This window comes from Aquamicrobium defluvii, assembly GCF_004363725.1.
In the GTDB taxonomy this organism is placed as follows: domain Bacteria; phylum Pseudomonadota; class Alphaproteobacteria; order Rhizobiales; family Rhizobiaceae; genus Mesorhizobium; species Mesorhizobium defluvii.
Map to the genome: position 1 here is coordinate 1 of NZ_SNZF01000019.1, position 56,907 is coordinate 56,907.

At 63.5% G+C, this 56,907-nt stretch carries 53 protein-coding genes (1 of these 53 only partly in view); 31 read left to right on the plus strand and 22 right to left on the minus strand.

Annotated elements, in window-relative coordinates; all coding sequences use genetic code 11:
* The first annotated feature begins 72 nt into the window (after window positions 1-72).
* Genes DES43_RS14480 through DES43_RS14500 form a run of 5 tightly spaced genes read left to right on the plus strand, consistent with a single transcriptional unit; the run spans window position 73 to window position 3,093 of the window.
* Window positions 73-579, plus strand: a complete 507-nt coding sequence (locus DES43_RS14480) for a hypothetical protein (protein WP_133675746.1) — start codon at window positions 73-75, stop codon at window positions 577-579.
* On the plus strand, window positions 572-811 hold the full coding sequence (locus DES43_RS14485) for a helix-turn-helix transcriptional regulator (protein WP_133675748.1): 240 nt from the start codon (window positions 572-574) through the stop codon (window positions 809-811). Before DES43_RS14480 ends, DES43_RS14485 begins: the two co-directional genes overlap by 8 nt.
* Before the next feature lie 54 nt (window positions 812-865).
* Window positions 866-1,960, plus strand: coding sequence for a tyrosine-type recombinase/integrase (locus DES43_RS14490; RefSeq protein ID WP_133675750.1), 1,095 nt, complete (start codon window positions 866-868; stop codon window positions 1,958-1,960).
* A 58-nt stretch (window positions 1,961-2,018) separates the two neighbouring features.
* Window positions 2,019-2,636, plus strand: a complete 618-nt coding sequence (gene pdxH / locus DES43_RS14495; RefSeq protein WP_133675752.1) for a pyridoxamine 5'-phosphate oxidase — start codon at window positions 2,019-2,021, stop codon at window positions 2,634-2,636.
* 7 nt (window positions 2,637-2,643) lie between these two features.
* Window positions 2,644-3,093 (plus strand): nuclear transport factor 2 family protein, encoded by a 450-nt coding sequence (locus DES43_RS14500; protein ID WP_051520370.1) that lies wholly within the window; start codon window positions 2,644-2,646, stop codon window positions 3,091-3,093.
* A gap of 3 nt (window positions 3,094-3,096) precedes the next feature.
* Here DES43_RS14500 and DES43_RS14505 read toward each other — a convergent pair whose 3' ends face one another.
* On the minus strand, window positions 3,097-3,849 hold the full coding sequence (locus DES43_RS14505; protein ID WP_035023327.1) for a crotonase/enoyl-CoA hydratase family protein: 753 nt from the start codon (window positions 3,847-3,849) through the stop codon (window positions 3,097-3,099).
* Window positions 3,850-3,870: 21 nt separating this feature from the next.
* A complete protein-coding gene (locus tag DES43_RS14510) occupies window positions 3,871-5,640 on the minus strand; it encodes an acyl-CoA dehydrogenase family protein (protein ID WP_035023330.1) in 1,770 nt (589 codons plus the stop codon).
* Window positions 5,641-6,076: 436 nt separating this feature from the next.
* Here DES43_RS14510 and DES43_RS14515 point away from each other — a divergent pair, with 436 nt between their 5' ends.
* Window positions 6,077-7,216 (plus strand): glycoside hydrolase family 25 protein, encoded by a 1,140-nt coding sequence (locus tag DES43_RS14515; RefSeq protein WP_245264636.1) that lies wholly within the window; start codon window positions 6,077-6,079, stop codon window positions 7,214-7,216.
* On the opposite strand, the gene purD is transcribed toward DES43_RS14515, so the two are convergent.
* On the minus strand, window positions 7,213-8,487 hold the full coding sequence (purD, locus tag DES43_RS14520) for a phosphoribosylamine--glycine ligase (protein WP_035023333.1): 1,275 nt from the start codon (window positions 8,485-8,487) through the stop codon (window positions 7,213-7,215). The two genes, DES43_RS14515 and purD, sit on opposite strands and share 4 nt — an antisense overlap.
* Before the next feature lie 267 nt (window positions 8,488-8,754).
* Here purD and ubiA point away from each other — a divergent pair, with 267 nt between their 5' ends.
* Both ubiA and DES43_RS14530 read left to right on the plus strand, forming a co-directional pair.
* Window positions 8,755-9,738, plus strand: a complete 984-nt coding sequence (ubiA, locus tag DES43_RS14525; protein ID WP_035023336.1) for a 4-hydroxybenzoate octaprenyltransferase — start codon at window positions 8,755-8,757, stop codon at window positions 9,736-9,738.
* A 952-nt stretch (window positions 9,739-10,690) separates the two neighbouring features.
* On the plus strand, window positions 10,691-11,878 hold the full coding sequence (locus DES43_RS14530) for a porin (protein WP_035023339.1): 1,188 nt from the start codon (window positions 10,691-10,693) through the stop codon (window positions 11,876-11,878).
* Window positions 11,879-11,959: 81 nt separating this feature from the next.
* On the opposite strand, the gene DES43_RS14535 is transcribed toward DES43_RS14530, so the two are convergent.
* The 6 genes from DES43_RS14535 to DES43_RS14560 all read right to left on the minus strand — a co-directional run bounded on the left by DES43_RS14535 (window position 11,960) and on the right by DES43_RS14560 (window position 20,541).
* The gene (locus DES43_RS14535; protein WP_035023341.1) at window positions 11,960-12,526 is read right to left on the minus strand and encodes a DUF6101 family protein; all 567 of its coding nucleotides are present in this window, start codon (window positions 12,524-12,526) and stop codon (window positions 11,960-11,962) included.
* 177 nt (window positions 12,527-12,703) lie between these two features.
* Window positions 12,704-14,134, minus strand: coding sequence for an FAD-binding oxidoreductase (locus tag DES43_RS14540; protein ID WP_035023343.1), 1,431 nt, complete (start codon window positions 14,132-14,134; stop codon window positions 12,704-12,706).
* 6 nt (window positions 14,135-14,140) lie between these two features.
* Entirely contained in the window at window positions 14,141-15,109 is a 969-nt protein-coding gene (locus tag DES43_RS14545) for an L-threonylcarbamoyladenylate synthase (RefSeq protein ID WP_035023345.1), read from the minus strand.
* Between the two features lie 22 nt (window positions 15,110-15,131).
* A complete protein-coding gene (glyS, locus tag DES43_RS14550) occupies window positions 15,132-17,459 on the minus strand; it encodes a glycine--tRNA ligase subunit beta (RefSeq protein WP_035023347.1) in 2,328 nt (775 codons plus the stop codon).
* A gap of 117 nt (window positions 17,460-17,576) precedes the next feature.
* Entirely contained in the window at window positions 17,577-18,506 is a 930-nt protein-coding gene (locus tag DES43_RS14555) for a glycine--tRNA ligase subunit alpha (RefSeq protein ID WP_035023532.1), read from the minus strand.
* A 259-nt stretch (window positions 18,507-18,765) separates the two neighbouring features.
* Complete coding sequence (locus tag DES43_RS14560; protein ID WP_035023534.1) at window positions 18,766-20,541, minus strand: tetratricopeptide repeat protein; 1,776 nt, start codon at window positions 20,539-20,541, stop codon at window positions 18,766-18,768.
* Between the two features lie 262 nt (window positions 20,542-20,803).
* On the opposite strand from DES43_RS14560, the gene DES43_RS14565 reads away from it, so the two are divergent.
* Complete coding sequence (locus DES43_RS14565) at window positions 20,804-21,241, plus strand: MerR family transcriptional regulator (RefSeq protein WP_035023350.1); 438 nt, start codon at window positions 20,804-20,806, stop codon at window positions 21,239-21,241.
* A 12-nt stretch (window positions 21,242-21,253) separates the two neighbouring features.
* On the opposite strand, the gene DES43_RS14570 is transcribed toward DES43_RS14565, so the two are convergent.
* Window positions 21,254-22,270, minus strand: coding sequence for a polyprenyl synthetase family protein (locus DES43_RS14570; protein WP_035023353.1), 1,017 nt, complete (start codon window positions 22,268-22,270; stop codon window positions 21,254-21,256).
* 193 nt (window positions 22,271-22,463) lie between these two features.
* On the opposite strand from DES43_RS14570, the gene DES43_RS14575 reads away from it, so the two are divergent.
* The 7 genes from DES43_RS14575 to moaB all read left to right on the plus strand — a co-directional run bounded on the left by DES43_RS14575 (window position 22,464) and on the right by moaB (window position 27,804).
* On the plus strand, window positions 22,464-24,143 hold the full coding sequence (locus DES43_RS14575; protein ID WP_051520371.1) for an alpha/beta hydrolase: 1,680 nt from the start codon (window positions 22,464-22,466) through the stop codon (window positions 24,141-24,143).
* A 43-nt stretch (window positions 24,144-24,186) separates the two neighbouring features.
* Entirely contained in the window at window positions 24,187-24,411 is a 225-nt protein-coding gene (locus tag DES43_RS14580) for a putative signal transducing protein (RefSeq protein WP_035023538.1), read from the plus strand.
* On the plus strand, window positions 24,408-25,202 hold the full coding sequence (locus DES43_RS14585; protein WP_035023356.1) for a tRNA1(Val) (adenine(37)-N6)-methyltransferase: 795 nt from the start codon (window positions 24,408-24,410) through the stop codon (window positions 25,200-25,202). The genes DES43_RS14580 and DES43_RS14585 overlap by 4 nt, the downstream gene beginning before the upstream one ends.
* A 60-nt stretch (window positions 25,203-25,262) precedes the next feature.
* Window positions 25,263-26,123, plus strand: coding sequence for a S49 family peptidase (locus DES43_RS14590; protein ID WP_035023359.1), 861 nt, complete (start codon window positions 25,263-25,265; stop codon window positions 26,121-26,123).
* A 75-nt stretch (window positions 26,124-26,198) separates the two neighbouring features.
* Window positions 26,199-26,384 carry a membrane protein gene (locus tag DES43_RS14595; protein WP_035023361.1) on the plus strand — a complete coding sequence of 62 codons (186 nt, stop codon included), beginning with the start codon at window positions 26,199-26,201 and terminating at the stop codon, window positions 26,382-26,384.
* Window positions 26,385-26,393: 9 nt separating this feature from the next.
* The gene (locus tag DES43_RS14600) at window positions 26,394-27,260 is read left to right on the plus strand and encodes a 4-(cytidine 5'-diphospho)-2-C-methyl-D-erythritol kinase (RefSeq protein WP_035023364.1); all 867 of its coding nucleotides are present in this window, start codon (window positions 26,394-26,396) and stop codon (window positions 27,258-27,260) included.
* Between the two features lie 4 nt (window positions 27,261-27,264).
* Window positions 27,265-27,804 carry a molybdenum cofactor biosynthesis protein B gene (moaB, locus tag DES43_RS14605; RefSeq protein ID WP_035023367.1) on the plus strand — a complete coding sequence of 180 codons (540 nt, stop codon included), beginning with the start codon at window positions 27,265-27,267 and terminating at the stop codon, window positions 27,802-27,804.
* A gap of 9 nt (window positions 27,805-27,813) precedes the next feature.
* On the opposite strand, the gene DES43_RS14610 is transcribed toward moaB, so the two are convergent.
* The 3 genes from DES43_RS14610 to DES43_RS14620 all read right to left on the minus strand — a co-directional run bounded on the left by DES43_RS14610 (window position 27,814) and on the right by DES43_RS14620 (window position 30,462).
* A complete protein-coding gene (locus tag DES43_RS14610) occupies window positions 27,814-28,623 on the minus strand; it encodes a C40 family peptidase (RefSeq protein WP_198027464.1) in 810 nt (269 codons plus the stop codon).
* Window positions 28,624-28,686: 63 nt separating this feature from the next.
* On the minus strand, window positions 28,687-29,037 hold the full coding sequence (locus DES43_RS14615) for a MarR family winged helix-turn-helix transcriptional regulator (protein ID WP_035023540.1): 351 nt from the start codon (window positions 29,035-29,037) through the stop codon (window positions 28,687-28,689).
* A gap of 57 nt (window positions 29,038-29,094) precedes the next feature.
* The gene (locus DES43_RS14620; protein ID WP_084496387.1) at window positions 29,095-30,462 is read right to left on the minus strand and encodes a leucyl aminopeptidase family protein; all 1,368 of its coding nucleotides are present in this window, start codon (window positions 30,460-30,462) and stop codon (window positions 29,095-29,097) included.
* 352 nt (window positions 30,463-30,814) lie between these two features.
* Here DES43_RS14620 and DES43_RS14625 point away from each other — a divergent pair, with 352 nt between their 5' ends.
* The 4 genes from DES43_RS14625 to DES43_RS14640 all read left to right on the plus strand — a co-directional run bounded on the left by DES43_RS14625 (window position 30,815) and on the right by DES43_RS14640 (window position 34,933).
* Window positions 30,815-32,080, plus strand: coding sequence for a mechanosensitive ion channel family protein (locus DES43_RS14625; protein ID WP_051520386.1), 1,266 nt, complete (start codon window positions 30,815-30,817; stop codon window positions 32,078-32,080).
* A 149-nt stretch (window positions 32,081-32,229) separates the two neighbouring features.
* A complete protein-coding gene (locus DES43_RS14630; RefSeq protein WP_035023372.1) occupies window positions 32,230-32,472 on the plus strand; it encodes a hypothetical protein in 243 nt (80 codons plus the stop codon).
* A gap of 188 nt (window positions 32,473-32,660) precedes the next feature.
* Complete coding sequence (locus DES43_RS14635) at window positions 32,661-33,485, plus strand: tetratricopeptide repeat protein (RefSeq protein WP_035023374.1); 825 nt, start codon at window positions 32,661-32,663, stop codon at window positions 33,483-33,485.
* Between the two features lie 272 nt (window positions 33,486-33,757).
* A complete protein-coding gene (locus DES43_RS14640; protein ID WP_035023376.1) occupies window positions 33,758-34,933 on the plus strand; it encodes a GGDEF domain-containing protein in 1,176 nt (391 codons plus the stop codon).
* A 2-nt stretch (window positions 34,934-34,935) separates the two neighbouring features.
* Here DES43_RS14640 and DES43_RS14645 read toward each other — a convergent pair whose 3' ends face one another.
* Window positions 34,936-35,721 (minus strand): helix-turn-helix domain-containing protein, encoded by a 786-nt coding sequence (locus tag DES43_RS14645; protein WP_035023377.1) that lies wholly within the window; start codon window positions 35,719-35,721, stop codon window positions 34,936-34,938.
* Between the two features lie 104 nt (window positions 35,722-35,825).
* Here DES43_RS14645 and DES43_RS14650 point away from each other — a divergent pair, with 104 nt between their 5' ends.
* Window positions 35,826-37,391: an ABC transporter substrate-binding protein gene (locus DES43_RS14650; RefSeq protein ID WP_035023379.1), complete on the plus strand. Its 1,566-nt coding sequence runs from the start codon at window positions 35,826-35,828 to the stop codon at window positions 37,389-37,391.
* 175 nt (window positions 37,392-37,566) lie between these two features.
* Window positions 37,567-39,564 carry a CocE/NonD family hydrolase gene (locus DES43_RS14655; protein WP_035023381.1) on the plus strand — a complete coding sequence of 666 codons (1,998 nt, stop codon included), beginning with the start codon at window positions 37,567-37,569 and terminating at the stop codon, window positions 39,562-39,564.
* A gap of 56 nt (window positions 39,565-39,620) precedes the next feature.
* On the opposite strand, the gene DES43_RS14660 is transcribed toward DES43_RS14655, so the two are convergent.
* From DES43_RS14660 to DES43_RS14695, 8 genes are all read right to left on the minus strand, one after another.
* Window positions 39,621-40,643 (minus strand): type II secretion system F family protein, encoded by a 1,023-nt coding sequence (locus tag DES43_RS14660; RefSeq protein WP_035023382.1) that lies wholly within the window; start codon window positions 40,641-40,643, stop codon window positions 39,621-39,623.
* A gap of 39 nt (window positions 40,644-40,682) precedes the next feature.
* The gene (locus DES43_RS14665; RefSeq protein WP_035023384.1) at window positions 40,683-41,696 is read right to left on the minus strand and encodes a type II secretion system F family protein; all 1,014 of its coding nucleotides are present in this window, start codon (window positions 41,694-41,696) and stop codon (window positions 40,683-40,685) included.
* A gap of 27 nt (window positions 41,697-41,723) precedes the next feature.
* A complete protein-coding gene (locus DES43_RS14670; protein WP_035023386.1) occupies window positions 41,724-43,220 on the minus strand; it encodes a TadA family conjugal transfer-associated ATPase in 1,497 nt (498 codons plus the stop codon).
* 32 nt (window positions 43,221-43,252) lie between these two features.
* Entirely contained in the window at window positions 43,253-44,533 is a 1,281-nt protein-coding gene (locus DES43_RS14675; RefSeq protein ID WP_035023388.1) for a CpaE/TadZ family protein, read from the minus strand.
* 30 nt (window positions 44,534-44,563) lie between these two features.
* On the minus strand, window positions 44,564-45,247 hold the full coding sequence (locus DES43_RS14680) for a CpaD family pilus assembly protein (RefSeq protein WP_051520373.1): 684 nt from the start codon (window positions 45,245-45,247) through the stop codon (window positions 44,564-44,566).
* A 14-nt stretch (window positions 45,248-45,261) separates the two neighbouring features.
* On the minus strand, window positions 45,262-46,821 hold the full coding sequence (locus DES43_RS14685; RefSeq protein WP_035023390.1) for a type II and III secretion system protein family protein: 1,560 nt from the start codon (window positions 46,819-46,821) through the stop codon (window positions 45,262-45,264).
* Window positions 46,818-47,630 (minus strand): Flp pilus assembly protein CpaB, encoded by an 813-nt coding sequence (gene cpaB / locus DES43_RS14690; protein ID WP_035023391.1) that lies wholly within the window; start codon window positions 47,628-47,630, stop codon window positions 46,818-46,820. The genes DES43_RS14685 and cpaB overlap by 4 nt, the downstream gene beginning before the upstream one ends.
* A 183-nt stretch (window positions 47,631-47,813) precedes the next feature.
* A complete protein-coding gene (locus DES43_RS14695) occupies window positions 47,814-48,332 on the minus strand; it encodes an A24 family peptidase (RefSeq protein WP_035023393.1) in 519 nt (172 codons plus the stop codon).
* A 221-nt stretch (window positions 48,333-48,553) separates the two neighbouring features.
* Between DES43_RS14695 and DES43_RS14700 the strand changes: the two genes are divergently transcribed.
* The 9 genes from DES43_RS14700 to dnaN all read left to right on the plus strand — a co-directional run.
* Window positions 48,554-48,952, plus strand: a complete 399-nt coding sequence (locus DES43_RS14700; RefSeq protein ID WP_063608038.1) for a pilus assembly protein N-terminal domain-containing protein — start codon at window positions 48,554-48,556, stop codon at window positions 48,950-48,952.
* Between the two features lie 144 nt (window positions 48,953-49,096).
* Complete coding sequence (locus DES43_RS14705; RefSeq protein ID WP_035023394.1) at window positions 49,097-49,702, plus strand: TadE/TadG family type IV pilus assembly protein; 606 nt, start codon at window positions 49,097-49,099, stop codon at window positions 49,700-49,702.
* A 47-nt stretch (window positions 49,703-49,749) separates the two neighbouring features.
* Entirely contained in the window at window positions 49,750-50,352 is a 603-nt protein-coding gene (locus DES43_RS14710; protein WP_035023396.1) for a TadE/TadG family type IV pilus assembly protein, read from the plus strand.
* Window positions 50,353-50,511: 159 nt separating this feature from the next.
* Window positions 50,512-51,753, plus strand: a complete 1,242-nt coding sequence (locus DES43_RS14715; protein WP_035023397.1) for a phosphopentomutase — start codon at window positions 50,512-50,514, stop codon at window positions 51,751-51,753.
* A complete protein-coding gene (gene mutM / locus DES43_RS14720) occupies window positions 51,746-52,636 on the plus strand; it encodes a bifunctional DNA-formamidopyrimidine glycosylase/DNA-(apurinic or apyrimidinic site) lyase (protein WP_035023547.1) in 891 nt (296 codons plus the stop codon). Before DES43_RS14715 ends, mutM begins: the two co-directional genes overlap by 8 nt.
* Before the next feature lie 34 nt (window positions 52,637-52,670).
* A complete protein-coding gene (locus DES43_RS14725; protein ID WP_133675756.1) occupies window positions 52,671-53,444 on the plus strand; it encodes an enoyl-CoA hydratase in 774 nt (257 codons plus the stop codon).
* A gap of 168 nt (window positions 53,445-53,612) precedes the next feature.
* Window positions 53,613-53,879, plus strand: coding sequence for a 30S ribosomal protein S20 (rpsT, locus tag DES43_RS14730; RefSeq protein ID WP_035023399.1), 267 nt, complete (start codon window positions 53,613-53,615; stop codon window positions 53,877-53,879).
* An 804-nt stretch (window positions 53,880-54,683) separates the two neighbouring features.
* The gene (gene dnaA, locus DES43_RS14735) at window positions 54,684-56,234 is read left to right on the plus strand and encodes a chromosomal replication initiator protein DnaA (protein ID WP_035023552.1); all 1,551 of its coding nucleotides are present in this window, start codon (window positions 54,684-54,686) and stop codon (window positions 56,232-56,234) included.
* Window positions 56,235-56,428: 194 nt separating this feature from the next.
* On the plus strand, window positions 56,429-56,907 hold the beginning of the coding sequence (gene dnaN / locus DES43_RS14740; protein WP_035023554.1) for a DNA polymerase III subunit beta. Its footprint extends 640 nt past the window's final position; the window shows 479 of its 1,119 coding nt (coding positions 1-479); it begins with the start codon at window positions 56,429-56,431; its stop codon lies beyond the right edge, outside the window.

Sequence of the window (56,907 nt, forward strand, 5' to 3'; positions counted from 1 at the left end):
CTTGCGACCGTGAATTTCAGGTCAGCAGCCTAGCAAGTTGGACGTTCAGCACCGACGAACAGGAATATGACGATGCACAGTGACCTTATCGCCAAACTCTCGCGGGAGCAGGCTCAGGCGTTCATTGATAGCCTGTTCCCTGCCGGTGAACATTGCTGGCTGAACAACCCGACGCGCACGTATTTCTCCGCGCTGATCGGTGATATCCCCAATTCGCGACCATATCTGGATAGCGATCCGAACCAAGAAAAACTGCGCCAGTTGGCCGGCATCCTTCGCCAGATCGCGGATCATATCGAAATTAGCGGCGAGGCGGCGCAGCTCAAAGCTCTGGAGGCGCGGGATGGCCAGTATCCCGGCCTCACTCCCCAACTTCGTGATGCTCTCGCCGAGCTATATCGGTATACCGAAAATCGGAACGTCATTTACTGGTGGCGTCGGGCCTCAATGGCAAAGCTCGCGGAAATGGGGCTTGCCGAGACCTATCGGCCATCGTCCGTATCCCGCACAAGGAAAATGCTTCCGTATCGCATCACTCCTGCCGGCCGCGCCGCTCTCACGGAGGGGAAGGATGAGTAAGAGCGATATCGCCCCCTATTGGCCGCGCGGCCTAAGCCGCGAGGAAGCCGCCCGATATGTTGGCGTCGGGGCCACGAAGTTTGACGAGATGGTCAAGGATGGCCGGATGCCAAAGCCCAAGCGGGTGGATGGGCGCGTCGTCTGGGACCGTGCGGCGCTCGATCTGGCCTTCACCGATCTGCCGAACGATGGCCAAAGGAATTTCTTCGATGGCCTCTATGCGGCTGAATAGTCTCAGCGCTATTGTCGGCGCATGAAGCATCCAGACTACCCCGGCGTTTCATCGATGACAGACCGCCACGGGAAAACCCGTTGGCGGCTTCGTCGTACCGGGCGCAAAGATGTGATGCTTCCCGGAGACCCGCACAGCCAGGAATTTGACGAGGCATATCAGAGGGCCATCCTCGGCCAGCCTGCGAAGGTAGCGCAGCATCCGAGTTCCGCCACCCCGCGCAGTATGAAAGCGGCCTATCGCATCCTGAAAACAACCGCAGAATGGCGGGCTTTGGATGCGCGCAGTCAAACACGGTATTGCCAGACAATCGAGCGCATTCTGACCATTCCGATTGGCAGAGGCGTCGTGGGCGATGGCCCGATGGAGCAGCTAAAGCGCTCCCACATCAAAATGATCCTGTCCCGATTCAGCGACACCCCGCACATGGAGCGCATCGTTCTGATATGCGTTCGGAAACTGACAGGGGTTGCGCTGGACGAGGAATGGATCGAAACAGACCCGACCTATCGCATGTCGCGCAACCCGACGACACAGGGCCATAGGACATGGCCGGCAGAGGTCATGGGGAAATACGAAGCGCAATGGGCTATAGGGACACGCCAGAGGACGGCCTATGCCTTGGCGCTATGGCTCGGAAACCGCCTGAGCGACGTGTGTCGCCTGCGATGGGATCATCTGACGACAAAGACCATTGCCGAGGGAGATACCATCCGAGAGGTCGAAGGATTCGAATTTACGCAGTTCAAGGGGAGAAAGCGGGGAAAGAAGATTTTCCTGCCAATGACCGAAATGCTCCGCAAGGAGCTGGCCCCACTGCCGAGAACGGACGGAACCGTGCTGGCCACATCGAAGGGGAAGCCCTACACGGAGAACTCCCTGTGCGTCCGCATGGCGGAATGGTGCAAGGATGCGGGCATAGAGCCGGGATACACCATGCACGGCCTGCGCAAGGCGCTAGGCGTAAAGCTGGCAGAAGCCGACGCATCGACCCGGCAGCTTATGGAAACGCTCGGCCACAGCAATATCGCTCTGGCCGAACTATACAGTCGCGAGGCAAGCCAGATCAGGCTTGCGGTGCAGGCAATGGACAAGGTGACCGAGCTTGAAAAGGCGCGACGAAAGCCGCGTATTTCGGTCGTGAAATAGTCCTTGGAAACCCACTTTTGGAAACCTTTGGAAACCTGTTTTTAAGGTACTGATTTATATGGCAGATTTTACAACAGACCATGACTTTACGCAGGAAGAGGAGCCGTTTCGCCTGTTTGCACAGTGGCTTGACGATGCGTCAAGGTCGGAACCCAACGATCCGAACGGCGTGGCGCTGGCCACTGTCGATCAGGACGGCATGCCGGATGTGCGCATGGTGCTGCTCAAGGGCTTCGACGAGCGCGGCTTCACCTTCTATACCAACTTCGAGAGCGCCAAGGGCCGCGAGATTCTGGGCAGCATGAAGGCGGCGATGTGCTTCCACTGGAAATCGCTGCGCCGGCAGGTGCGCGTGCGCGGACCTGTGGAAATCGTCAGCGACGCGGAAGCGGACGAATATTACGCCTCGCGCCCGCGCGGCAGCCGCATCGGCGCCTGGGCCTCGAAGCAGTCGCGCCCGCTCGAAAGCCGCTTCGCGCTGGAGAAGGCGGTGGCCGAATATACGGCACGCTATGCGGTCGGCTCCATTCCGCGCCCGTCCCACTGGTCGGGCTTCCGCATCGTGCCGCAGACCATCGAGTTCTGGCACGACCGGCCGTTCCGCCTGCACGACCGTGTGGTCTTCTCGCGCAAAGCGCCGGGTGAAGGCTGGGAAAAGACGCGGCTTTATCCGTGAGAGGGAAATGAACACGCCGCAAGCAAAGGCACGCGCGCTTTTCCGGGAGTACAGCCGGCACAGCAACGCGGCACTTCAGGCCCCGGAGACCGCCGATATTGGCGCGCTGGCCAGTGCTTTCGCCGACCACTTCGTCGGTGCAAACCCAACGGGAGTTGTGGGCGGAGCGAAGGAGGCGTCGTTCCCGGATGTGCTGCGGCGGGGCTTCGAAGCCTACCGGGCCATGGGGGGCACACGCTTCGAGATCGTCAATCTCGACGTGGAAATGCTGGACGATTCCAACGCCATGGTCCGGGCCGACTGGGAGTTCGACTACCTTCGCCCGCGCGACGGGGCGAAGGGAACCATCGCCTTCCGCAACATCTATTTCGTCAACTTCGCCGGCGGCGAACCCAGGATCTTCGCATGGATCACGCCGGATGAGGCGCAAGCCATGAAGGATCACGGGCTGGCCTGACGGTCAGCCCTTCTTGCGGCTCATGAACGCCATCAGCGCAGCGCGGGCCTCGTCGGAAGTCAGCCGTTCACGGAAATGCTGGCTTTCGATGCGGATGCGCTCCTTCAGTTCCTCGCGCGAACCGAGCATCAGGTCGCGTGCGATCCGCAAGGCTTCCGGCGGCTTGGCGGCGATGTCCCCGGCAGCCGCGAGCGTCGCGTCTTCCAGCCGCCCCTCCTCAACCACATCGTAGATCAGGCCGGCATCGCGTGCGCGCTCGGCCGAAAAGCCCTCTCCAAGCCCAAGCAGTGCAAAGGCGCCCTGACGGCCGAGCAGACGGGGAGCCAGCAGGCTGGAGCCTGCTTCCGGGACAAGGCCGAGATCGACGAAGGGGGTGCGAAACACGGTGCGCGGCGTGGCGAAGGTGATGTCGCAGTGCAGGTTGATGGTGGTGCCGATGCCGACGGCGATGCCATCCACGCCCGATACGATGGGCTTTTGCGAGCCGGCCAGCGCCAGCAGGAAATCCCAGACCTCGCTTCCGCCCTCGCCGCCCGTGGCAATGGCCAGGAAATCGGCCAGATCGTTGCCGGCGGAAAACGCGCCCGGCACGCCGAGGAAGACATGGACGCGCACCGCCGGATCGGCATCGCCGCCGGTCAGGGCGTCGGCCATGGCGGCATACATGGCGCGGGTGAGCGCGTTCTTCTTCTCCGGTCTGTTCATGCGGATGATCTGCACCGCGCCGCGGCGCTCGATCTGTATATGATGCGTCAAGATATGTCCTCCCGGGCCCGGTCAGGCCGTTATCAGCGATGCGCCGGCAAGGCCAAGGCTCTCGGCGCCGCCCAGAACCCGCTCTTTCAGCGCGGCCGCCTCGCCGAGCATGTTTTCGGCGAAGAAGCGTGCGAGGGCAATGCGCTCACCGCTCGGGGCGGCGACCGCCGCACGGGCAAGGTAAGCACCGCCCGCAACCAGCGAGAAAAGGCGCAGATAAGGCGTCGCGCCGCTCAGAGCGTCCTGCATGGAATTGCCGGCCAGCTTTTCCTGCAAATAGCGCGTCGCCTCGGTCAGATCGGCAAGCGCTGCCTCCAGCAAGCCGGCGCTGCGGCCGAAACCGTCCACGCCGTTCAGTCCGGACACCTCAGCGCCAAGCTCTTCGATGTAACCGTGCACATGCTGCCCTTCGCCCAGCGGCAGCTTGCGGGTCACGAGGTCTATGGCCTGAATGCCGTTGGTGCCCTCGTAAATCGGCGCAATGCGTGCATCGCGGTAAAGGGCAGCGGCACCTGTCTCCTCGATGAAGCCCATGCCGCCATGCACCTGAACGCCAAGCGAAGCGACATCGACGCCAACATCGGTGGAAAATGCCTTGGCCAGCGGCGTGAGAAGGTTGGCCCGGTCGCGCCAGTGCTGCGCCCCGGCCCCTTTCGAAACGCGCGCCATGTCGATGGCATGGGCGCAATTGTAGGAGATGGAGCGGGCGATCTGCGTCAGCGCCTTCATGGTCAGCAGGTTGCGCTGCACGTCGGGGTGGTGGACGATCGGCGCCATGCCTTCGCCCGTATAGGAGGGTGCCTTGCCCTGCCGGCGCTCGTTTGCATAGGCGAGCGCCTTCTGGAACGCCGCCTCGGCAATCGCCACGCCCTGCATGCCGACGGCCAGACGCGCATTGTTCATCATGGTGAACATGCAGGCGAGGCCCTTGTTCTCCTCGCCGATCAGCCAGCCGATGGCGCCGGGCTCCGCGCCGCCGAAGCCGTCGCCATAGATCATGGTGCAGGTGGGCGAGCCATGGATGCCCAGCTTGTGCTCCAGACCCGAGCAGAACACATCGTTGCGCGCCCCCAGCGACCCGTCCTCGTTGACAAGGAATTTCGGCACGAGGAACAGCGAGATGCCGCGCGTGCCGGCCGGCGCGTCGGGCAGGCGCGCCAGCACCAGATGCACGATGTTGTCGGTGAAATCGTGCTCGCCATAGGTGATGAAAATCTTCTGGCCGAAGATGCGGTAGGTGCCGTCGCCCGCACGCTCGGCACGGGTGCGCAGCGCGGCGAGGTCGGAACCGGCCTGCGGCTCGGTCAGGTTCATGGTGCCCATCCATTCGCCGGACACCAGCTTTTCGAGATAGATTCGCTTCAGGTCGTCGGTCGCGTGCTTCTCCAGCGCCTCGACCGCGCCCATGGTCAGCGTCGGCCCGATGCCGAATGCCATCGAAGCCGAGTTCCACATCTCCAGAACGGCAACCGACAGCATCATCGGCAGGCCCTGCCCGCCATATTCCTCGGGTCCGGTCAGGCTGTTCCAGCCGCCCTCGCACCAGCGCCTGTAGAGGTCTTTCCAGCCAGGCGGCGTGGTGACGGCCGCATCCTTCAGCACCGCGCCGGTCTCGTCGCCGGCCTTGTAGAGGGGCGCCACCTCCTCCGTCGCAAAACGCCCTGCCTCGGCCAGCACCGCATCGACCAGATCGCTGCCCAGATCGCCCAGCGCGCCCGAGGCAAGCGCCTCCTCCAGCCCGGCCACGTGCTTGAGAGTGAAGGCGATTTCATCGACCGGTGCGCGATACATGCAGGCTCCTCCTGAGGCTGTTGGCGGCAGTGGCAGGCCGGCCTGGGTCGGCGGCCCGTCCAATCATTTTCCTTTTTACGTAAACGTCAAACTTTGTCACGCGGATTCTGCTGCGACATCGAGCGTGCCCCGACCTGCGAAGGCTGGCGGTCGAGGCAGCAAGGATTCGTTAACCATAAAGGGTGAGGATTGCCGGTCAATCGCAAGGAAATGCGTTTTGGGGTCAGGGCGGCTGAACTTTCGGCTGAAGCGTTTTGCAGTCAGGTGGAATCACCCGACATCGCACAAATGCGGCGGATACAGACAGACAGAGCGCGAGCCCGAATCTGTCCGGACGTCCGCCGTTCCAGAGCAATTCCAGCAAAAGTGTGAAGCGGTTTTGCGTTCGGAATTTCGTAAAAACAAAAGGTTAGAGCGTTTCTGCGATCCGAGGAAGATTGGAAATGCTCTAACGGCAATTGCGGCAGCCGCAATCGCGCTTGCCGCATCGCATGCCCTTGCTTCCGATTTCAGCGAGCCTTGGAAGCGCGAGGACCGCGCGCTGGTCATCGACGCCTATGAATACAATTCGATAGACTGGAAAGCGCTCGCCACCGACAAGCGCATCGTCGGCTTCATCAACAAGGCTTCCGACGGTTTGCCTCCCCCCTATGCCTGCAAGGGTGGAGAAACCGAGGTGCGGCTGTGCCGGGCGTTGTTTCGCCGCCATGCGGTGGCAAAGGAACTGTTCCATACCCGCCGCACGGTGGCGAAGGCGCTCGGCCTCGAATGGGGCGCTTATCATCTGGCCCGCCCCGGCAACCCGATCGAGCAGGCCAACAACTTCATCGAATTCGCCAGACCGGAGCCCGACGACCTGATCGCTCTCGATATCGAGGACAACGATCCGGAAAAGTGGATGTCACTGGCCGACGCCGAGGAATTCGTCCGCCATATACACCGCAGGGTCGGGCGCTTTCCGGTGCTCTACACAAACGGCTCGACCGCGAAACACATTGCCGACCACCGCCACCTTTATCCGCTGCTGTCGCGGCTGCCACTCTGGTATGCGCGCTACAAGCCCGATATCGACATGCATTTCCCGAAAGGCAACTGGCAGGGTTATGCGCTGTGGCAATTCGCGACGCAGGCCAACTGCAATGCGCGGCGCTGCCCCTATCGGGTTCCCGGCACGCCAAACGACATCGACGTCAACGTCGCGGCGATGACGGCGGAAGAACTGCGGGCCGCCTGGCCCTTCGGCGGCCTGATCGGCGTTCCGGCAGACATGCTTTTCCGCGTTCCGGTGCCGGTCGCACGCATGGATGCGCTGAAGGGCGAGGTCGCCATCGCCTATGCCGATGTCGCGCAGCTGCCGACATTTTCCATGCTGGCTGAAGCGGCCGGCGAAGGCTGGCGCCGGATGCGCTATGGCTGGTCGCTGGCGATGAGCGGTCCCTACAGGGGCCGCTACCGGCACGGAATGTCCGAATATGCGATCGGGAGGCTGGAAGCCTTCCAGCAGATGGTTGCCGAGGCCGGATCGGCTGCCGGCATCGACCCTGTAGCCACCGGCTCGATCCGGAAGAGCGATTAGCCTCTTTCGCGCTCCACCGCGCGCCAGCCTATATCGCGGCGGCAAAAGCCTTCCGGCCAGTCGATGCGCCCGACAGATTCATAGGCGCGTTTCTGGGCTTCGCCCACGCTCGCCCCCATGGCGGTGACGTTCAGCACACGGCCGCCATTGGCGACCAGTTCGCCGCCGCGCAGATCTGTGCCGGCATGGAAGATTTCGACATTCTCGCCAGCCGCCGCCTCGACGCCGCGGATGACGCTGCCCTTCTCCGGCGAGGCCGGGTAGCCCTTCGCGGCCATCACCACCGTCAGCGCCGTCTCGTCTCGCCAGCGCGCGGATGTATGGCCAAGCTGGCCATCGGCTGCGGCATTGAGCAGGACCAGCAGGTCCTCCTTCAGGCGCATCATCAGCACCTGGCATTCGGGATCGCCGAAGCGGACATTGTATTCGATGAGCTGCGGCCCCTTGTCGCCGATCATCAGGCCGACGAACAGGACGCCCTGGAACGGATGCCCCATATCGGCCATGCCCCGCATGGTCGGCTCGACGATCTCGCGCATGGTTCGTTCGACGATTTCCGGCGTCATGACAGGGGCCGGCGAATAGGCGCCCATGCCGCCCGTATTGGGACCGGTGTCGCCATCGCCGACGCGCTTGTGGTCCTGCGCCGTGCCGAAGGGCAGCGCGGTGGTGCCATCGCACAGGCAAAAGAAGCTCGCCTCCTCGCCGGTGAGGAACTCCTCGACCACAACCTCCGCACCGGCGCTGCCGAATGAGCCGTCGAAGCAGGCTTCGAGCGCCTCGATGGCTTCTTCCAGCGTCATCGCCACGGTCACGCCCTTGCCGGCCGCCAGGCCATCCGCCTTGATGACGATCGGCGCACCCTGCTGCTGCACATAAGCCTTTGCCGGCTCAAGCGCGGAGAAGCGGCGGTAGGCACCTGTCGGAATGCCGAAGCGCGCGCACAGATCCTTGGTGAAGCCCTTGGAGCCCTCCAGTTGTGCCGCCGCCTTCGACGGACCGAACACGCGGATGCCCGCTTCGCGCAGATCGTCGGCAAGGCCGGCCACCAGCGGCGCTTCCGGGCCGACGACCACCAGGTCGATGCCATGATCGAGGCAGAAGCGGCGCACAGCATCGTGATCGGCGATGTCGAGCGCCACCAGTTCGGCTTCCTTCGCGATGCCGGGATTGCCGGGCGCCGCATAGAGCTTCGTCAGCAGAGGCGAAGCCGCCAGCCTCCAGGCCAGCGCATGCTCACGCCCGCCGGAGCCGATAAGGAGAACGTTCATGGACAGACCTCGTGTGTCGGATTTCAGGGGTTTCCGCTATTGGCGATGACAGGCGAGGTCAAGCCGTAATGCCCGCGGCAAGGCTGTTTCCATGCAACCGCCATGCCATTGCATCGGTTGCGGACAAGCCCCATGTGGTCCCATGCTCTATCACGGCATCGACCCGCGAAGCCGGGAGATCGCTCTGTTCTGGTATCTCGATTTCAACGGAAGCAGGCTTCATCCTGCGGCTTGACGCTCGGCTGTCCGCCTGCCACTTGATCAGCCATGGAAACCATTCAGTCGAAAACCTCGCAGGGGCGGGTCGCGGACGCGCCGAGCGGGCATTGGGTCTACAAGATTCTGCCGCGTGCGCTGTGGCCGTATGCGCAGCTTGCACGCTGGGATCGTCCCATCGGCTGGCAGCTCCTTTTATGGCCGTGCTGGTGGTCGGCGGCCATGGCAGCATCGGCCTACGCGCGCCCGGAGGATACGCTTCCATCCCTTCTGCCGCTGCCCTCGACGCTGATTCTCTTCTTCATCGGCGCCGTCGCCATGCGCGGGGCCGGCTGCACCTATAACGACATCGTCGACGTGAACATCGACAATCAGGTCGAGCGCACCCGTTCGCGCCCCCTGCCTTCCGGGCAGGTCAGCCGCCGCAAGGCATGGCTGTTCCTCGTCCTGCAGGCACTGGCCGGGCTGGCCGTCCTCGTCCAGTTCGACAGCTTCACCATCCTGCTCGGCATCGCCTCGCTGGCCGTGGTGGCTGCCTATCCGTTCATGAAGCGCATCACCAACTGGCCGCAATTCGTGCTCGGCCTCGCCTTCTCATGGGGCGCGCTGATGGGCTGGTCGGCGGAGTTCGGCGATGTCGATGGCCCGGCCATCCTGCTCTATGTCGGCGCGATCATGTGGACGATCGGCTACGACACGATCTACGCCCATCAGGACAAGGAGGACGACGCCCTCGTTGGCGTCAAATCCACCGCCCGCCTGTTCGGCGACAACACGAAGTCATGGCTCATCGTGCTCTACAGCGGCGCATTGATGTGCTTCGCCGTGGCCTTCGCCAATGCACAGGTGCCGATGCCGGCCATGGCCGGGCTGATCGCGGCCGCCATCCACATGGGTCGCCAGATCATGGTGCTCGATATCGATGACGGCGACCAGTGCCTCAGGCTGTTCCGGTCGAACAATCAGGTTGGCTGGCTGATCTTCCTCGGCCTCATTGGCGGGGCCTGCTGGAACTTCCTCAAACCGATGCTCTAGGTCATTTCATCGTTTCTCCGAATCGATGAAATGATCTAACTATTTGTTTATACTGCATTTGTGCGACGCCAAATGTTTCCATTTGGCTGCAAAATGCTCTAAGGCTTTTTCCAGCCAGACGGAATCGCCTGACGTCGCATAAATGCGGCCGGGAAAAGAAGCCGGGCCAGCGGAAGCAGCGTTCGTCAGAACGCCCGCTGCTCCAGCCGCGTTTCCGGTTCTTGCGTTCGGACCGCCGCCCTTAAGGGCGGGTCAGCGAAGCGGTCGCAGAACCGCGGCCGAGTGGATAACTTCGGCCTGCGTCCAAAGCTGTCCGGGTTGGTCGCCCTTTGTATTGTGCGATGTCGGCCAGCTTACCTGACCGCAAACGGGCTGCCCGGCCCGGTCAGGTTTCGACGCCCGCAGCAAGGCGGATTCCTCCGGAATGCGGAGGAATACCGTAACTCCTCCGCCGGCAAGCCGGTCCGATGACAAAAATACAACCATCGAGTGCGTCCGCACTCCGTGAGTGCACCCGGCTGCACATGATCATTCTTTGCGGATGACAATCGTGCCTGCTCCGGATCCGTTGCCGGCGCAGCGGTCGCAAGCAAAAAAACAGAGGCCTCGCAAAAGGTTACGGCGCCCCCCTCAGGCGAGGCCTCTCTCGACTGGAGATCGAGGGCTCAACACTCTCATAAGTTGCATTCATTGTAAATATGCTATTCAAAATTGCTTTTCAGGGCTTAAGAAAGAGCCGTCGGGCTTGCACGCTGTCTCGCCGCATGTGCCCTTAATGCAACATGTGGGTTGTAATTCAAAAAATTATACAACCTTTAAGTGTATTTTCCCTTGCCACAACAAGCCCGCTGGGAAATCAATCACGGCGGAAAGAGGGGCGACTCGCACGATCTTTTCACCCACGGCCTTCGGGCACCCAGGAAACCATTCAGTTTTGAACTGGAGAGCATAAATGAACATCAAGAGCCTTCTTCTCGGCTCCGCTGCGGCCCTGATCGCAGTATCCGGCGCCCGCGCCGCCGACGCGATCGTCGTCGCTGAACCCGAGCCTGCCGAATACGTCCGCATCTGCGACGTCTACGGCGCCGGCTACTACTACATTCCGGGCACCGAGACCTGCCTCAAGATCGGCGGATATCTGCGTTACGATATCGGCATCGGCTCCCTCGGCCATCAGGACGTTCTGGACAAGGAGGATCCGGGCGAATGGGTTCGCACCAACCCGAATTCGCCAAACGCCCTCAGGCGTTACCGTTTCGACGGCAAAACGAATGACACCTATTACAAGATGATGCGCGCCCAGATTAACCTCGATGCGCGCTCGGAGACCGAATACGGCACGCTTCGCGGCTACATCGCCCTTAATTTCCAGAACAACACGACGACCGCGGACGTTCTTGCCACCGAGCCGAGCCCGATCGGCGCCCTGCTCGGGCCGGTTGCGATTGGTGAGACGACCACAACCGAGAACGCATGGGGTATTGATCACGCCATCATCCAGCTCGGCGGGCTGACCCTCGGCTATACGGACTCGCTGTTCGAATCGCTGACCGACTCGGCCGGCAGCGTCATCAATGACGATCTGATCAAGTACTCCCCGGGCAAGACCCACCTCATTGCCTACACTTTCGACGGCGGGAACGGCTTCTCTGCCAGCATCGGCGTGGAAGAAGGCAAGGGCGTAAATGCAATCGACTCCTATACCCCGCATGTCGTGGCCGGTGCCTCGTTCACGCAGGGCTGGGGCAAGGTTGCCGGTGTCGTCGCCTATGACTCCAATTACGGCGAAGCCGCCGGCAAGGTCCGCCTCGATGTCAACGTCAACGACGCCCTCACCCTGTGGGTGATGGGAGGCTTCAAGGATGGCAACAACTACAGCAGCTATGGCGTCTGGGGCGGCGACTGGGCTGTCTGGGGCGGCGGCCAGTACCGCTTCACCGACAAGGCCGCACTCGACGTGCAGTTGTCCTACGACGACTCGGACGAGTTCGGTGCGGTTGTCGGCGTACGATACGACGTGGTGCCCGGCTTCCAGATCCGCCCGGAAGTTGTCTACAACTCCTGGAAGACCGGCACCGGCGCCTCCAGGAAGACCGAGGATGACTGGGGCGCTTACATCCGCTTCCAGCGCTCTTTCTGAGATAGCTTCAGCACATGAACGAAAGAACCCGGCAGGAAACTGCCGGGTTCTTTTTATGTTTTGACCGATTATCGGAAGGCGTCAGTTTCGCGCGATGATTTCCTCGCCATCGATGACAAGCCTCAGTCCCAGATTGCCCATGCGGCGGCGGGCAAGGAAGCGCGGCCGCCGGCGAGCCGATGCACGCCCCTGCCGACGCTCCTGCACCGGTCTGGTCTTGAGCGCTGCACCGAGGGATTCCTCAAGCGTACGCGCAATGCCATCGGCCTCGATCAGCAGCATGGGCAGCCGATAGGCTTCCGCCCATGCGCGCCAGTCGGCAGCCACGTCGTTGAGATCGTGGGCGACCAGCAGCGGCACGGACAGAAGCGGATCGTCGTGCAGGAGTTCGAGCGTCACGGTAACGTGGCCCTGCTCGTCTTCCAGCGCACGGGCGGCCACCCCCCGGAATACATTGGCGGGCAGCGCGATGACGGCCGGCAGGCCGCTCATGTGAAGCGTGCGGCGCAGCACGGCGCCGCGACGATCTATGGTCAGGGTTACGTCGCCATGATCCTCGCGGGTGGCGTAGCTTACCATCTGCGGCAAGCGAAAGGGATCGAGGCGCATGTCGCGCCCCGCCCAGACTGGCTTCAGTCCAGATTGCATCGGTGCCTTCCTGTTTCTTCCGAGAGCCGGTTTTCCGGTCTTCTCCGGGCCGTTTCGGCCTCGTTATGCAGGCAAGGTAACGCGGGGGCCTTACTAGGCCGCTTAAGAAACTGGGTTAAATTTTGCTGATCTGCCAGATGGTTAGGGAAATACCACCAAATCCTGCGGCGTTGAGGATCAGATAACCTTACCCGGATTCATGATGCCGGCAGGATCGAACGCCACCTTCAGTCGGCGCATGAGGTCGATGGCCACCGGCGGCGCCGTTGCGATCAGTTCGTTTCGCTTCAGCTGGCCGATGCCATGCTCGGCCGAGATCGAGCCATGAAAGCTGCGCACAATCTCGTGTACGGCATCGTTGACGGTGCGGTACTGCGCAAGGAAAGCCGCGTCATCGCCATCCACGGGGCGCGAGATGTTGTAGTGCAGGTTACCGTCGCCCATATGGCCGAAGCAAACCGGACGCGCACCGGGCGACACCCGCTCCACCGCCGCGGCCGCCTGCTCGATGAAAGCCGGGATCGAGGCAACCGGCACCGAAATGTCGTGCTTGATCGAGGCACCCTCCGGCTTTTGCGCCTCGGGCAGCACCTCCCGGAAATTCCAGAGCGCTTCGGCCTGCGCGAGGCTTGCGGCAATCACCGCATCGCCGGCAAGCTCCGCCTCCAGCGCCGCGCCCAGAATGTCCTCCGTCAGCCCGCGCGCATCCTCGGCGGATCGGCCGGAGGAAATCTCCATCAGAACGTACCAGGGCCAGTCGCTGGCCAGCGGCCGCACCGCGCCCGTCGCGTGCATCAGCGTGTAGTCATACGGCCGCTGGCCGATAAGTTCAAAGGCGGTCAGCGCGCTGCCGGCCCGGTCGGCCGCCATGCCGAACAGGGCAAGCGCCGCCTCTGCCGAAGGCAGGCCGGCGAAAGCCACCTCCCGCCCCTTCGGCGTCGGGAACAGTTTCAGCACGGCGGCGGTGATGACGCCCAGCGTGCCTTCCGCGCCGATGAAAAGATTCTTCAGGTCGTAGCCGGTGTTGTCCTTCTTCAGCTTGCGCAGGTCGTCGAACACCTCGCCGGTCGGCAGAACGACTTCAACGCCGAGGCACAGGTCGCGCGCATTGCCATAGGCCAGCACATTGGTGCCGCCGGCATTGGAGGAAAGATTGCCACCGATCTGGCAGGAACCCTGCGCTGCAAGCGACAGGGGAAACAGTCGGTCCGCGTTTGCCGCCGCCTCCTGCAAGGTCTGCAGCGCGACGCCGGCCTCGACCGTCACCGTATTCGACAGAAGATCGAGTTCGTGGATGCGGTTGAGCCGCGACAGCGACAGCACCACCTGCCCACCGCCTTCATCCGGCACCTGCGCGCCGACCAGCCCGGTATTGCCGCCCTGCGGCACGATGGGCGTGCGGGTTTCGGTCGCCAGCCGCATGATGCGGCTTACCTCATCGACGCTACCCGGTCGCAGCACCAGGGAGGTGCGGCCATGCCACAGACCTCGCGGCTCGATCAGATAAGGAGCGATATCCCCCGTGTCGGTCAGCGCATGGCGCTCGCCGACAATCTCCGCGAAACGCCGCACCAGACCGGGGTCGAGAAAAAGTGCCGCGTCAGTCATGACTTCCTATACTCCGCCTGGGGTGTCGCGCGGAGCCGCCGCCCGCGCCAGCCGATCGTTGATCGCCTCGCCGAGCCCTTCCGCGGGGATCGGCTCGACCGCAATCGTAGCTGCACCGCTGCGGTCCAGTTCCTGCATGAAGGAGAAGAGATTGGTCGCCGCCTCGCGCAGATCGCCCGAGGGCGACAGATTGAGCGCGATTGCGGCCGCGTCAGTCCCCTCGACCCGTTCCGGCCCGAAGGCCAGCAATGCCTCACCGGGCCGTACGTCTTCCACCGAGAGCCGCATGCCGGCCACAGGCGCATAGTGGGAAAGCATCATGCCGGGCGCTTCTATATCCCCGGCGCCGCGTTCCGGCCGCATCCCGGTCGCCGCCTCGATCTCCGCAGCCGTGATGCCGCCCGGCCGCAGCAGCCGAACCTTGCCATCCTCGACCTTGAGGATGGTCGATTCCAGCCCGACCGGGGTTGCACCGTCGTCAACCACCAGCCTGATGCGGGGGCCGAGATCGGCAGCCACGGCCTCGGCGGAGGTCGAACTGATGCGTCCGGAGGTGTTGGCGCTGGGCGCGGCCAGCGGGCTCCCGAATGCAGCTATGAGCTTCGCGCCGAAACCGCGCGGCATTCGCAGGGCGATGGTGTCCAGCCCCGCCGTCACCAGCGGGTGGATGCCGGCATCCGGCTTCAGCGGCACAACCAGCGTCAGCGGACCGGGCCAGAAGGTTTCGGCCAGCCTCCGCGACAGTGGATCGAAACGCCCGATTCGTTCGGCCATTTCCATGTCGCTGACATGGGCGATCAGAGGGTTGAAGCGCGGCCGCCCCTTGGCCTCGTAGATGCGCGCCACCGCTGCGCCAGCGGTGGCATCGCCGGCAAGGCCGTAAACCGTCTCGGTCGGGATCGCGACGACATCGCCGGCCCTCAACAGGGCCAGCGCGGGCTCCAGAGCCTTGTCGGCGGGCAATATCTCGGCCACGCTCTGTCGCCCCCTTGCCGAACTAGGCCACGATACGGGAGAAGTCGGCGACCTCGCCGGTCGCCGCGCGGATGCGCGACAAAAGCGCGAGACGGTTGGCGCGAACGGCGGCATCCTCGTCGTTGACAAGCACATGCTCGAAGAAGGCGTCGACCGGAGCGCGCAGGTTGCTCAATGCGCGCATGGCAGCCGAAAAGTCTTCCTTGCCGATGGCCTCGCGCGCCTCCAGCTCGGCCTTGCTCACGGCCTCGAACAGGCTCTTTTCCGTTTCTTCGCGGAACAGGGACGGATCGACCGCACCGGCAATTGCCGTGCCCTTCTTTTCCTCGGCGGCCAGAATGTTGGCCGCACGCCTGGTGCCGGCCAGCAGGTTTTTCCCATCCTCTGTCTCGAGGAATGTACCCAGCGCCTCGACCCGGCGCACGATGGCAAGCAGGTCGTCGGCCTGCGGCGTGATGACGGCATCGATCAGATCGTGGCGCGCACCCTGATCCTTCAGATAGACCTTCAGGCGATCGTGGAAGAAGGAGAGAAGATCGGCAATCATGGGACCGGCCTTCGCGGCAGCCTCCTGCCGAATGCGCCGTTCGTATCCGGAAATGGCGTTGTCGAAATCCTCCTCACCATCGACATCCCCGGAATTCCCGGCGGTCAGCGCGGCCTCGTAATCTTCCAGTTCCTTCTCGATTCGCGCCTCGTCCTGCCAGCCGAAAACCAGCGCGAACAGCTTCGAAAGTTCAAGCTTCCGTTCGCCCGAGAGCGCCAGACGCACCACGCCCAGTGCGGCGCGGCGCAGCGCATAAGGATCCTTGGATCCCGTCGGCTTCTCGTCGATGGCCCAGAAGCCGACCAGCGTGTCGAGCTTGTCGGCCAGCGCCACCGCCACCGAAACCGGATCGTCCGGCACGCGGTCGGACGGACCCTGCGGCTTGTAGTGTTCCTCGATCGCAGCGGCGACGGAAGGCTGCTCGCCCTGCAACAGCGCATATTTGCGGCCCATGGCGCCCTGAAGTTCGGGGAACTCGCCCACCACCTCGGTCTGGAGGTCGGCCTTGGCGAGCACCGCCGCGCGGGCAGCCAGCTCGGGATCGGCTCCGACCAGCGGCGCGATCCCGCGCGCCAGCCTGACGATGCGCTGAACCCGATCGCCCTGCGTGCCGAGCCTGGCGTGGAAGGTCACGCCCAGATGATCGAGGCGCGCCATGCGCTGGTCGAGCGGCTTGCCCAGGTCGAGCGCAAGCTTTTCCGCCGAAGCCTTGAGCTGGCCGAGGTCCGGCACGTCGGCCTGGTCGGTCTTCCAGAAATGCACGGCGTCCGAAAGGCGCGCGCGCACCACCTTGCCATTGCCGTGGGCGATTTCCCGGCCACCGTCCTTGGCCTCGATGTTCGAGACCAGCAGGAAGCGGTTGGCCAGCGCCTCCGCCTCTCCCTGCGGGCGCGCGACAAAACATTTCTGGTTGGCGCGGATTGTGAGGCGGATCACCTCCGGCGGGATGGCAAGAAATTCTTCCTCAAACTCGCCCAGCAGCACGACCGGCCATTCGACCAGCCCCGACACTTCTTCCAGCAGGCCCTCGTCCTCGACCAGATCGAGACCATTGGCGAAGGCGAGGTTTTTGGCGTCGGTCAGGATGATTTCCTTGCGGCGGTCGGCGTCGATGATGACCTTGGCAGCTTCCAGCGAAGCGGCATAATCCTCGAAGCGCCTGACGGTGATGGCCTGCGGCGCGTGGAAACGGTGGCCGTAGGTCACGTTGCCGGAGCGCACGCCCTCCACCTCGAAATCGACCACCACCGGCTCGCCGGTCTCGGGACCGAAGGTGCACAGGATCGATTGCAGCGGCCGCACCCAGCGTAGCGAATCGCCGCCGCGCCCTTCGACGCCGCCATAGCTCCTGCCTTTCGGGCCGGAAGCAGCACCCCAGCGCATCGACTTCGGCCAGGGGAAGGAACGGATGATGCCCGGCAGCAGGTCGGCGATGATTTCTTCCGCCGCCCTGCCCGGCCTGACGATATGGGCGACATAGAAATCGCCCTTCTTCGGATCGGAATGCACATGCGCCTCTTCGATGGAGGCAAGCCCCGCCGAGCGCAGGAAACCCTGAATAGCGGCTTCGGGCGCCTTTGTGGCGGGGCCCTTGCGCTCCTCGTGGACGTCGTGCGAGCGGGCGGTCAGCCCGCGAATGTCGAGCGCCAGCCGGCGCGGCGTCCAGTAGGCGCGCGCCGCCTCATAGGTCAGGCCGGCATCGATCAGCCCGTCGGTGACCATTTTCTTCAGGTCTTCCGCGGCTTTCCGCTGCATGCGGGCGGGAATTTCCTCGGAACGGAGTTCGAGCAGAAGATCGGGCATTTATGCGGCCTCCCGCACGTATGTTTTCATGGTGCGCGTCCTCGCGCCGATGGCGCTGCGGGCGCGCGGCAGTGCAGGAATTTCCCCGGGACGAAGTTCGAGCAGAAGATCGGGCATTTATGCGGCCTCCCGCGCGCTCTGGAAGCCGCCGGCCTCCGTCTGGAGAAATGCCTCGCCGCAGGCCTTGGCAAGGTTGCGCACGCGCAGGATGTAGCTCTGGCGCTCGGTCACCGAGATGACGCCGCGGGCATCGAGCAGGTTGAAGACGTGGCTGGCCTTGATGCACTGGTCATAGGCCGGAAGCACCATGCGGTGGGGCTGGCCATCCGGGCGAACGGCCCCGGCCGCAAGCAGTGCGATGCACTCCTTCTCCGCATCGATGAAATGCTGGTGAAGAATGGCCGTATCGGCATGCTCGAAATTGTAGCGGGAATATTCCTGCTCGGCCTGAAGGAAAACGTCGCCGTAGCTGACCTTTTCCTCGCCCTCGCGACCGTTGAAATTGAGGTCGTAGACATTGTCGACGCCCTGCACATACATGGCCAGCCGTTCGAGGCCGTAGGTCAGCTCGCCGGCGACGGGTGCGCATTCGATGCCGCAGACCTGCTGGAAATAGGTGAACTGCGAGACTTCCATGCCGTCGCACCAGCATTCCCAGCCAAGGCCCCAGGCACCCAGCGTCGGGCTTTCCCAGTCGTCCTCGACGAAGCGGATGTCGTGCAGCAGCGGGTCGATGCCGATGGCTGCCAGAGAACCGAGGTACAGCTCCTGCAAGTCCGGCGGGCTCGGCTTCAGGATCACCTGATACTGGTAATAATGCTGGAGCCGGTTCGGGTTCTCGCCATAACGGCCATCCTTGGGCCGCCGCGACGGCTGCACATAGGCGGCATTCCACGCCCTGGGTCCCAGCGCGCGCAGCGTCGTGGCCGGGTGGAACGTGCCCGCCCCCACCTCCATGTCGTAGGGCTGGAGAACGGCGCAGCCGTAATTGGCCCAGTAATTGTGGAGGGTCAGAATCAGCCCCTGAAACGAGCGGCTGGGATGCATATGGGGGGGAAGTTCGGCGTTCACGGAAACGGCCTCGATGCGGCAAAGGAGGAATGCCGCCTTCCCTAGAGCATTTTGCAGCGAAGTGGAATCACCTCGCGTCGCATAATGCGGCAAAACGAACGGCAGAGCGGCAGCGCGGATTTGTCCGGGCGTCCGACGCTCTAGAGCGCCGCTCCCGGAGCGTCAAGAAAAGAGCGCGGCGGGCGCCGCGCCAAAAGCGGGGCGCATCGTCGCGCAGGCCGCGCAAGCGGCTTCGTCAGTCGGCCTTTTCAGGAGCGGGCTTCGCCCGGGAGGCGCCCGTATCCTGAGCAGTATTGGTGGCCAGCGGCGGCAGACCCTTTTGCAGCTTCTTCTCCACCTCGGCCAGGACGTCCGGTTCGGGTTCCAGATCGCGCGCATAACTCCACTGGAAGGTGGCTTCCAGCCTGCGGCCGACGCGCCAGTAGGCATCGCCCAGATGGTCGTTCAGCACCGGGTCCTCGGGGCGCAGCGATACGGCCCGCTCCAGTTCGCGCACGGCATCCTCGAAGCGGCCGAGCTTGTAGTAGGCCCAGCCGAGCGAGTCGACGATGTAGCCGTCGCTCGGTCGCAGCTCCACCGCCTTCTGGATCATCTCCAGCGCTTCCACGAGGTTCATGTTCTTGTCGACCCAGGAATAGCCGAGATAATTCATGACCTGCGGCTGATCGGGGTTCAGCTCCAGCGCCTTGCGGAAATTCGGCTCGGCCTCGTTCCACTCCCTGAGGCGCTCATAGGCGATGCCGCGCTGGTAGAAGATGTTCCAGTCGGCGGGCTCAGGTTCCTTCAGGCGCTCGACGGCACGGTCATAGAGGTCCGCCGATGCGCGCCAGTTCTCCTTGGAGCCATAGACGCCTCCAAGGGCCAGATAGCCGCGCATCTCGTCCGGCCGGGCCTCGACCAGCGCCTGGAGATGCTCGATGGCCTCGTCGTTGCGGCCAAGGTCGGCAAGGTTGAGGCCAAGCTGCAACTCGGCGACCTGCTTGTAGGGTGAACTGTCGGCAATGCGCCTGTAGTAGGAAATGGCGCGCTCGCTGTCCTTCATCTGCTCGGCCACGCCGGCAATCTGCACCAGCGCGATATCGCTGTCAGGCTTCAGCGCCAGCGCATATTCGAGGTAGAGCCGCACGAAGGGTTCGCCGCCGCCGCGGTTCAGGGCAGTGGCCAGATTGACCAGAATTTCGGAAGCCCCATCGGCAGGGCTGGCGACCATGGGGGCGATTTCCTCGCCCTTGCCGATGCTTTCACGCAGGGCTTCGATCTCGGTGCGGCCGGTGACGAACTCCTCCGACTTGTCGAGAACGGCCAGCGCCTCGTCCTTCTTGCCTTCGCGTGCGAGGAAGCGGGCATAAGCCTCGGCGTTGCGCAGCCAGGTTTCGGGCGCGGCTCCGCCGGCAGCCATGTTCTCGAGTGTCGATTTGTAGGCCTCGGCCGCCTTGTCCTTCTGCCCGGCGACATCGGCGATGAGTGCGCGGTGATAGGACTTGAAGAGGTCGAACCATTCCGGCCCCTTCAACTTTGCGACGTAGGAAACGGCATCCTTGCCGTGCCCGGCGCCAAGGCGGGCCCAGCCGGTCATGACGCCGCTGATCAGGCGGTCAAGATCGGCCTGCAACGACAGCTTCAGCCAGTATTCCGCCTTCTGGTAGTCCTTCTTTCGGAACGTATCGACCGCGAGCGCCAGACGCGAAAAGCGCTCGATGTCGGGCACTTCCTTCAGCTTGTCGGCATAGGGCAGCGATTCGTCGAACCGCCCCTGTGAAATCAGCGTCAGCATCAGGCTCTGCTGCAACTGCACGTCATCGGGCGCGAATGCCAGCGCCTGCTTGTAATAGGTGATGGCGCTGTCGAGATCGTTGTCTCCCTCGGCCACGCGCGCTGCCAGATAGGCGCCGGAAAAGGACGTGATCTCGATGGGCTTGGCGGCTTCCTTGGCAACGACAACGGGGCCGCACAGGGCCAGCCCGGTCGCCACAGTCAGACCCGCGAGCCAGCGAATGCGTTGATGCGGCATCGTCATCCTTTCAGCCGAGAATGTCCCGGTCGCCTTGCCGGAACCGTCATATTGATCCTGTGGCGGGAAAGCATGGCCTTTTTGGGATCATGCTTCAATCCGCATTGCACCGCGCATCCGCGCGGCGAACCGGCACCGACGCCTGTTCTACGTTCGCCGGACGCTGCACGCAATGCAACAGCCTCCCGCGATCTGCTTCCGGCGGGCGTGACATAGTTGGCGGGAGTGCTTACTTTTCCCTCAACAGAAGGGCTGAGGCGAGATGAGTTTTTCAATCGGCGAACTGGCGCGGCGGACGGAGGTGAAGGTTCCGACGATCCGCTATTACGAGCAGATCGGCCTGATGCCGGAAACGATGCGAACCGAGGGCCAGCAACGGCGTTACGGCCCTGCGGCGGTGTCCCGTCTCGCCTTCATCCGCCATGCGCGCGAGCTGGGTTTCGACGTGGAGGCGATCCGCACCCTTTTGTCCCTGCAGGACAATCCCGACCAGTCCTGCGCGGAGGCCGACGAGATCGCCAAGGCGCGTCTCGTGGAGGTGGACCGGCGAATCGCCGGCCTTCAGGCGCTGCGCAAGGAACTGAAGAAGATGGTGGACGGGTGCGCGCAAGGGCGCGTCTGCGACTGCCAGGTCATCGAAACGCTGGCCGACCGCACCCATTCGCACAAGGGCTGGAAAGAACTCGCCGTCGGGCGCTGAAGCGAATACGCCTCAGTTCACCCGGCTGATGCAGAAGTCGATGACGTCGACCAGCGCCGATTTCTGCGGCGTCGCGGGCAGCGGGGCCAGCGCATCGCGTGCGATTTCGCCGAAATGGCGGGCGCGGCCGATCGTATCGGATATGGCCGCATGGCGGGCCAGCAGGCCGATGCCCTTTTCAAGCGCGGCATCGTCAGCGTCGTTTTCCTCGATCGCCTTCTTCCAGAAAGCGCGCTCCTGCTCCGTGCCGCGACGATAGGCCAGAATCACGGGAAGGGTGACCTTGCCTTCGCGGAAGTCGTCGCCGACATTCTTGCCGAGGTCGCTGCTCGACCCGCCATAATCCAGCGCATCGTCGATGAGCTGGAAGGCAAGACCGAGATTCATGCCGTAGGAGCGCAGCGCCGTACGGTCGGTGCGTGCCGCCCCGGCGACAACCGGTCCCACCTCCGCGGCAGCCGAGAACAGCGCCGCGGTCTTTGCCTTGATGACGGCGAAATGCTCGTCCTCGGTGGTGTCGAGGTTCTTGGCCGCAGCAAGCTGCATCACCTCGCCCTCGGCGATGATGGAGGCGGCGGTGGACAGGATATCCAGCGCCTCCAGAGAGCCAACTTCGACCATCATGCGAAAAGCCTGCCCGAGCAGGAAATCGCCGACCAGAACGCTTGCCTGGTTGCCCCAGATCATGCGCGCCGTCTTCTTGCCGCGACGCATGCCGCTCTCGTCGACGACATCGTCGTGCAGCAGCGTTGCCGTGTGCATGAATTCGACGGCGGTGGCGAGCCTGACGTGCCCCTCGCCCTCGTAGCCGAACATCTGCGCCGCAGCCAGCGTCAGCATCGGCCGAAGGCGCTTGCCGCCCGAGGAAATCAGGTGATTGGCAACCTCGGGGATCATCTGGACGTCCGAACCGGCCTTCGACAGGATCAGCTCGTTGACACGCCCCATGTCCGCAGCCGTCAGATCGACCAGCTCCTTGATGGAAGCGGCATCGCGCTTGCCGCCCTCGAGATTGACAACGATACCCAACAAACGACTCCTGACCGACAGACCCGCAGACGCGGCAGCATATAGCGGACTCTAGGGAGATGGTCACCCCACGGCAAGAGGCGAATTGGCGCGGCATAAGCTGCTTTTTTTACCCCGGCAAACAGGAATGGTCTGGAAAAACCGGCCTTGCGCCGCCTATAGCTTGGCAAGATCAAACGGCGACGGTGAAGCAATGTCCCTCTCCATCACGTCCCGCCCCGGCGGTCTGTTTTCGCGTCTCGCGAAATCCCTGTCGACCATCGGCCTGGTGACCGGCACCCTGTTCTTTGCCGCATCCTTCACGCCCTCGCTTATCCCGCGCACCTGGCTGCTTCAGGGCGCGCTGGCGGGCCTCGCCTTCGGCGCCGGCTATCTCGTGGGTGTGCTTGGCGTATGGCTGTGGAGCTATCTCGAATTGCCCGCCCTGAAGGCGCCTGCTTCGCGGTGGGTGAAACGGGCCGCCGCCGCGGTGTGCACGACAATCGCGGTCATCTTTCTGTGGCAGGCTTCCGAATGGCAGAACTCGATCCGCACGCTGGTCGATATGGAACCCGTGGACAGCGTCTACCCGTTCCGCGTCGGGCTGATCGCGATTCTCACCTTCACCCTCCTGCTGGGCATCAGCCGGCTGTTCCGCCTCACGCTCAACTTCATCGACCGCCGGCTGCGGGGCTTTCTGCCACGCCGCATCGCAATGGCGATCGGCGTTGCTGCCGCAGCGGTCATCTTCTTCAGCCTGCTCAACGGCGTGCTCCTGCGCTACGCCATCCAGGTCGCCGACAGCTCGTTCCGGGCTGCGGACGAGCTGATCGAGCCCGATACGCCACAGCCGGACGATCCGAAGAAGACCGGCAGCGCCGCATCGCTGCTCGACTGGGATGGAATCGGCCGGCGCGGACGGCAGTTCGTGGCCACGGCTCCGTCGAAAGAAGATATTTCGGCCTTCCTCGGCCGCGAAGCCATGGAACCGCTGCGCGTCTATGTCGGCCTGCGCTCGGCCGAAACGCCGGAACAACGGGCGCGGCTGGCGCTCGATGAACTGAAGCGCGTCGGCGCGTTCGACCGTTCGGTTCTGGTCCTCATCACCCCCACCGGCACCGGCTGGATCGATCCTCCAGCCATCGACACGCTGGAATATCTGCACGGCGGCGACGTTGCCACCGTCGCGATCCAGTATTCCTACCTTGCCAGCTGGCTGTCGCTTCTGATCGAACCCGAATATGGCGGCGAGGTCTCGCGGGCGATGTTCACGGAAATCTACAGCTACTGGACCGGGCTGGCCAGGGACAGCAGGCCGGATCTCTATCTTTACGGCCTCAGCCTCGGCGCCATGAATTCGCAACGCTCCAGCGAGCTGTTCGAGGTTCTGGGCGATCCCTATCAGGGCGCCCTGTGGGCCGGCCCGCCCTATTCGAGCCAGTTGTGGCGCTCGATCACGGCGCGCCGCAACCCCGGCTCCCCGGTATGGATGCCGCGCTTCCGCGATGGCTCCTACATCCGCTTCACCGGTCAGGAGAACGCTCTGGACATTCCCGGCGCGCAATGGGGCCCAATGCGGGTGGTCTACCTGCAATATGCGAGCGATGCGGTGGTGTTCTTCGATCCGCTTTCAGTCTATCGCGCCCCGGAATGGATGCATGAGCCGCGCGGCCCGGACGTTTCCCCGCAGATGCGCTGGTATCCGATCGTCAGCTTCCTGCAGTTGCTGGTCGACATGATGACCGCCACCACCACACCAATGGGCCACGGCCATGTCTATGCGCCGCAACACTATATCGACGCCTGGATCGAGGTGACCGGCGTGCAGGGCTGGTCGCAGGCGGAGATCGACCGGCTGAAGGCGCATTTCGCCACATTGATGGAGGCGCAGTGAGCAGCGCGTTTACACGCCCGCCATTACCTGCAAAATGCCGGTCATGATCGAGCTTGTGCGCACAAACGATGCCGTCATCATCTCCTTCGTGGAAGCGCTGATGCGCGACGCCGGCATCGCCTGTCTGGTTGCCGACCAGAACATGAGCGTCATGGACGGCTCGCTCGGCATATTGCCGCGCCGCATCCTCGTCGATGCGGATCAGGTCGAAGCGGCCCGGAAAATTCTGGCGGATGCCGGCATCGCCAACGAGATCAGCGAGCAATGACGAGCCGGACTGCTGCCGTCGCTGCGGGCCAGCATACCGTCGATGCCTTCCATCGCGGCCGCTTCTTCGTGGTCCAGCCAGCCAGAGGGGGGCATCGTGCCGGCATGGATGCCATGATGCTGGCAGCCTCCGTGCCTTCCGCCTTCACCGGGCGGCTGGCCGATTTCGGCGCTGGCGCAGGCGCCGCCGGCCTTGCCGTGCTGTCGCGCTGTTCCGGCGCGAAGGCGGTGCTGGTGGAGCGCTCGCCCGAAATGGCCGCTTTTGCGCAAGCCACCCTTGCCCACCCGGACAATGCGCGGATCGCCTGCCGCGCCGAAGTGTTGCAGTCGGATGTGGGGCTGACCGGCAAGGCGCGGCAGGAGGCGGGACTTGCCGACAACAGCTTCGACCATGTGATCATGAACCCGCCCTTCAACGCACAAGCCGACCGGGCGACGCCGGACGAACTGAAGCGTCTGGCTCATGTGATGGAAGGCGGTCTGTTCGAAAGCTGGCTTCGCAGCGCCGCGGCCGTCACCCGGCCGCGCGGCGGCGTTTGCGTCATCGCGCGCCCGGAATCCCTGGGTGCCATCCTCGATGCGATGGGCGGCCGTTTCGGCAATGCCGAGCTCCTGGCCATTCATCCGCGGCCGGACGCGGCGGCGATCCGCATCGTCGTTCGCGCCGTGCGGGGCGCGCGCGGAAAGCTCGCCATCCGCCCGCCGCTGATCCTGCACGAGAGCGGCAGCGACCGTTTCAGCGCCCACACCGACCGCATAAACAACGGGCTCGCCTCCCTTTTCGGCGACTGACGCCTTTGCCGGGGCTGCCCGAATGCCTACATGCCTCGCACATTGCCGGAGACATCTGCCTTGAAGAAACTGTTCAACCGCCTCCTGCCGAAAGCGTGGCGTTCCAATGCCGTCACCATCCCGGTCATCCGCCTGCATGGCAGCATCATGGCGGGCGGATCGCAACTGCGCCCCGCCCTCTCGCTGGCCACGACCGCCGGGCTGATCGAAAAAGCCTTCGCGCTCGATGCGCCCGCCATCGCCATATCCATCAATTCGCCCGGCGGCTCGCCGGTGCAGTCGCGGCTGATCTACAAGCGCATCCGCGACCTCGCCGCCGAGAAGAACCGCAAGGTGATGGTGTTCGTGGAGGACGTGGCGGCCTCGGGCGGCTACATGATCGCGCTGGCGGGAGACGAGATCATCGCCGATCCTTCCTCCATCGTCGGATCCATCGGCGTGGTTTCGGCCTCGTTCGGCTTTCCGGAACTCCTGAAGAAGATCGGCGTCGAGCGCCGTGTCCACACCGCCGGCAAGAACAAGGCGGTGCTCGATCCCTTCAGACCGGAGAGAAAAGAGGACGTCGAGCGGCTGAAGAGCCTGCAACTCGAAATCCACGACACTTTCATCGATCTGGTCAGGGAACGGCGCGGCGCGCGGCTTGCGGACGATCCCGACCTGTTCACCGGCCTGTTCTGGACCGGAAAGAAGGGGCTGGAACTCGGCCTCGTCGATTCGCTGGGCGACATGCGCTCGGTGCTGAAGCAACGCTATGGCGCGAAGACCCGCCTCAAGCTGATCAGCGCCCAGCGCGGCCTGCTTTCGCGGATCGGGCCGTTCGGATCGCGCGGCGGGGCTGCGCCCGAAATGGCGGCCGCCGCGGTCGAGGGCATGCTGGATGCGGCGCAGGAGCGCGCCCTCTGGTCGCGCTTCGGCCTTTGAAAAACCGCACGTACGCGCTACCATTGTCCGTGATCGGCCATATGTCCTTGAGCATAGCGCCGCAGGAGAGTTGAGATGCCGCAGATCATCTTCTTCGTTGCCGTGGGTATTGTCGCCTATGTCGGCTACCGCGCCTTCGTGCGGGAGGCCGAACGCGTGACGGCCAAGATCCGCCGTACCGAGAAACAGCAGGCAACGGGCGCGAACGGCACCCTCGTCAAGGACCCGAAAACCGGCGAATACCGCGTCGCAAGGGACTGATCGCCTTCCGTGGACGCAATCGCCGCGCTTTCCGAGGCCGCGCCGGCCAAGATCAATCTCGCCCTGCATGTCGTCGGCCGCCGGACGGATGGCTATCATGAGCTGGAGACGCTTGCCGTCTTCACTCAATATGGCGACCGCCTGACTGTCGAAGGCGGGCTGCGCGACCACTTCTCCATCCATGGCCCCTATGCCGACGGACTGCCGACCGACCATGGCAATCTGGTCGTGCGTGCCCGCGAGGCGCTGCGGCGCATCTGCACCGGAGCCGATATGGCGCCTGTCTCCATCCGGCTTGAAAAGAACCTGCCGGTCGCCTCGGGCATCGGCGGAGGATCGAGCGACGCTGCGGCGGTGCTGCGGGCGCTGGCACGCCACTGGCAGTTGACGGACAGCCAGGCCCTTGCCGCCGTAGCGCCGGGGCTCGGCGCGGATGTGCCGATGTGCCTTGCCGCCCGGCCCTTGCTGGCGCGTGGCGCCGGCGAGCGCATCGAGCCGGTATCCGGCCTGCCGAAGCTTGCCGTCGTGCTGGTCAATCCGGGTGTGGAAGTGTCGACGCCGCAGGTGTTTTCCGCGCTTTCCAGCCGGGAGAACCCGCCGCTGCAAGCCCTGCCGGGCAAGGCCGATTTTGCGTCCCTGCTCGGCTGGCTGGCCGCCAGCCGCAACGATCTGGAAGCCCCTGCGCTGGCGATAGCGCCCGTCATCGCCGAGAGCCTTTCGGCGCTTGGAGCCAGCGGCGCCGCTTTTGCGCGCATGTCGGGCTCGGGCGCGACCTGCTTCGGCCTCTATGAGAGCGAGCATGCCGCGAAAGCGGCGGCCGCAACCATCAGGCGCGAGCGGCCGGACTGGTTCGTCGTCGCGACGACCACAGGCTGAAACCATGGCAGAGCAACGCCCGTTCATACCCGTGCGCATCGCGGTGCTGACCGTGTCGGACACGCGCAGCCTCGCCGACGACCGCTCCGGCCAGACACTGGCCGAACGCATCGTGGAAGCCGGCCACATCCTTGCCGCGCGCGACATCGTGACCGACGACAAGGACAGAATCGGGGAAAAAGTGCTGGGCTGGTCGCAGGACGCCGGCATCGACGTCGTCATCACCACCGGCGGCACCGGCTTCACCGGCCGCGACGTCACGCCCGATGCTCTGGAACCGATCTTCGAAAAGCGCATGGACGGCTTCTCGGAAGTCTTCCACCGCATCTCCTACGACAAGATCGGGACTTCCACGATCCAGAGCCGCGCCACCGGCGGCGTGGTCAACGCCACGTTCGTCTTCGTGCTGCCGGGTTCGCCCGGGGCCTGCCGCGACGCCTGGGACGGCATTTTGAAGGCACAGCTCGACTACCGGCACATGCCCTGCAATTTCGTTGAGATCATGCCCAGGCTGGACGAACATCTGCGCCGGGGAAAAGGCTGAACCGGCAGCTTACGGGCGGCGGAAGCCGGTCGGGGTTCCGTAGAGATAGCCGATGCGGGCAATCGCCTCGTGCAGACCTTCGCGCGCCACCGTCATCGTGTGGCCGTTGGCGTGGATCATGTCGCGCCCGTCGGTCATGATCGCGACATGCCCCTTCCAGAACACCAGATCGCCGCGCCGAAGGCCGGCATGGTCTGCGCCCGGATCGAACGCCTCGCCAAGCCCTGCCGCCTGCATGTCCGAATCTCGCAGCACGTCGCGCCCGGCCATGCGCATGGCAAGCTGGACGAGACCGGAGCAATCGATGCCGAAGCCGGAAACCCCGCCCCACAGATAGGGCGTGCCGAGCAGCGTTTCCGCCACGGCCACGTAATCCGGCGCATATTGGCCCAGCGGCACGAGATGGCGGGCGATCAGCGCCTTGCCGTCCGCCAGCAGCGCATAGTTCGTGCCACGCGTTTCGGCCGCGCCCACCACAGTCACCGCCGATCCGAGCGACAGCGTGCCGGCACGCGCAAAACGAAGATCGGGGCCAGGATAGACAAATGTGCGCGGCACACAGACCAGATGCGTCGGCGCGGCGCCGCGTTGGCCGATTTCGGCTTCGCGCACATAGCCGACATAGCCATCACGCTCCGCCTGCACCCATGCCCAGCCGTTCGCGACCTCGTAGACCAGCACGTCGTCGCCGAACAGGAACTGCGTGTTGACGCCGGCATCGGCGCGCGGCGCCGTCAGCACATCCGCGACCGCCACGGAAATGCGGGCGGGCTTGCCCTGAACGAAACGCCCGGCCTCCACCTGCCCTTCAAGCCGCATGTCGGCAAGGTCGGGGCGGAATGCATGGAGACGGCTGTCGCGTATGGTCACGGTCGGCTGCTTTCAGATCGGAAGTTGGAGTGCCTCGTCGACAATAGCATCGCCGAAGCGCTCGACATAGAGCGCGCCTTCCACGGTTCGCCGGATCAGCACGTTGCGGCGATCCTGCTCGTCGCGGTGGCGCGATACAAGCTTCATGGCGCCCATCGTGTCGAGCGCACGGGTGATGACCGGCTTGGTGACATTGAGCCTCGCGGCGAGCCCGCGCACGGTATGCGGCGGCGGGTCGAGATAGATGGTGAACAGGATTGCCATCTGCCGCATGGTCAGGTCCGGCGCGTCGTCACGCACCTCATGCAGGCACACCTGTTGCCACAGCCGCAAGGCCTGTATCGGACGCATGGAAACCGTCATGCTTCCGATCTGCCACAAAATCGTTTCGGTTCCGTTTCAGTCCGGCGGGCAGCCACCTCACCCGAAGCGATGCGAAATCACCTGTTCCAGCGCGCGTATTCCCTGCGCCTCGCCGCCTGCCGGCCCGTGCGGTCTTTCGGCCGGGTTCCAGGCATAGATGTCGAAATGCACCCAGGCTGCGGTGTTCTCCACAAATCGCCTGAGGAACAGTGCGGCCGTGATCGATCCGGCGAAGCCATCGGCATTCACGTTGTTCAGATCGGCGACCTTCGACGCCATCTTTGCATCGTAGGGTTGCCACAGCGGCATGCGCCACAGCGGATCCTCCACATCTGCGGATGCGGCGGCGATGTCGGCGGCCAGTGTCTCGTCATTCGTATAGAAGGGCGGCAGGTCGGGGCCGAGCGCCACGCGCGCCGCACCCGTCAGCGTCGCCATATCGACGAGCAGCGCCGGCTTTTCCTCATCGGCCAGCGCCAGTGCATCGCCCAGCACGAGACGTCCCTCCGCATCGGTGTTGCCGATCTCGACAGTCAGCCCCTTGCGGCTTGGCAGGATGTCGCCGGGACGGAAAGCATTCCCGGAAATGGCGTTCTCCACCGCGGGAATGAGAACGCGCAGCCGCACCTTCAGGCCGGCCCCCATGATCATGGAAGCGAGGCCGAGCACGTTCGCCGCCCCGCCCATGTCCTTCTTCATCAAAAGCATTCCGGATGCCGGCTTGATGTCGAGCCCCCCTGTGTCGAAGCACACGCCCTTGCCCACCAGTGTCACTTTCGGCGCATCCTGCGGCCCCCAACGCAGGTCGATGAGGCGCGGCGCCTGCGCGGCCGCGCGGCCAACCGCATGGATCATCGGGAAATTGGCTGCGAGGAGGTCATCCCCAGCCGTCACCGAAACCTCCGCTCCATGCTTGCGGGCCAGTTCCCGCACTGCCTGCTCCAGCGCGTCGGGGCCCATATCGTTGGTCGGCGTGTTCACCAGATTCCGGGTCAGGAAAATGCTTTGCGCCAGTCGTTCCAGCCGCCCGGCATCGACCCCGTCGGGCAGGGCCAGCCGCAGCGCCCGGCCAGGCTTCTTGCCGTAGCGGGTGAAGACATAGCCGCCGAGCGCAATTGCCAGCGCCGCCAGTTCCGGCTTGTCCAGCCGCCCTTGCAGCCGCCAGTCCCCCTCCGGCAACGAGCCGGCGAGGCTTCCGAGCGCCAGCGCACCCTTCGATCCGTCGCCGAGGCCGAACAGCGCGCCCCCGATCTTCCCGTCCTCACCCGGCAGAACCAGCGTCTTGCCGGCTTCGCCGGTGAAACCGTTGGCCTTCGCCCAGGCCAGCGCCTGCGGCGACAATCCGCTGCTTTCAAGGCCGTCCTTTCCGACCAGATGAACGGGAAGCGCTCCGGCAAGACCGGTTGCGGTGAACTCTACAGCCATCGTCTGTCTCCGGCCGGCACGGCCTGAGCCCCGCCGGCATTTCTCGTTTGCAAGCATTGCGTTGCCACGGCCTGGAGCGTTTCCGCTATTCTTCGAATCGCGGAAACGCTCCAACCTTTTATTTTACGCAATTCCGAACGCAAAACCGCTTCGCACTTTTGCTGGAATTGCTCTAGCAGGTCGCGCGCCATCCATAAACAGGCACGAGCGCATCGCGGCCCCTGTATTGTCCGACTTCCGGCCCTATTTGGGCGAGGGGTTCAAACCGGACCGGTTATCGTTATGTTGCGGCCACAAAAACCCGCACCCCGATCACACAACATATGAGGCAAGCGAGACAGTGACGGTCTCAATTCAGGAATTTTTTCAGTCCCACCCCTGGCTTCAAACCCTGTCGGCGCTGGTCGCGCTCATACTGGCGGCCCTGTTCGCCAATTTCATCGTGAAGTCGGCTCTTCGGCAAATCCTCAATCGCATCGTTGCCAGAACCGCATTCGGCCGCGACGAGGAGCTGCGCCGTCATGGCGTCATCGAACGGCTGTCCAACGTCATGCCGGCGATGGTGATCGCAGGCGGCATCACGCTCGTGCCGGGTCTGCCGGCAGTTATGGTCACCGTGGTGACGAACGTGGCGAACGCCTTCATGATCCTCATGGTGGCGATGGCGATGAGCGCTGCCTTCAACATTGTCGACACGCTCTATCACCGCCGGCCGGAGGCGCGGATGAAGCCCATCAAGGGCTATATCCAGGTGGTCAAGATCGCGATCTACGTGGTCGCCGCGCTTCTGATGATCGCCACGCTCATCGACCGATCGCCGCTGATCCTGCTTTCGGGTCTCGGCGCCATGGCAGCGGTCCTCATCCTCGTCTTTCAGGATACGCTGCTTTCGCTTGTCGCCGGCATCCAGATCTCCTCGACGGGAATGGTGCGGGTGGGTGACTGGATCGAGATGCCGAGCCTGAACGCCGATGGCGACGTCATCGAGATTGCGCTGCATACGGTTCAGGTGCGCAATTTCGACAAGACCATCACCACGATTCCGATCCGCAAGCTGGTCACCGACTCCTTCAAGAACTGGCGCGGCATGCAGGAGTCGGGCGGACGGCGCATCAAGCGCTCGATCTATCTTGACCAGACCAGCATCCGCTTCCTTACGCCCGGGGAGCTCGGGAAGCTGGAGTCCTTCGGGCTGCTCGAAGCCTATCTGAAGCACAAGAAGACAGAGATTTCCGAGTGGAACGGCAAGCTCGGCGACAAGGCCAGGGTCGCCGCCAACACGCGCCGCATCACCAACATCGGCACCTTCCGCGCCTATGTGGACACATATCTGCGCCACCATCCGGGCGTCCACAAGGCAATGACCATCATGGTGCGCCAGCTTCAACCGGGGCCGGAGGGCCTGCCGATAGAAATCTACTGCTTTGCCAACACCACGGTCTGGACATCCTATGAGGGCATTCAGGCGGATATCTTCGACCATCTGTTCGCCATCCTGCCCGAGTTCGGGCTGGCCGTATTCCAGAATCCGAGCGGCGCCGATCTCAGCTCATGGGCCTCGGCGCGTCCGTATCTTGCGAATCCCGATGCCGTCAAAGAACAGGTCGGCGTGAACTGAACCACGCAGCAAACATCGCGGAACGCTCTGCGCTCCGCGCCCGCGTTTCGCGCCAACACACTAAGTGATCCTCGCATCATTCTCTGGCCTGCCTGCGGCTGCTAGACAGGCCAAGCCTTTCATAAGGCTGATTAAATACGAGGAAAAACATGAAGACCTATATTCTTGCCCTGTCCGTCATGATGGCCGCCACCCCGGCATTCGCCTGCACAACCGAAGAGCTCCAGTCAAAGGCGATGGAGGTTTCGACCAGGATGCAGGCACTGGCCGCCTCCAACCCGCAGAAGGCCACGGAGATCGGGCAGAAGCTGGCGACCGCCCAGTCCCAGGGCGCCACCGATCTCGAGGGTGCATGCAAGCTCTATGACGAGCTTCTGGAAGACACGAAGTAATCTTTTCAGGACCTGCGCCGGCGGAACCGCCGGCGCTTTCCTTCCCTCTCCGGAAAATGGCCCGCTTTCTTGACGCTTTTGGCGCGCCGGGCCCCGAATTAACCAACCATTAGGGTTAACGGACTATTGATTTGCGTGAGGATCGGCCGCGTCAAAACGGCCGCGCCAGCAGATGGAGGCGGGCTCTCATGCAGATTTGGCGCAACCACGCCGCGAACGGACGCCGTCTTGCGACGGCGGCTCTTGCCATTGTGCTGATGACCAGCGTCTCTGGCTGCGGAACCGACAGGATCAAGACCGGCTCGATCGGCCGCACAAGCAGCGGCAAGTCGATCGAGACCATGTCCACCGGCGAGTTGCGAGGCACTTCGGCGAGGCTCGGCAAGGCGTACGCCGCCAATCCCAACGACAAGGCCACCGCCATACAATTCGCCACGGTCCTGCAGATGGACGGCAATGCCGAGCAGTCGCTGGCGGTGATGCGCAAGCTGGCCATCGCCCATCCGAAGGACCGCCAGGTGCTGGCGGCCTACGGCAAGGCGCTTGCGGCCAACGGCCAGTTCGAGCCGGCGCTGGATGCGGTGCGTCGCGCCCAGACACCCGAATATCCGGACTGGCGCCTGATGTCGGCCGAAGGCGCGATCCTCGACCAGACCGGCCAGAAGGAAAACGCCCGCCAACTCTATCGCAAGGCGCTCGACCTCAAGCCGGACGAGCCATCGGTGCTCTCCAACCTCGGCATGTCCTATGTGCTGGAGGGCGACCTGCGCACAGCCGAAACCTTCCTTGCCTCCGCCTCGCGCCAGCCCGGCGCCGACAGCCGCGTGCGCCAGAACCTCGCGCTCGTCGTGGGTCTCCAGGGCAGGTTCGACGAAGCCGAGCGCATCGCTTCGCAGGAGCTTTCGCCCGAACAGGCGCGCGCCAATGTCGCCTATCTGCGCTCGATGCTGGCACAGCAGAACGCATGGAGCCAGCTCAAGGCGCAGGATGGAGCGAAGTCCGCAACGAACTGACCCGTCCGGTCATCCGCGCGGCGCCCTGCCCCTGCTCCCGCAGGTGCGGCTACCCTGAAAACGGCACGCCTTTGCGAACGATACCAACCGGCACACCGACTGGTTGCATATTGCGTTTACGTCAAGGTAAAGCGATAAGGCAGCCTTCACCGATGTTTCACGCTGCCTTCGTATTCTCGCGACCGATCCGTCCTGATCGCGGGCGGAAAGGAAGCAGAGAGCATCCCCGATGAGCGCGGTATCCGCCGCACTCGCAGGCTGGACCCATTGACGTGGCCCTCGATTTCCTGACGCTCTACATCGTCATCCTGCTGAACTCGCTCACCGTCAGCGTGATCTGGGCAGCCGTTTCCTATGTGTACCGCTACTTCATCACCGCCCGCATCTGGCTGGCCGGATGTCTGCTTTCGGTGATCGGCGGGGCGGTTCTCTCGCTTCAGGGCAATGAAGGCGCGCTGGTGCCTGCCATTGCCGGAAACGGCTTCGTCGTCTTCGGGTTCTGCCTGTTCTGGGTCGGCGTGCGCCACTTCTACGGCGCGGGCGGCGGCTGGAAGGCCAGCGCCCTCATCACCATAGCCAGCATGCTGTGCATGATTGCAGCGTTCGAAAGCTGGAACTGGCGCAACGTCGCCTATGCGACGGCACAATCCGTGCCGATGCTGCTGGCCGCCGCCTTCCTGTTGCGCCGGCCGGAACGGAAGCTCGGCGACTGGATAGCAGCCTCGGCCATGCTGATCGGCGTGGCGGGACATGCGGTGGAGACGGCCATGAATTTTGCGCTCATGGGGGGCCATACGGATCGCAGCTTCTACAATGTGGTCGAATCCTATGCGCTTCTGTGCGTCATCTTCAGCGGCGTCGTATGGAATTTCGGCTTCGTCATCATGGCCATGGACCGGCTCAGGAGCGAAATCGCGGAACTCGCGCTGCGCGACGAGCTGACCGGCCTGCCCAACCGGCGGCTGTTTCTGGAGCGGCTTTCGGCAGAGACCATGCGATCCGCCCGCACCGGCCGCCCCTTCGCCCTGTTCGTCATCGATCTCGACCGCTTCAAGGAAATCAACGACCAAAACGGTCACGCCGCGGGTGACGCGGCGCTTCGCCATCTGGCCGATGCGCTGAAAAACCGGCTGCGGCCGAACGACTTCATCGTGCGCTATGGCGGCGACGAGTTCTGCGTCATCCTGCCGGAAACCACGTTGCAGGAGGCAAAGTCGCTCGCCGAAGCGATGGTGGAGACGGCACGGTCAACGCCACTCCCATGGCAGGGCAGATCGATCGGCCTCACCATCAGCATCGGCGCAACGGTGTGGTCGAAGAAGCAGCTGGCGGACGTGGGTCGGATGCTGGAGCAGGCGGATCAGGCGCTGTACGAGGTCAAGCGTCGCGGGCGCGACGGACATGCCTTCTTCGCCGCAGGCCGGAAAAACGCCGGCGTTGCCGCCTGACCTCATGCGCGCAGGGCGATTGGCCCGGTCTGCGTCAGGAAGGATACGACAACGGACGGCAGGTTGGCCGAGTTGAGTTCGTAAATGCCGCAATTCGAAATCAGTGCACGCCGGTCGGTACGGGCACCGCGATAGCGCCACACCGTGCGCGTTGCATAAGGCAGATTGTCGTTGCGCCACGAAACCCCCATGGTCAGCCCGCGAAGATACTGGCGCTGGTGGATTTCGAACGGCATCAGGATCGTCTGGCCGAACGTCGGAGCGTTCCCGCGGGTAAGCTCGGTGAGGAAAATGCGCTGGCGTTGATAGGCCGCCAGACCGACATAGCGCGACCGCTGGCGGATGCCGTTTTCCACATCTTCTATCCGCTCCAGCGAGGTGACGACGATATGCCCGTCGCGTTCGCGCATATGCGCGCACGAACACACGATGCGGCCGGGCCAGGACAACGACACATGCCAGGTCTGGTAAAAACCCAGATAAGATCGCAAAGCCTGCAAATCTCCCGGAAAGGCATCGGCAAGCGGCCCCTCGGCCAGCACAGGCTGGCGCCTGATTTCAAGTTTCCGCCGGAAGGCGGCGCAGGGCAGGTCGAAATCGTCCGGTTCGAAACCGAAGAATGTGGCGATCCTCAGCCGATTGTGCGCCGAGGGAAGCGTTCCAGAATTGATGTAGCGGTTGAACTGCTGCCTGTTGATGCCGATTTCCCGGCAAAGTTCGGAGATCGATTGCCGGGTCGCGCAGGCGAGTTTCAGATTCTCACCGAAATTTGCATGAAGCTTGCCCATCCATATAGCGTAAACCTGCGTAAATTCGCGTCAAGCTGCGAAATTGCACCGGCACGGCCGGGGTCCATTATCTTGCACACTCACAATGGCAAAGAGGGGCCCCGATGACCGAGTCTCGCAATATGTTCCATGTTTCCCGCCGCGGCTTCCTGCAAGGCAGCGCATTGCTGGGCGTTTCGGCGTCCGCCGGCCTGCTCGGCGCCCCTTCCGCATGGGCACAGACCCCGGTTCGCGGCGGTCATCTGCGCATGGGTCTGGCAGGCGGCGCCTCGGCCGACACGCTCGATCCCGCGCTGGCTTCCGCCAGCGTGCTCTTCGTCGTCGCCCATTGCTGGGGCGACACGCTGGTCGAATCCCACCCCGAGACGGGCGAAGCGCTGCCGTCGCTGGCGGAATCGTGGTCGCCCTCCGCGGATGCCTCCGAATGGACATTCAAGATCAGGCAGGGCGTCAGCTTCCATGACGGCAAACCGATGACGGTTGCCGACGCGGTGGCAACGCTGCGCCGCCACGCCGACGAAAGCTCCCAATCGGGCGCACTGGGGCTTTTGTCCGGCGTCAAGCAGATCGAGGAACGTGGCGGGGATCTCGTCATCACGCTTACGGAAGGCAATGCGGACCTGCCGCTCGTGCTCACCGACTATCACCTTCAGATCCAGCCCGAGGGCGGCAATGGCAATCCCGATGCGGCAATCGGCACCGGCCCTTACAAGCTGACCGCCTTCGAGCCGGGCATCCGCGCCACCTTCGAGCGCAACACCGACGACTGGCGCGACGACCGCGGTTTCGTGGACAGCGTCGAGATCATCGTGATGAACGACTCCACCGCGCGCATCAGCGCACTGAGCGCCGGTCAGGTCGATTTCATCAACCTTATCGAACCGAAAGTCGTGCCGCTGATCTCGCGGGCACCGAACGTCGAAATCCTGCAAAGCCCCGGCAAGGGCTTCTATTCCTTCCTGATGCATTGCGACACCGCTCCCTTCGACAACAACGACCTGCGCCTGGCGCTGAAATACGCGGTCGACCGCGAAGCCCTGCTCAAGCAGGTGGTTGGCGGCTTCGGTACCATCGGCAACGACTATCCGGTCAACGCCAACTATGCGCTGGCGCCTACCGATATCGAGCAGCGCGTCTACGACCCCGAAAAGGCGGCGTTCCACTTCAAGAAGTCGGGTCACGACGGGCCGATCCTGCTGCGTACCTCGGAGGCCGCCTTCCCCGGCGCGGTCGATGCCGCGCAGCTGTTCCAGCAGAGCGCCGCCAGGGCAGGCATCACGCTCGACGTGCGGCGCGAACCGAGCGACGGCTACTGGTCCGAAGTGTGGAACAAGCAGCCCTTCTGCGCTTCCTACTGGGGCGGGCGCCCGACACAGGATTCGCGCTATTCGACCTCTTATGTCTCCAACGCCGAGTGGAACGATACGCGCTTCAAGCGTCCCGAGTTCGACAAGATGGCGGTGCAGGCACGCGGTGAACTGGACGAGGACAAGCGCCGCGCGCTCTATCGGGACATGGCGCTGATGATCCACAACGAGGGCGGTCTCATCCTGCCGGTGTTCAACGACTATGTGAACGCGGGCTCGAAGAAGCTGAAAGGCTACGTCCACGATATCGGCAACGACATCTCCAACGGCCGCATCGCCAGCAGGGTCTGGATAGAGACCTGATCGGAGCCATCCATGCCTGGAGCATTTCGCAGTCGGACGGCATCGTCCGACATCGCATAAGTGCGGCCAGGAAAAAGACGGAGCAGCGGAGGCAGCGTTCGTAACAACGCCCCTGCTCCAGAACCCCGCACAACCGGCAGTCCTTTGCCGGTCCCGACTCCCTGCGACGAGAGCCATGACCCGGAAAACCTTTCACGTCATCGAAAACGAATGGATCACCCTGAAGGATGGAACGCGTCTGGCGGCGCGCATCTGGATGCCGGACGATGCCCGTCCGGAAGCGCCGGTGCCTGCGGTGCTGGAGTTCCTGCCCTATCGCAAGCGAAACGGCACGGCGCCGCGCGACGAATCCACCTATCCGGTGTTCGCAGCCGCAGGCATTGCCGGGGTTCGCGTCGATATTCGCGGCTGTGGCGAATCCGATGGCGTCATCGACGGCGAGTACACGCCCCGCGAGCTTTCCGATGCGGTCGAGGTGATCGAATGGATCGCGTCCCAGGGCTGGTCGAACGGCAGCGTTGGCATGATGGGCATTTCATGGGGCGGCTTCAACGGCCTCCAGGTGGCTGCGCTGAAGCCGCCGGCGCTCAAGGCGGTGATTTCCATCGCCTCGACCGTGGATCGCTACAACGACGACATCCATTACAAGAACGGCACGCATCTGTCGGCGCAGTTTGCGTGGGCGGCGACGATGAGCGCCTACCAGTCCCGTTCGCCGGATCCGGAAATCGTGGGAGAGCGCTGGCGCGACATGTGGCTGGAGCGGCTGGAAGGCGAGCCCTTCTTCATGGAGGAGTGGCTGGGCCACCAGCGCCGGGACGCCTTCTGGCGCCATGGGTCGATCTGCGAGGATTTCGACGGTTTTCCCGTTCCCGCACTGGTGATTGCCGGCTGGGCCGACGGCTACCGCAACACGCCGCTCAAGGCGGTGGAAGGCATGCCGGCACAAGCGAAGGCGCTGATCGGCCCGTGGGTGCACAAATATCCGCATTTCGCCTACCCGAAGCCGCGCGCGGATTTCCACGCCGAAGCCATCGCATGGTGGCGGCGCTGGCTCTGCGATGAAGAAAATGGCGCGGAAAAGGCCCCTCAGGTCCGCGCCTACATTCTCGACGGCCCGCGCCCGGCGCTTTGGCGCGAGGCCGATCCGGGCTACTGGATCGCAAAGAATGCGTGGAGTTCTCCCGAAACCCGAACGCTGGCCGTCAATGCTTCGGGCCGGCTTGAAGGCAACCCGACGGAGCCGGCTTCAGGAACCACCCTGCTGCGCTCGCCTCTGGACACCGGCACCGCGGCGGGCGAGTTCTTCACGCTCAAACCGGATTCGGAAATGCCCGGCGACCAGCGGTCCGACGATGCCGGCTCGCTGGTTTTCGACAGCCGGGCGCTGGGCGAGGAAGTCGTCATCCTCGGTCAGCCGGTCCTGAAACTGCGCCTGTCCAGCAGCGCACCTCTGGCCAATCTGGCGGCAAGGCTGGTGGACGTTCACCCGGACGGCACCGCAACCCGTGTCTGCTTCGGCCTGCTCAACCTTGCCCACCGCAACGGCAATGCCGAACCGCAGGTGCTGGAGCCGGGCAAACCAGCCGATGTGGAGCTTGTGCTGGATGCGTGCGGCTATCGCTTTGCGCCGGGCCACCGCATCCGGCTGTCGCTGTCCAGCGCCTACTGGCCGACCATGCTGCCGCCACCCTGCGACGCGACGCTCGATGTCGATCTCGCCTCGGTGAGGCTGGACCTGCCGTTGCTCGGCGACCACGACAGGATCGAAGTGCAGGAGCCGGCGAATCCCGACCCCCTGCCGCATTATGAAGTGCTTGAAGAAGGCTCCTCCAGCCGCATCGTCGAACGCGATCTGGAAAATGGCGTTACCCGTTACCGTGTGAGCGAGGATACCGGCCTCAACCTCCATCCCGGCAACGGCCTGTGCACGCGCGACATCACCGAGCAGGTCTGGTCGATAGCGCCGCACGACCCGTTGTCGATGACCGCGGAGATCACTTCCATATGCGTTACCGCACGCGATGGATGGGAGACGAGGACGCGCAGCACCATGACGCTCTCGTGCACGGCAGCCGAATGGATCGTGTCCGAACGCATGGAAGCCTTCCACGACGGGCACAATGTGTTCGATCGTGAACGCAGCGCCCGCATTGCGCGCGATCATATGTAAAGAGGAAGGGCAGGACGGCTGTGCCAGCCCTGCCCTTCTGTCTGCGGCATGAAACTTTATTCGGTCGCGGAGCTTTGGGGCTGGTCGCCGAAGAAACCGCCGTTCTGGCTGAGCTGGATGCCGGCCGGGCCGAGGATGATGGCGAACAGCACCGGCAGGAAGAACAGGATCATCGGCACGGTGAGCTTGGGCGGAAGGGCAGCGGCCTTCTTCTCGGCTTCGGTCATGCGCGCATCCCGGCTTTCGCTGGAGAGCACCCTGAGGGCATGGGCCACCGGGGTGCCGTAGCGTTCGGCCTGGATAAGCGCCTGGGTGACCGACTTGACCGGCTCCAGACCGGTGCGCTCGGCCAGATTCTCGTAGGCTTGCCGCCGCTCCTGCAAATAGGAGAGTTCAGCCGTGGTGAGCACGAATTCCTCGGCCAGCTCGACCGACTGGGAGCCGATCTCCTCGGCCACCTTGCGCATGGCCGCCTCGATCGACATGCCCGATTCGACGCAGATCAGCATCAGGTCCAGCGCGTCCGGCCAGGCACGCTTGATGGATTCCTTGCGCTTCGAGGCACGGTTGGTGACGTAGACGATCGGCGCGTAGAAGCCGGCATAGGCGGCGCCGATGCAGGCGAAGACGCGGATCATCATCGGCTTGTCCTCCATCACGCCCAGCCCGAAGATGTAGACTGCGGCAAGGCCAAGCCCAACGAAGGGCAGGACGAGACGGAAGAACAGGAACTGCGTCATCGGGTTCTGGCCCCGGAAGCCGGCCGTCTTGAGCTGGCGAACCGTGTTCTCGTCCGCCAGCAGCCGTCGCAGGTCGAGCCGCTCGACGACGCGGCGCATGCCGGTCGACTGCTGCTCACGCAGGCCGCGGCTGCGCCGGTCCGCCTCCGCGACCAGACGGGCGCGCTGCTTTGCGCGCAGTTCGTCGCGTTCGAGCGCCACGGCCTTCATCCGGTTCTTCAGCGGATTTCCCCCGAAGGCGGGAAGCAGCGTCATCATCGTCGCGAAGACGGCGATGCCGACCAGCAGCGCCGTCAGGAATGCCGGATCGGTCAGGGTCTTTATGGTCTGGGCGCTCACGGCAGCCTCCGGTCAGCGGGTCTGGCCAAACTCATGACCTCAGACCTCGAAATTCATCATCTTGCGCATCACGAAGATGCCTATCGACATCCACAGCCCCGAGACTCCGAGGATCAGGTGGCCGGTCGAGGTGGTGAACAGCGGCAGGATGTAGCTGGGGCTGGTCAGATAGACGAGAAACGCGATGATGAACGGCAGCGAGCCGATGATCGCGGCGGAAGCCTTGGCCTCCATCGACAGGGCGGAAACCTTCGCCTTCATCTTCTTGCGGTCGCGCAGCACCCGCGAGAGATTGCCGAGCGCCTCGGACAGGTTGCCGCCGGCCTGCGCCTGGATCTGGATGACGATGCCGAAGAACGCCGCCTCGGGGCACGGCATGGTTTCGGACATGCGCATGGTGGCCTCGGGTATCGACAGGCCCATCTGCTGGGAGTCGACGATGCGGCGGAACTCGCCGCGCACCGGTTCCGGGGATTCATTGGCGATGAGGCGCACGGCATCGTTGAGAGGCAGGCCGGACTTCACGGCGCGCACGATGATGTCCAGCGCGTTGGGAAACTCGTTCAGAAAGGCCTTTACCCGGCGGGCGCGCAGGAATGACACCAGCCAGCGCGGCAGGCCCAGACTGCCGACGATCAACGCACCCGGCAGGGCGATGGTCGGAAGTCCGATGACGAACCCGACCAGCGTCAGGACGAGGCCGGAAATTGCGGAGTAGAGATAGAACCGCTCCATGGTGAGGTTCAGGCCGGCCTGCCGGATCTGCACCTTCAGCGGCGGCTTCTTGACGCTCAGGTCGATCTGCTTCTGCTTTTCATCGAGCTGCCTGAGCGTTTCCTGCACGGATTTGCGCCGCTTGGCAGCCTCGGCCATGCGGTCCCGCGATGCCTTGACCACGGCCCGGTCGGTCTCGGCCGACTTGATCGTCTGAAGGCGCTTGCCGACGTTCCTCTCGTCGCTGATGCGATTGAAGAGCAGCGCATAGGCGATCGCGCCGGCGCTGACGCCGGCCAGCGCGACGAACATCAGAACGGTGCTGTCAATTCCAAACATTGCGCTCGCGCTCCATGCTCAAAGGACTCAATCGGCACGCTTCTCCATGGCTTCCAGCGCGGTGGCCAGCCGGTGCTCCTCGCCATAATAACGGGCGCGATCCCAGAAATGCGGGCGTCCGATACCGGTAGAGACATGCTCGCCGACCAGCTTGCCGTTCGCATCCTCGCCCTTGATGTTGTAGACGACGAGGTCCTGGGTAACGATTACATCGCCTTCCATGCCGATCACTTCGGTGATGTGGGTGATGCGGCGCGATCCGTCGCGCAGGCGGGCCGCCTGAATGATGACGTCGACCGAGCCGACGATGATCTCGCGCACGGTGCGCTGCGGCAGCGAATAGCCACCCATGGCGATCATGGATTCCATGCGGTTCAGGCACTCGCGCGGGCTGTTGGAGTGGATGGTGCCCATCGAGCCGTCATGGCCCGTGTTCATGGCCTGCAACAGGTCGAAAACTTCGGGGCCGCGCACCTCGCCCACGATGATGCGCTCGGGGCGCATGCGCAGGCAGTTCTTGACGAGATCGCGCATGGTCACCTCACCCTCGCCTTCGAGATTTGGCGGACGGGTTTCGAGGCGCACCACATGCGGCTGCTGGAGCTGCAATTCGGCCGAGTCCTCGCAGGTGATGATGCGCTCCTCGCGATCGACATAGTTGGTCAGGCAGTTGAGCAGCGTGGTCTTGCCCGAGCCGGTACCGCCGGAAATGACGACATTGCAACGCACCCGGCCGACGATCTTGAGGATTTCCGCGCCTTCCGGCGAAATGGCGCCGAACCGCACGAGCTGGTCGAGGGTGAGCTTGTCCTTCTTGAACTTGCGTATGGTGAGCGCGGTGCCGTCGATGGCCAATGGCGGCGCGATGACGTTGACGCGGGAGCCGTCGGGCAGACGCGCATCGCAGATCGGCGAGGATTCATCGACACGGCGGCCGACCTGGCTGACGATGCGCTGGCAGATGTTGAGAAGCTGCTGGTTGTCCCGGAAACGGATACTGGTCTGCTCGACCCTGCCGTTCACCTCGATATAGACGTTGCGCGAGCCGTTCACCATGATGTCGGCGATGTCGTCGCGGGCCAGCAGCGGCTCCAGCGGACCGTAGCCCAGAACGTCGTTGCAGATGTCCTCGAGCAGTTCCTCCTGCTCGGAAATCGACATGGCGAAGTTCTTGATCGCGATGATGTCGTTGACGATATCGCGTATTTCCTCGCGCGCGGCATCGGGTTCCAGCTTGGCCAGCTGGGACAGGTCGATGGTGTCGATAAGCGCGGCAAAGACCTGGCTCTTGGTGTCGTAATAGCTGTCGCTGCGCTCGCGCGGCGCGCGCCCCGCCGGCTGGGCTGCAAGCGGAGGCGCTTCCACGGTGCGGCGTGCAGGCTGCTGCATTGGCGCAGCTGGCGCAGCGTGGCGTGCCGGCGCACCGTCCACCGCGCCGGACACCGGCGCAGCCGGTGAAGGGGCGGAGGCAGGCTTCGAGAAAGCCGGCTTGCCCCTGTCGTCGTTGCCTCTTCTTCCGAACATGATCGTCTACCCTTGCGCTCCCGCGTGCGTCGTCACTTCGCGCGTCTGAGCTTTTCGATGATCGAGCCGAGGCCGGGCTTCCTGCGGACCTTGATCTCCGCCCGCCCGGTCAGCACATGAGCGATCTCGTTGATCGTGGCCACGACCGGGCTCTTGGCATCCATCTCGCCCAGCATGCGGCCATTGTTGGCGGCATTGCCGAAGAGTTGCGGATCGAACGGGATCACCGCCATCGGCTCGACATCGAGCGGCTCGGCGAAATCCTGCGCCGAAATCTCCGGCCGCTTCTGTACGCCGCACTGGTTGAGGATCAGCTTCGGCGGCGGATCGTTGGGCCGCAGGCGCTTCAGCATGTCCATCAGGTTCTTGGTGTTGCGCAGATTGGCAAGCTCCGGCGTCGCGGTGATCACCACCTCGTCGGCATGCATGAGGGTGTTCCTGCTCCAGCCGCTCCACAGATGGGGAATGTCGAGCACCAGAACGGGCGCGGTGCGTTGCGCCGTGTCGATGACCTGCGCGAAAGCGTCCGGCTCGAAATCGTAGGTGCGCTCGAGTGTCGAGGGCGCCGCAAGGAGGGAAAGGTTTTCGGCGCATTGCGCCAGCAGCCGGTCGAGATAGACCTCGTCGACGCGCTCGGGCGAGAATACCGCCTCCGCGATGCCTTGAGCCGGGTCCTGATCAAAGTTGATGTTGGCGGTTCCGAACGCCAGATCGAGGTCCGCGACCACGACTTCCGACCTGAACAGCGATGAAATCGCCCAGCCGACATTGTGCGCGATTGTGGAGGACCCCGTTCCGCCTTTCGCGCCTATGAAGGCGATCGAACGGCCGATCGGATCGGCGTCGGGGTCGACGAAGATGGTTGCGATGACGCTGACGATATCGGCCATCGACACCGGCGCGACGACATATTCGGAGATGCCGTTGCGGATCAGTTCGCGATAAAGGCCGACATCGTTGTAATGACCGATGACCACCACCTTTGTGCTGGGATCGCAATGCTCGGCAAGCTGCGCCAGCTGCTCCAGAAGTTCTCCCGGCTCGCTGCGCGATTCCAGGATGATCAGGTTGGGTGTCGGTGCCGTCTGGTAGAAATCGATGGCCGTGGAAATGCCACCCATATGCACCTTGAGATGCGCCTTCGACATGCGGCGATCCTCGCCGGCACGCTGGACAGGCGCGGATACGCCCTCGCTTTCGCAGAAAGCCTGAATGGAAATGCGCGGTATAGGCCGCAGGGCCTGCATGGCGGCGATGTCGTGCTGGTCGCCGCGCTCCGCCCCGATGTCATGGTCATACGCCAGATTTGTCATGCTGCTTGCCCCCCGGACAGGCCGAATTCGTCAATATCTCACTTCACCCGCAGTGCTGCCGTTTCCGGAAGAGCGGTATCTGTCGATGACCGTTTTCCGGTTCGATGCGTCGATGGAAGTCTGCTGGCGCGGTCCCATGAGATCGGCCGGATTGGCGATCTGGGCAGCCAGATTGTTCTGGTATGAACAGCCGAAATTGGCGTAGTGCTTGTTGTCGGCCGTATCCAGGACATCCTTCGGCCAGCGCCCGCACTTGCCGGTCTGCGCCTGGATCGAGCTGTAGACGAGCCGGACCGGCGCGGTCAGCTCGTCGGGCGATGCCTGATAGTGCGCCATGGCAATACGATCGGGCCGCACGCCGCCGGCCGCCGCCAGGCGGGCAAATTCCCGGGCGACCTTTCCGGCGGCCCGTTCATTGGCGGACCCGGAAGGTGCAGCGATGGTCAGCACCGGGGCCTCTCCCGTATCGTAACCATCGAGGAAACCGGCCAGCGCCTGCCGCTGCATCTTCGAGACGCCCTGCGCCGACGCCGCAACCGGCAGGTCCAGGGTCTTGTCCTTCTCGGTGATGACGATGGGATGGTTGGTGCGATAGTCGTCGGGGATGGCCCCGACGACAACGCTGTCGCGATTGGCGCATCCGGCCAGCAGCGCGGCGGCGGCCACGGCCAGCGCCGCGACGGTTGCTCTTGTCCTGAACATTGCGCTCGACATGCCCGTTTCCCCGCTCACTTGTAGATGAAGCCGACCATGCCGTGATAGCGACCGGCAGGCTTGTCGGTTTTCATGGTGCCGTAGACGCGGTTCACGCGGCCAAGGAACATGGCGGCGCCGTCGCTTGCGGCATTGAAATTGTCATCCGGCTTGGCCAGCTGATTGCGCGCCACCGGCTTCGACAGATAGGGCGTGATGATGATGACCAGTTCGGTCTCGTTGCGCACGAAATCGCGGCTGCGGAACAGCGTGCCCAGAACCGGCAGCTTGGAAAGACCCGGAAGGCCGTTCACTGCCTGGCGAACGTCGTCGCGTACAAGCCCGGCGATCATCATCGATCCACCCGAAGGCAGTTCCACCGTGGTGTCGGCCAAACGCTTGCGGATGGACAACATGTTCGAACCCTGCAGCGTCAACGGATTCGCAGTCAGTCCTATGGACCCCTCCACCGTTGGCTCGGAAACGGAGGTGCGTACCTTCAGGCTGATGCGGCCGGCGGACAGAACAACCGGCCGGAACTCCAGCCCGATGCCATATTCTATCTTCTGGACCTCGTAGGTCACGCCGCCGTAGGTGGCTGCTTCATCGATCACCCCGTCGCCATTGCTGTCGCGCGCGGGGCTGGGCGGCGAGACGGACTGGCCGTTGACAAGATTGAATTCACCGCCGACGCGGAAGGTCGCCCGCTCTCCCGAGACCGCGGTCAGCGTAGGTTCGGCGAGCGTCTTCATCACGCCGGCCTGTTCCATGCTGTTGAGATAGCCCTCCAGCAGGCCACTTGTCATTCCCGCGCCGGATTGCGCAAGGGGCTTGCCAAGCCCGTAGATGGGTTCGCTGACGGTGCTCCAGCTGATGCCGTTCGAATCGCCGCCCGCAACGAGGTTCACGCCAAGCTGCTTCATCACCGAGCGGCTCACTTCGGCGACAGTCACCTTCAGGGTCACCTGATCCTCGCCCAGGATCTCGAGCATGTTGATGATCTCGCTGCTGCGGCGCGAGCGGTCGGGATTGTTGATGGCAACACCCGAGTTCGACGAGCCGCCCGCAGCCGTCTGGGAATACTGGCCCGTGGTCGCCTCGCCGCCCCGCACGAAAGCGCCGGCAAGCTGCTCGGCGCGCTTGGCGTCGAGAGGCGTCTCGACCGTGCCGGTCAGCACCACGTTGTCGTTGACCAGTTCGACCTTGATGTCGGAGTTCGGGATGAAGCGCCTGAGATAGTCCTCGATCCCGGCAACGTCGCGTTCCACGGAAAGATCGAAGCTTGCGATCTGCTCGCCATTGGGGCCGAACACGAAGATGTTGGTCTCGCCGACCGACTTTCCGAAAAAGTAGATGCGCCTCGATGTGCGGGTGACCGCATCGGCGACGCCGGGATTCGCCACGAGAATGTCGTAGGCATCGCGCGGCAGGTCGATAACGATCGATTTGTTGAGGCCAAGCTTGATACGCTGGCTGGCGGCGGTGGCGCGCACGGTGCTGGCGGCATCGGCTGTCGCGACGCCGAGCGGGCCGGCAGTGGCAACCAGTGCAACCGCTGCGGCAAAAGCGGCAGGAAGTTTTGCAAAAGACCTCATTTCCTTGCCCCCACTTCGGAAACTTCTCCGGACTTGATGAGACGCACCGTGCCGCGGCGGCCGGCGCCGCTGACCAGATAGTCGGCCTCGTCCAGACCTGTTTCCTGCGTATCCTTGATCGAGCGCAGCGCTAGCGTGAGGCGGTCGGCCATCTGCTGGGCAACGGTGATGATTTCGGCCTGCTGCGGCGTCAGTTCCAGCGTCGCGGTCTGGCCGACCCGCGTTTTCCTGCCTTCCTCGTCCTCCTGGATGGTCTGGTCGATGGCGAGAACGCGGATATTCTGAAGGATTGTTTCGGTCGTGAAACCGCTGCTGCCGCCGGTGTCGGTACGACGGGTCATGATCACATCGACGAAATCGTTGGGCAGGATGAAGCCGCCGGCGGACGTGTCGGCCGCGATGGACGTCGCCACGGCGCGGCTGCCCGAGGGCAGGATCGAGGACATGAAGCTCTGGCCCTCGTCGATGAGCTTGGCGCGCCGCACGGGTTCGCCGCTGTACAGGGCCATGCGGGTCACCGAGCCTTTCAGCTTCTCGACCGCATCGGGCTCGTTGTCACGCGTGATGAAGTGCTGGTTGACCGCGTCCGCGGGCCAGGGAGTCCATTTGACGTTGGAACCGAGCGGAGCGCCGATCGGCACGTCGCCCGACACGATGGCCACGTCCACCATCCGGACAGCCGGCTCCTGCGGCCCCGGCTGGACCACGACCTCGGCCGGCGGCGGAACCACCATATTCTTGGCGACATAGCCCGCGCCACCTGCGGCAGCGACCGCAACGCCCAGAATTATCAGTCGGGATGCAGGCATATGTCCAACCCCTAGCCCCTGGCAAACCATCAACCCAGGCCGGACATTGCAGCGGCAATCCTCAAATTATGGTTAATGCCGTGCTTACAAATTTGCTTAACGCAAGGTTATTGCCCCACATGGGGTAAAAAATACGCCGCACAGCTTGTGCGGCGTATCCGGCAGAGGCGGTTCAGGCAGATGTCAGGCCGCAAGCCGCGCCAGCGCCCAGCCGACCAGTGCGGTCTTCGGATAGATCGCCAGCCCGGCGAACCCGAGGGCAACCCCGTAAGGAATACCCACCTTCGAATCCGCGAAATGGCGCAGGAACATGTTGTGACGGGTGAGATCGGCGAATATCGACTTCCGGTAGAAGAGCGTTGCCAGCGTCAGCATTCCGCCGATGAAAGATGCATAGAGCAGATATTCCAGCAGCACCGGCTCGAACCCCATCCATACCGCCGTCGCCGCCATCAGCTTGGCGTCGCCGCCACCCATGCCGCCGATGGCGAACAGGACGAAGGTTGCCGCCAGCACCAGCGCCCCGGCAGCCAGATGCATGCCATACACGCTCCAGTCCATGCCGGTCAGGGGTGCAATGGCCATGAAGCTCGCCACCAGAAGCAGCGACACCTTGTTGGCGATCGTCATCGACAGCACGTCCGAAACGGCTGCAAAGACCATGCAGAACGGGAACACAACGAAAATCAGCGCTTCAAGCATAGACAGGACACCGGATGTGAGCGACTTCCGGAGCCTACACGCATGGCGTTAAGGATCGGTGATCGCGCGCATTTCTCCTGCTGTCGGGGGCTTAACCGTTGGTTCACCACTCACGTTCATATTCCGTTGAGCACTCTGGCGGAGCGGGAGAACTCATGATGTCCGTGTCGAGACCGATTTTGATTGCGGGCTCATTGCTGGCGGCCGCATGCTGTCCGGCCATGGCAACCGAGGCCGATCCCGTTCAGCCGCAGGCGAACGTCGGGCCGGCGATGGAAACCGGCATTGAGGTGGTTATGAATCAGGCGCGGATCGTCAAGCTGCCGCGTCCGGCCGACACCATCGTCGTCGGCAACTCATCCATAGCCGATGCATCCGTTCAGGATGCCACCACGCTCGTTCTTACAGGCCGGGGTTTCGGCGTGACCAATCTGGTTGTCCTCGACAAGGAGGGCGCACCCATCATGGACGAGCAGGTCACCGTGGTTCGCCAGACTGCCTCCACCGTGCGCATCTATCGTCGCTCCGACGTCCAGACCCTCTCGTGCACGCCTTACTGCGAAACTTCCTACAAGAACGAAGCTGAGCGGGCATCCGACAGCGAGACCAGCGGAAACTGACGGCAAGCGGTTCATCCCGCGCACCGGAAATCCATGGTTGATGCCGGCTTAATGCGAACGCCTGCAATTTAGCGGCCGTTCAAACCGGACCTCAACGGCTTGCATCTATAGTCCGGCCAACTGGCAAGGGGTGGCAGGACGAACATGGAAAACACTTCCAACGGTTGCAACACAGGCGGCAAACGCCACCGTCCGGGTTTTCTCGCAAAATTCCGGCGCGACACCAAGGGCAGCGTGGCGATCGAGTTCTCCATGCTCATCCTGCCTTTTGCACTGCTGACATTTGCCATACTGGAAAGCTGCATATCGTTTGCCGCGCAGACGGTGCTGACAAATGCCGCCGACGATGTGGCGCGCCAGTTCCGCACCGGGCAGCTCAAGGCTGCCAACACCACGGCCGAGCAAAACGAGCTGAGAGACAACATCACCGCGCAAATCTGCGACCGCCTGGAAATCATCGTCAGCAAAGGCTGCCCCGGTCTTCTGATCGACCTTCGCAGTTTCGACAGGTTCTCAGACGCCACCCAGTACGGCTTCGCTATTCAGGGTGACAGGGTCGTCCTGACGCCCGGCAGTATCGCGGAGGAGGACTTCGCCATAGATCCGGGTCCGACCATGTCGAGAAACATGCTCCGGGTCTTCTACAAGTGGCCTGTCATCACCGATTTCATGAGCAAATACATGGCCAACATCGGAGGAGACAAGACGCTGCATTTCGCGTCTTTCGTCTGGCAGAACGAGCCGTTTTGACCAGTGCGGACACAACGATATCGATATTTGGTGCGGGGGCACGGCGGATGATCAAATCACTGACCACAAGGATCGCGGCATTCATCCGCAACCGGGACGGCATCGCGGCTGTGGAGTTCGCCTTCGTCGCCCCCATCCTGCTGATCCTCTATTTCATGACGGTTGAGGCCGTGCAGGGCATCGAGACCAACCGGCGCCTCAGCCGTCTCGGCTCGATGGTCGCCGACCTCGTCGGCCAGCAGGACGCACTGTCGGCGACCGCGCTGAAGGAAATCATCCAGATCAGCGAATCGACGATGCGCCCCTATACCCGCTCCGTACCTGAAGTGACCGTTACCGCCATACAGATCAGCAGCGATGCAAAAGGCGCCGTGCCAAAGGTCGTATGGTCCGGAACGGTCGATTCCAAAGGCAAATATGCCAAAGCCCTCAGCGCCGGATCGACGGTCGCCGTACCGGCAGCTCTGAAAACCGGTGACAGTTTCCTGATCAGGGTGGAAAGCAGGCTCACCTACTGGCCGATCCTCCTCTGGCCCAAGGAAGGGGACGCCGCCTCCGGGCTGATGGGCATCTTCACGGGCCTCAGGATGGAGGAGGTCTACTATGCCCGCCCGCGCATCAGGCGTGAAATCGCGTGTGCGACCTGCTGAAATAAACCCGCTCCGGATTGCCGATTGCAAAGGTTTGCGTGCAAGCCTATGTCTGGTCGAAGTCCCGGCCTGGCGGCAGGCCGCCCGCCGGTTTCGCTGAATCGTCCCGATCGGACCGGCACGTAGAGCCGGGCTCCCGATCGTCACCGCAAGGCTGCAATGGCGCGTGCATTCGTCTTCGTTCTGGATTCCTTCGGCATAGGCGGCGCTGCGGATGCCGCCGAATTCGGAGATGAAGGCGCCAACACTTTCGCCCATATAGCCGATGCCTGCCGCTCGGGCCTTGCAGACTGCTCCGGCCTGCGGGCAGGTCCCCTGACCGTTCCGCACATGGTCTCGCTCGGACTGGGCAAAGCCGCGCAGGTGGCCACGGGCTACGGGTTTGAAACGGCCGGCCCGCCCCTTCTGGCATCTGCCTTCCACGGCGCCGCGCAGGAAATTTCCAGCGGCAAGGACACTCCTTCGGGCCATTGGGAAATCGCCGCACTGCCGCTGCGCTTCGGCTGGGGAAGGTTTCCCGACACCGTTCCGGCTTTCCCCCCTGCCCTCACGCAGGCCATGATCGGGCAAGGCCAGGTACCCGGCATCCTCGGCAACTGCCACGCGGACGGCATGACGATCATCGAACGGTTCGGCGCCGAGCACATCTCGACGGGCAAGCCCATCTGCTACACGTCGGTCGACTCCGTTCTGCAGATCGCCGCCCACGAGGAGCATTTCGGGGTCGAACGTCTCTACGAATTCTGCAAGGTCGTTCGTCGCCTTTGCGATCCGCTCAAGATCGGCCGCGTCATCGCCCGTCCTTTCGTCGGTGAAGAAACCCACACCTTCAGACGCACGCCGAACCGCCGCGACTATGCCGTCTCACCGCCCGAACCGACGCTGCTCGACCGCCTCACGCAGACCGGAGGCCGCGTGCTTGCAGTGGGCAAGATCGGCGACATCTTCGCCCATCGGGGCGTGACGAAACTGCGCAAGGCGGCGGGCAACATGGCCATGTTCGATCAGGCGCTGGACGCGATGGACGAAGCCGTCGACGGCGATTTTGTTTTCGCCAATTTCGTCGATTTCGATACGGAGTTCGGCCATCGCCGCGATACGGCAGGCTATGCGGCGGCGCTCGAGGCATTCGACCGCCGCGTGCCGGAAGCGCTGCGCCGGCTCAGACAGGGCGACCTGTTCCTGCTCACCGCCGACCATGGCAACGACCCCACCTGGCGCGGGACCGACCATACACGCGAGCGCATACCCGTGATGGGGCTGGCGCCGGGGTTGCCCGGCGGCAGCGTGGGCCTGCGCGCCACCTTCGCCGACCTAGGCGAGACCGTGGCCGAGCATCTGGGCATTGCGCCCGGAAAATACGGAACCTCCTTCTACAAGCAGATCGGTGGCCATGCCTGAATTGCCCGAGGTCGAGACAGTCCGGCGCGGGCTGCAACCGGTTCTTGAAGGCGCGCGCATCGTCAGGGCCGAAACACGGCGGCCCGACCTGCGCTTTCCCTTCCCCGAGAATTTTTCCCAACGCCTGACCGGCCGCACCATTACCGCCATCGGGCGGCGCGCCAAATATCTGACCATGCATATGGAAGACGGGCCGGCGCTGATCTGCCACCTTGGCATGACCGGGTCCTTCCGCATCGAGGACGGTCCCGAAAGTACCGTTCCCGGCAGCTTCCGCTACGAGCGGTCGAAAGACTCCATCCACGACCATGTCATCTTCGACGTGGTATCGGCGGTTCAGTCTCCCCATCGCGTCGTGTTCAACGATCCGCGCCGGTTCGGTTTCATGCTGTTTTCCGACACGGTTCCCGACGAGCACCCGATGCTGGCAGGTCTGGGCGTGGAACCGACGGGCAATGCGCTCGATGCCGACCTGCTTGCCGTTCTGTTCCGCAACCGCAAGGCCCCGCTGAAGGCCGCCCTGCTCGACCAGCGCCTGATCGCAGGGCTCGGCAACATCTATGTGTGCGAGGCTCTCTGGCGCGCCGGTCTCTCGCCGCTGAGAGCGGCAGGCACCATTGCCGGGCCGGGCGCCAAGGCGGCTGCACAGCGCGAAAAACTGGCGCAGTCTATCCGTGAGGTGATCGCAGACGCCATCGCAGCCGGTGGCTCGTCCCTGCGCGACTACATGCATACCGACGGCTCGCTGGGTTATTTCCAGCACAGCTTCGCCGCTTACGACCGCGAAGGCGAACCATGTTCCACTCCGGGCTGCCGGGGGCATATAGAACGGATCGTGCAGAGCGGCCGCTCCACCTTTTATTGCCGTGCCTGCCAGAAATAGCTAGGTCAGGGAAACCATTCAGGAGATGAAGCGCATGACTTACGAAAACATCATCGTCGAGACCCGCGGCAAGGTCGGGCTGATCACGCTGAACAGGCCGCAGGCGCTCAACGCGCTGAACTCCGCCATCCTCACCGACCTGCTCGCCGCAACGAAAGCCTTCGATGCAGACGACAACATCGGTGCGATCGTCCTGACCGGCTCGGAGAAGGCTTTTGCCGCGGGTGCGGACATCAAGGAGATGCAGTCCAAGAGTTATGTGGACGTCTATCTCGGCGACCTGTTCTCGGGCTGGGAAGACTTTACCCGTACCCGCAAGCCGATCATCGCGGCAGTGGCCGGCTACGCGCTGGGCGGCGGCTGCGAACTCGCCATGATGTGCGACTTCATCATTGCCGGCGACAATGCCAAATTCGGCCAGCCCGAGATTACGCTCGGCGTGATGCCCGGCATGGGCGGCTCCCAGCGGCTGACCCGCTTCGTCGGCAAATCCAAGGCGATGGATATGTGCCTTACGGGCCGCATGATGGATGCAGCCGAAGCCGAGCGCTCCGGTCTGGTCTCGCGTGTCGTACCAGTCGGCGAACTCGTCGCCGAAGCGCTGGCAGCGGCAACGAAGATTGCCGGCTTCTCCCTGCCCGCCGTCATGATGAACAAGGAAGCCGTCAACCGCGCCTATGAGCTGACCCTGACCGAGGGCTTGCGATTCGAGCGGCGAGTCTTCCAGTCCATGTTCGCGCTGGAGGACCAGAAGGAGGGCATGGCCGCATTCGTCGACAAGCGGAAGCCCGAATTCCGCAACAAATGAGGCCCAATATGCCGCTCAAATCGCTCTTTGGATGCGAAGCAAGATTGACGGATTTGGAAAGCTGAACTATAAGCCGCCCAACTGAGGTGGCCCTGTGGCTGCCCATTTGTTTTTTGCGCCCTGCGGGTAGCCGCAAGCGCCCACCGTTGAGATCAGAAGAGAGGCAACATGGCCAACACTCCCTCGGCCAAAAAGGCTACGCGCAAGATTGCTCACCGCACCGCGGTCAACAAGAATCGCCGTTCGCGCGTCCGCACCTTCGTGCGTAAGGTCGAAGAAGCTCTGGCCGCTGGCGACAAGGCAGCCGCCGAGACCGCTTTCCAGAACGCGCAGCCCGAGTTGATGCGCGCTGCTTCCAGGGGTGTTCTTCACAAGAACACTGCCTCGCGCAAGGTTTCGCGTCTGGCTCAGCGCCTTAAGGCTTTGTCGGCGTAATCGTTAACGCGACAATCGAAGCTTTCATGGAACCCGGCGTCTGCGCCGGGTTTTTTTCGTTATTCGGCGAAAACCTGAAATGACACACCGGAAGCTTCCGCAGCGGCACGTTTTTCATTGCCTGAACCTTTGCCGGTATGTGTCTTCCAGGTTGTACCCCGGCAGATTTCACGATCTCGACACTGACAGGAAATTTCTTTTTATTTCATACACTTAAAGAAGGTAATCCACAGCTTGTTCATATCGGCGCCAGCCGAAAGGGGACAATCCTGTGTCAAGAGAAATATTAAAAAAAAGAATCTCGCCAACTATCGTTTCCCGGCGTTTGCGAAAAGGGTTTGAATCCCAATGGCTTTCATGAACGCGGGTATCTGCGGCGGCGTTGTTGAGGGCAATTTGGTAACCAGATTCGTTAAAAACCGGTAAGATGCGGCCTTGCCCTTTCCACAACGATTTCGGTAGTGTCTGTCCATCGAAAGGGACGGGCCCGGCGCCCTCGACCTAATCAAAAAAAGACAGCATTGGCACCGTGGGCGCTCGTCCGTGGTCGGGTCGGTTGTCACTTTCGATACTGGCAGGGGACCAGTCAATTGTATGGCATGTATGAGTTTGGCCGGTGCAATGCCGGACGGCTTGCTTTGCCATGCGCATAGCTTCCCTGTTGCGGGACAGGGGTCGGAGACGACTCCACGCGCAACGAGCATATCCGGCGATGGCCAGCGGCGGCCCCGGCGGAGAAAATGATAACGAGGCCACCGCAGGCGACATGCCTGTGGCGCGAAAGTGCGGGACAAGGATCACGAAATGCAGAGCGGCATGGGCAGGGAACTTGGCAACCTTTCCTACGAGGGGGAAGGTGCCCAAGGACACGACATGACATCTCTTGGGGAGGCGGATCACAAGTTCGAGCGGGTCAAGGCTCAGCTCAAGGCACGTCTGGGGGCAGAGGTTTATTCCAGCTGGTTCGGACGCATGAAGCTGGCAGAGGCTTCGAAGGGGATCGTGCGCATCTCGGTGCCCACCGCGTTCCTCCGTTCCTGGATCAACAGCCACTATCTCGACCAGATCGTCGGGCTGTGGAAGGAAGAGGATCCCGAGATCCTCAAGGTCGAGATCATCGTCCGCAGTGCCGCAAGGCAGACCCGCGCCGCGGAGGCGGAGGGCAATGGCCAGCGCCGCCCTGCCCAGCGCCAGTCGCAGACGGCGCTCACCTCCACAATGGCCTCCAATGGCTTCAATGCCGGCAAGGCCGAACGCATGCCCGCGCAGCGCCCGGCGACCGCCGAGACGGAGTTCCGGCAGAACGTTCTTGGCTCGCCGCTGGACCCGCGCTACACGTTCGCTTCCTTCGTCGAAGGCCCCTCCAACCGGGTTGCCTTCGCAGCGGCCCGTGCCGTGGCCGAATCCCACTCCAGCGCGGTCCGCTTCAACCCGCTGTTCCTGCATGCCACGGTGGGCCTTGGCAAAACGCACCTGCTGCAGGCGATCGCGGCGGAATCGCTGCGCCAGAACCCGAAATCGCGCGTCGTCTACCTGACGGCCGAATATTTCATGTGGCGCTTTGCGACAGCCATCCGCGACAACAACGCGCTGACGCTCAAGGAGCAGCTTCGCGACATCGACCTGCTGATCATCGACGACATGCAGTTCCTGCAAGGCAAGTCGATCCAGCACGAATTCTGCCATCTCATCAACATGCTGCTGGACAGCGCCCGGCAGGTGGTCGTCGCTGCCGACCGGCCGCCGTCGGAGCTGGAATCGCTGGAACCGCGCGTGCGCTCGCGCCTCAATGGCGGCGTTGCGCTCGAAATGTCGTCCCCGGACTTCTCCATGCGCCTGTCGATGCTCCAGCAGCGGCTGGCGGCAGCCAAGGCCGAGGATACCACCATCGACGTTTCCGACGCCGTTCTGGAGCATGTGGCGCGCACCATCACGGGCAGCGGCCGGGAGCTTGAAGGCGCGTTCAACCAGCTTCTGTTCCGCCAGTCTTTCGAGCCGCAGATCACCGTCGACCGCATCGACGAGATACTCGGGCACATCTACCGCTCGGGCGAGCCCAAACGGGTGCGCATCGAGGACATCCAGCGCATCGTGGCGCGTCATTACAACGTTTCCAAGACAGAACTTCTGTCCAATCGCCGCACGCGCACCATCGTCAAGCCCCGTCAGGTGGCCATGTACCTGTCCAAGGTGATGACGCCGCGCTCGCTGCCGGAAATCGGGCGGCGCTTCGGCGGGCGTGACCACACCACCGTGCTGCATGCCGTGCGCAAGATCGAGGGCCTGTCGGACAGCGACAACACCCTGGCGCAGGAACTGGAGCTGCTGCGCCGCCTGATCAACGATCAGGCATGAGATCAGGCGGAAGGGCATGACGGCCCCTTCCGCCGCCATGCCCGAAACTGCTGTAAAACCCGTGGCAGAGGGCCGTTCGGTCTTGCTTTCAGGGCGCTTTTCCTGTCAGTTTGGCTCCCATTCTTTGCAATGCAGACTGAGGCAGGTTGCCGGTTCGGGAGCCTGCCCTTTCCTTCAAGCGAGCCTGTTTCGTCATGCGTGTAATCCTGGAACGGTCGAACCTCCTCAAATCCCTGAACCACGTCCACCGCGTGGTCGAGCGGCGCAACACCATCCCGATCCTCTCCAACGTGCTGCTTTCGACGGACGGTTCCAGCCTTGAACTGAAGGCCACCGACCTCGACCTCGAAGTGACGGAGGCAACGCCGGCGCGCGTCGAGCAGCCCGGCGCGACCACGGTTCCGGCCCACCTGCTCTACGACATCGTGCGCAAGCTTTCCGACGGCGCCGAGGTGATGCTGAGGACCGACGAGGACGGCACCGCCATGACCGTCACCTCCGGCCGCTCCTCTTTCCGGCTCCAGTGCCTGCCGCAGTCGGACTTCCCCGAGCTTTCGGCCGGTTCCTTCCCGCACATCTTCCGGCTGGACTCCACGGCGCTCAAGGGCCTGATCGAGAAGACCCAGTTCGCCATCTCCACCGAGGAGACGCGCTATTATCTCAACGGCATCTT

What these genes read in the sequence shown, in the direction of transcription:
- DES43_RS14480 (WP_133675746.1), top strand. Translation starts at nt 73, where the DNA reads ATGCACAGTGACCTTATCGCCAAACTCTCGCGGGAGCAGGCTCAGGCG.
- DES43_RS14485 (WP_133675748.1), top strand. Translation starts at nt 572, where the DNA reads ATGAGTAAGAGCGATATCGCCCCCTATTGGCCGCGCGGCCTAAGCCGC.
- DES43_RS14490 (WP_133675750.1), top strand. Translation starts at nt 866, where the DNA reads ATGACAGACCGCCACGGGAAAACCCGTTGGCGGCTTCGTCGTACCGGG.
- pdxH (WP_133675752.1), top strand. Translation starts at nt 2,019, where the DNA reads ATGGCAGATTTTACAACAGACCATGACTTTACGCAGGAAGAGGAGCCG.
- DES43_RS14500 (WP_051520370.1), top strand. Translation starts at nt 2,644, where the DNA reads ATGAACACGCCGCAAGCAAAGGCACGCGCGCTTTTCCGGGAGTACAGC.
- DES43_RS14510 (WP_035023330.1), bottom strand. Translation starts at nt 5,640, where the DNA reads ATGTATCGCGCACCGGTCGATGAAATCGCCTTCACTCTCAAGCACGTG.
- purD (WP_035023333.1), bottom strand. Translation starts at nt 8,487, where the DNA reads ATGAACGTTCTCCTTATCGGCTCCGGCGGGCGTGAGCATGCGCTGGCC.
- ubiA (WP_035023336.1), top strand. Translation starts at nt 8,755, where the DNA reads ATGGAAACCATTCAGTCGAAAACCTCGCAGGGGCGGGTCGCGGACGCG.
- DES43_RS14530 (WP_035023339.1), top strand. Translation starts at nt 10,691, where the DNA reads ATGAACATCAAGAGCCTTCTTCTCGGCTCCGCTGCGGCCCTGATCGCA.
- DES43_RS14535 (WP_035023341.1), bottom strand. Translation starts at nt 12,526, where the DNA reads ATGCAATCTGGACTGAAGCCAGTCTGGGCGGGGCGCGACATGCGCCTC.
- DES43_RS14540 (WP_035023343.1), bottom strand. Translation starts at nt 14,134, where the DNA reads ATGACTGACGCGGCACTTTTTCTCGACCCCGGTCTGGTGCGGCGTTTC.
- glyS (WP_035023347.1), bottom strand. Translation starts at nt 17,459, where the DNA reads ATGCCCGATCTTCTGCTCGAACTCCGTTCCGAGGAAATTCCCGCCCGC.
- DES43_RS14555 (WP_035023532.1), bottom strand. Translation starts at nt 18,506, where the DNA reads ATGCATCCCAGCCGCTCGTTTCAGGGGCTGATTCTGACCCTCCACAAT.
- DES43_RS14560 (WP_035023534.1), bottom strand. Translation starts at nt 20,541, where the DNA reads ATGCCGCATCAACGCATTCGCTGGCTCGCGGGTCTGACTGTGGCGACC.
- DES43_RS14565 (WP_035023350.1), top strand. Translation starts at nt 20,804, where the DNA reads ATGAGTTTTTCAATCGGCGAACTGGCGCGGCGGACGGAGGTGAAGGTT.
- DES43_RS14575 (WP_051520371.1), top strand. Translation starts at nt 22,464, where the DNA reads ATGTCCCTCTCCATCACGTCCCGCCCCGGCGGTCTGTTTTCGCGTCTC.
- DES43_RS14580 (WP_035023538.1), top strand. Translation starts at nt 24,187, where the DNA reads ATGATCGAGCTTGTGCGCACAAACGATGCCGTCATCATCTCCTTCGTG.
- DES43_RS14585 (WP_035023356.1), top strand. Translation starts at nt 24,408, where the DNA reads ATGACGAGCCGGACTGCTGCCGTCGCTGCGGGCCAGCATACCGTCGAT.
- DES43_RS14595 (WP_035023361.1), top strand. Translation starts at nt 26,199, where the DNA reads ATGCCGCAGATCATCTTCTTCGTTGCCGTGGGTATTGTCGCCTATGTC.
- moaB (WP_035023367.1), top strand. Translation starts at nt 27,265, where the DNA reads ATGGCAGAGCAACGCCCGTTCATACCCGTGCGCATCGCGGTGCTGACC.
- DES43_RS14610 (WP_198027464.1), bottom strand. Translation starts at nt 28,623, where the DNA reads ATGCGGCTTGAAGGGCAGGTGGAGGCCGGGCGTTTCGTTCAGGGCAAG.
- DES43_RS14615 (WP_035023540.1), bottom strand. Translation starts at nt 29,037, where the DNA reads ATGACGGTTTCCATGCGTCCGATACAGGCCTTGCGGCTGTGGCAACAG.
- DES43_RS14620 (WP_084496387.1), bottom strand. Translation starts at nt 30,462, where the DNA reads ATGGCTGTAGAGTTCACCGCAACCGGTCTTGCCGGAGCGCTTCCCGTT.
- DES43_RS14630 (WP_035023372.1), top strand. Translation starts at nt 32,230, where the DNA reads ATGAAGACCTATATTCTTGCCCTGTCCGTCATGATGGCCGCCACCCCG.
- DES43_RS14635 (WP_035023374.1), top strand. Translation starts at nt 32,661, where the DNA reads ATGCAGATTTGGCGCAACCACGCCGCGAACGGACGCCGTCTTGCGACG.
- DES43_RS14645 (WP_035023377.1), bottom strand. Translation starts at nt 35,721, where the DNA reads ATGGGCAAGCTTCATGCAAATTTCGGTGAGAATCTGAAACTCGCCTGC.
- DES43_RS14650 (WP_035023379.1), top strand. Translation starts at nt 35,826, where the DNA reads ATGACCGAGTCTCGCAATATGTTCCATGTTTCCCGCCGCGGCTTCCTG.
- DES43_RS14655 (WP_035023381.1), top strand. Translation starts at nt 37,567, where the DNA reads ATGACCCGGAAAACCTTTCACGTCATCGAAAACGAATGGATCACCCTG.
- DES43_RS14665 (WP_035023384.1), bottom strand. Translation starts at nt 41,696, where the DNA reads ATGTTTGGAATTGACAGCACCGTTCTGATGTTCGTCGCGCTGGCCGGC.
- DES43_RS14670 (WP_035023386.1), bottom strand. Translation starts at nt 43,220, where the DNA reads ATGTTCGGAAGAAGAGGCAACGACGACAGGGGCAAGCCGGCTTTCTCG.
- DES43_RS14675 (WP_035023388.1), bottom strand. Translation starts at nt 44,533, where the DNA reads ATGACAAATCTGGCGTATGACCATGACATCGGGGCGGAGCGCGGCGAC.
- DES43_RS14680 (WP_051520373.1), bottom strand. Translation starts at nt 45,247, where the DNA reads ATGTCGAGCGCAATGTTCAGGACAAGAGCAACCGTCGCGGCGCTGGCC.
- DES43_RS14685 (WP_035023390.1), bottom strand. Translation starts at nt 46,821, where the DNA reads ATGAGGTCTTTTGCAAAACTTCCTGCCGCTTTTGCCGCAGCGGTTGCA.
- cpaB (WP_035023391.1), bottom strand. Translation starts at nt 47,630, where the DNA reads ATGCCTGCATCCCGACTGATAATTCTGGGCGTTGCGGTCGCTGCCGCA.
- DES43_RS14695 (WP_035023393.1), bottom strand. Translation starts at nt 48,332, where the DNA reads ATGCTTGAAGCGCTGATTTTCGTTGTGTTCCCGTTCTGCATGGTCTTT.
- DES43_RS14700 (WP_063608038.1), top strand. Translation starts at nt 48,554, where the DNA reads ATGGCAACCGAGGCCGATCCCGTTCAGCCGCAGGCGAACGTCGGGCCG.
- DES43_RS14705 (WP_035023394.1), top strand. Translation starts at nt 49,097, where the DNA reads ATGGAAAACACTTCCAACGGTTGCAACACAGGCGGCAAACGCCACCGT.
- DES43_RS14710 (WP_035023396.1), top strand. Translation starts at nt 49,750, where the DNA reads ATGATCAAATCACTGACCACAAGGATCGCGGCATTCATCCGCAACCGG.
- DES43_RS14715 (WP_035023397.1), top strand. Translation starts at nt 50,512, where the DNA reads ATGGCGCGTGCATTCGTCTTCGTTCTGGATTCCTTCGGCATAGGCGGC.
- mutM (WP_035023547.1), top strand. Translation starts at nt 51,746, where the DNA reads ATGCCTGAATTGCCCGAGGTCGAGACAGTCCGGCGCGGGCTGCAACCG.
- DES43_RS14725 (WP_133675756.1), top strand. Translation starts at nt 52,671, where the DNA reads ATGACTTACGAAAACATCATCGTCGAGACCCGCGGCAAGGTCGGGCTG.
- rpsT (WP_035023399.1), top strand. Translation starts at nt 53,613, where the DNA reads ATGGCCAACACTCCCTCGGCCAAAAAGGCTACGCGCAAGATTGCTCAC.
- dnaA (WP_035023552.1), top strand. Translation starts at nt 54,684, where the DNA reads ATGCAGAGCGGCATGGGCAGGGAACTTGGCAACCTTTCCTACGAGGGG.